The organism is Actinoplanes sp. NPDC026623, from assembly GCF_040638275.1.
Taxonomy (GTDB): domain Bacteria; phylum Actinomycetota; class Actinomycetes; order Mycobacteriales; family Micromonosporaceae; genus Actinoplanes.
Window position 1 is genome coordinate 1 of the sequence record NZ_JBEZXZ010000040.1, and the last position, 51,897, is coordinate 51,897.

General features: G+C 68.9%; 36 protein-coding genes. 20 read left to right on the forward strand and 16 right to left on the reverse strand.

What is annotated here, in order from left to right; translation table 11 throughout:
- Nucleotides 1-179 precede the first annotated feature (179 nt).
- The 6 genes from AB0F10_RS14980 to AB0F10_RS15005 form a co-directional block, all read right to left on the reverse strand.
- Complete coding sequence (locus AB0F10_RS14980; RefSeq protein WP_360623983.1) at nucleotides 180-1,406, reverse strand: putative PEP-binding protein; 1,227 nt, start codon at nucleotides 1,404-1,406, stop codon at nucleotides 180-182.
- On the reverse strand, nucleotides 1,403-3,250 hold the full coding sequence (locus AB0F10_RS14985) for an FAD/NAD(P)-binding protein (RefSeq protein WP_360623985.1): 1,848 nt from the start codon (nucleotides 3,248-3,250) through the stop codon (nucleotides 1,403-1,405). The genes AB0F10_RS14980 and AB0F10_RS14985 overlap by 4 nt, the downstream gene beginning before the upstream one ends.
- Nucleotides 3,251-3,789: 539 nt before the next feature.
- Entirely contained in the window at nucleotides 3,790-7,020 is a 3,231-nt protein-coding gene (locus AB0F10_RS14990) for an amidohydrolase family protein (RefSeq protein ID WP_360623987.1), read from the reverse strand.
- A 108-nt stretch (nucleotides 7,021-7,128) separates the two neighbouring features.
- Complete coding sequence (locus AB0F10_RS14995; RefSeq protein ID WP_360623989.1) at nucleotides 7,129-7,644, reverse strand: DinB family protein; 516 nt, start codon at nucleotides 7,642-7,644, stop codon at nucleotides 7,129-7,131.
- A 64-nt stretch (nucleotides 7,645-7,708) separates the two neighbouring features.
- Complete coding sequence (gene asnB / locus AB0F10_RS15000) at nucleotides 7,709-9,529, reverse strand: asparagine synthase (glutamine-hydrolyzing) (RefSeq protein WP_360623991.1); 1,821 nt, start codon at nucleotides 9,527-9,529, stop codon at nucleotides 7,709-7,711.
- A 63-nt stretch (nucleotides 9,530-9,592) separates the two neighbouring features.
- Nucleotides 9,593-11,152, reverse strand: a complete 1,560-nt coding sequence (locus AB0F10_RS15005; protein WP_360623993.1) for a condensation domain-containing protein — start codon at nucleotides 11,150-11,152, stop codon at nucleotides 9,593-9,595.
- A 21-nt stretch (nucleotides 11,153-11,173) separates the two neighbouring features.
- On the opposite strand from AB0F10_RS15005, the gene AB0F10_RS15010 reads away from it, so the two are divergent.
- Nucleotides 11,174-12,748, forward strand: coding sequence for a condensation domain-containing protein (locus AB0F10_RS15010; protein WP_360623995.1), 1,575 nt, complete (start codon nucleotides 11,174-11,176; stop codon nucleotides 12,746-12,748).
- Between the two features lie 240 nt (nucleotides 12,749-12,988).
- Nucleotides 12,989-14,275 carry an aminotransferase class V-fold PLP-dependent enzyme gene (locus tag AB0F10_RS15015; protein ID WP_360623997.1) on the forward strand — a complete coding sequence of 429 codons (1,287 nt, stop codon included), beginning with the start codon at nucleotides 12,989-12,991 and terminating at the stop codon, nucleotides 14,273-14,275.
- Nucleotides 14,276-14,373: 98 nt separating this feature from the next.
- Here the strand turns inward: AB0F10_RS15015 and AB0F10_RS15020 are convergent, their stop codons facing one another.
- On the reverse strand, nucleotides 14,374-15,699 hold the full coding sequence (locus tag AB0F10_RS15020) for a condensation domain-containing protein (RefSeq protein ID WP_360623999.1): 1,326 nt from the start codon (nucleotides 15,697-15,699) through the stop codon (nucleotides 14,374-14,376).
- A gap of 562 nt (nucleotides 15,700-16,261) precedes the next feature.
- Here AB0F10_RS15020 and AB0F10_RS15025 point away from each other — a divergent pair.
- The 3 genes from AB0F10_RS15025 to AB0F10_RS15035 are packed head-to-tail and all read left to right on the forward strand — an operon-like array spanning nucleotide 16,262 to nucleotide 22,433.
- The gene (locus AB0F10_RS15025; protein WP_360624001.1) at nucleotides 16,262-18,061 is read left to right on the forward strand and encodes a non-ribosomal peptide synthetase; all 1,800 of its coding nucleotides are present in this window, start codon (nucleotides 16,262-16,264) and stop codon (nucleotides 18,059-18,061) included.
- Entirely contained in the window at nucleotides 18,058-19,275 is a 1,218-nt protein-coding gene (locus tag AB0F10_RS15030) for a cytochrome P450 (protein WP_360624003.1), read from the forward strand. The genes AB0F10_RS15025 and AB0F10_RS15030 overlap by 4 nt, the downstream gene beginning before the upstream one ends.
- Nucleotides 19,275-22,433 (forward strand): amino acid adenylation domain-containing protein, encoded by a 3,159-nt coding sequence (locus AB0F10_RS15035; RefSeq protein ID WP_360624005.1) that lies wholly within the window; start codon nucleotides 19,275-19,277, stop codon nucleotides 22,431-22,433. Before AB0F10_RS15030 ends, AB0F10_RS15035 begins: the two co-directional genes overlap by 1 nt.
- An 89-nt stretch (nucleotides 22,434-22,522) precedes the next feature.
- Here AB0F10_RS15035 and AB0F10_RS15040 read toward each other — a convergent pair whose 3' ends face one another.
- The 5 genes from AB0F10_RS15040 to AB0F10_RS15060 all read right to left on the reverse strand — a co-directional run bounded on the left by AB0F10_RS15040 (nucleotide 22,523) and on the right by AB0F10_RS15060 (nucleotide 27,649).
- The gene (locus tag AB0F10_RS15040; RefSeq protein WP_360624007.1) at nucleotides 22,523-23,209 is read right to left on the reverse strand and encodes a Type 1 glutamine amidotransferase-like domain-containing protein; all 687 of its coding nucleotides are present in this window, start codon (nucleotides 23,207-23,209) and stop codon (nucleotides 22,523-22,525) included.
- Between the two features lie 513 nt (nucleotides 23,210-23,722).
- The gene (locus tag AB0F10_RS15045) at nucleotides 23,723-25,015 is read right to left on the reverse strand and encodes an MFS transporter (protein WP_360624009.1); all 1,293 of its coding nucleotides are present in this window, start codon (nucleotides 25,013-25,015) and stop codon (nucleotides 23,723-23,725) included.
- A gap of 145 nt (nucleotides 25,016-25,160) precedes the next feature.
- On the reverse strand, nucleotides 25,161-25,523 hold the full coding sequence (locus AB0F10_RS15050) for a dCTP deaminase domain-containing protein (RefSeq protein ID WP_360624011.1): 363 nt from the start codon (nucleotides 25,521-25,523) through the stop codon (nucleotides 25,161-25,163).
- A 176-nt stretch (nucleotides 25,524-25,699) separates the two neighbouring features.
- A complete protein-coding gene (locus AB0F10_RS15055) occupies nucleotides 25,700-26,236 on the reverse strand; it encodes an AAA family ATPase (protein ID WP_360624013.1) in 537 nt (178 codons plus the stop codon).
- A 33-nt stretch (nucleotides 26,237-26,269) separates the two neighbouring features.
- Nucleotides 26,270-27,649: a hypothetical protein gene (locus tag AB0F10_RS15060; protein ID WP_360624015.1), complete on the reverse strand. Its 1,380-nt coding sequence runs from the start codon at nucleotides 27,647-27,649 to the stop codon at nucleotides 26,270-26,272.
- Nucleotides 27,650-27,808: 159 nt separating this feature from the next.
- On the opposite strand from AB0F10_RS15060, the gene AB0F10_RS15065 reads away from it, so the two are divergent.
- The 3 genes from AB0F10_RS15065 (at nucleotide 27,809) to AB0F10_RS15075 (ending at nucleotide 31,211) form a co-directional block, all read left to right on the forward strand.
- Entirely contained in the window at nucleotides 27,809-28,750 is a 942-nt protein-coding gene (locus AB0F10_RS15065; RefSeq protein WP_360624017.1) for a diiron oxygenase, read from the forward strand.
- 239 nt (nucleotides 28,751-28,989) lie between these two features.
- Nucleotides 28,990-30,015, forward strand: a complete 1,026-nt coding sequence (locus AB0F10_RS15070) for an ATP-grasp domain-containing protein (protein ID WP_360624019.1) — start codon at nucleotides 28,990-28,992, stop codon at nucleotides 30,013-30,015.
- A gap of 11 nt (nucleotides 30,016-30,026) precedes the next feature.
- On the forward strand, nucleotides 30,027-31,211 hold the full coding sequence (locus AB0F10_RS15075) for a hypothetical protein (RefSeq protein WP_360624021.1): 1,185 nt from the start codon (nucleotides 30,027-30,029) through the stop codon (nucleotides 31,209-31,211).
- On the opposite strand, the gene AB0F10_RS15080 is transcribed toward AB0F10_RS15075, so the two are convergent.
- Nucleotides 31,189-33,669, reverse strand: a complete 2,481-nt coding sequence (locus AB0F10_RS15080; protein ID WP_360624023.1) for a dCTP deaminase domain-containing protein — start codon at nucleotides 33,667-33,669, stop codon at nucleotides 31,189-31,191. The genes AB0F10_RS15075 and AB0F10_RS15080 overlap by 23 nt on opposite strands.
- 106 nt (nucleotides 33,670-33,775) lie before the next feature.
- On the reverse strand, nucleotides 33,776-34,519 hold the full coding sequence (locus tag AB0F10_RS15085; protein WP_360624025.1) for a metallophosphoesterase: 744 nt from the start codon (nucleotides 34,517-34,519) through the stop codon (nucleotides 33,776-33,778).
- A 96-nt stretch (nucleotides 34,520-34,615) separates the two neighbouring features.
- Between AB0F10_RS15085 and AB0F10_RS15090 the strand changes: the two genes are divergently transcribed.
- From AB0F10_RS15090 to AB0F10_RS15105, 4 genes are all read left to right on the forward strand, one after another.
- On the forward strand, nucleotides 34,616-35,143 hold the full coding sequence (locus AB0F10_RS15090) for an HIT family protein (protein WP_360624027.1): 528 nt from the start codon (nucleotides 34,616-34,618) through the stop codon (nucleotides 35,141-35,143).
- Nucleotides 35,144-35,331: 188 nt separating this feature from the next.
- The gene (locus AB0F10_RS15095; RefSeq protein WP_360624029.1) at nucleotides 35,332-36,573 is read left to right on the forward strand and encodes an ATP-grasp domain-containing protein; all 1,242 of its coding nucleotides are present in this window, start codon (nucleotides 35,332-35,334) and stop codon (nucleotides 36,571-36,573) included.
- The gene (locus AB0F10_RS15100; protein WP_360624031.1) at nucleotides 36,570-37,883 is read left to right on the forward strand and encodes an MFS transporter; all 1,314 of its coding nucleotides are present in this window, start codon (nucleotides 36,570-36,572) and stop codon (nucleotides 37,881-37,883) included. Before AB0F10_RS15095 ends, AB0F10_RS15100 begins: the two co-directional genes overlap by 4 nt.
- A gap of 451 nt (nucleotides 37,884-38,334) precedes the next feature.
- Nucleotides 38,335-38,694 carry a hypothetical protein gene (locus AB0F10_RS15105; protein WP_360624033.1) on the forward strand — a complete coding sequence of 120 codons (360 nt, stop codon included), beginning with the start codon at nucleotides 38,335-38,337 and terminating at the stop codon, nucleotides 38,692-38,694.
- 450 nt (nucleotides 38,695-39,144) lie between these two features.
- Here AB0F10_RS15105 and AB0F10_RS15110 read toward each other — a convergent pair whose 3' ends face one another.
- Both AB0F10_RS15110 and AB0F10_RS15115 read right to left on the reverse strand, forming a co-directional pair.
- Nucleotides 39,145-40,158 carry a zinc-binding dehydrogenase gene (locus AB0F10_RS15110; RefSeq protein ID WP_360624035.1) on the reverse strand — a complete coding sequence of 338 codons (1,014 nt, stop codon included), beginning with the start codon at nucleotides 40,156-40,158 and terminating at the stop codon, nucleotides 39,145-39,147.
- Nucleotides 40,159-40,961: 803 nt separating this feature from the next.
- Nucleotides 40,962-42,452: an FAD-dependent oxidoreductase gene (locus AB0F10_RS15115; protein WP_360624037.1), complete on the reverse strand. Its 1,491-nt coding sequence runs from the start codon at nucleotides 42,450-42,452 to the stop codon at nucleotides 40,962-40,964.
- A gap of 622 nt (nucleotides 42,453-43,074) precedes the next feature.
- On the opposite strand from AB0F10_RS15115, the gene AB0F10_RS15120 reads away from it, so the two are divergent.
- From AB0F10_RS15120 to AB0F10_RS15155, 8 genes are all read left to right on the forward strand, one after another.
- Nucleotides 43,075-43,887 carry an alpha/beta hydrolase gene (locus AB0F10_RS15120; protein ID WP_360624039.1) on the forward strand — a complete coding sequence of 271 codons (813 nt, stop codon included), beginning with the start codon at nucleotides 43,075-43,077 and terminating at the stop codon, nucleotides 43,885-43,887.
- Nucleotides 43,888-44,629: 742 nt separating this feature from the next.
- A complete protein-coding gene (locus AB0F10_RS15125; RefSeq protein ID WP_360624041.1) occupies nucleotides 44,630-45,148 on the forward strand; it encodes a helix-turn-helix domain-containing protein in 519 nt (172 codons plus the stop codon).
- Between the two features lie 534 nt (nucleotides 45,149-45,682).
- The gene (locus AB0F10_RS15130; RefSeq protein WP_360624043.1) at nucleotides 45,683-47,011 is read left to right on the forward strand and encodes a YcaO-like family protein; all 1,329 of its coding nucleotides are present in this window, start codon (nucleotides 45,683-45,685) and stop codon (nucleotides 47,009-47,011) included.
- A 14-nt stretch (nucleotides 47,012-47,025) separates the two neighbouring features.
- Nucleotides 47,026-47,676, forward strand: coding sequence for a TOMM precursor leader peptide-binding protein (locus AB0F10_RS15135; protein ID WP_360624045.1), 651 nt, complete (start codon nucleotides 47,026-47,028; stop codon nucleotides 47,674-47,676).
- Entirely contained in the window at nucleotides 47,673-49,373 is a 1,701-nt protein-coding gene (locus tag AB0F10_RS15140; RefSeq protein ID WP_360624047.1) for a nitroreductase family protein, read from the forward strand. Before AB0F10_RS15135 ends, AB0F10_RS15140 begins: the two co-directional genes overlap by 4 nt.
- Nucleotides 49,357-50,103 carry a hypothetical protein gene (locus AB0F10_RS15145; RefSeq protein WP_360624049.1) on the forward strand — a complete coding sequence of 249 codons (747 nt, stop codon included), beginning with the start codon at nucleotides 49,357-49,359 and terminating at the stop codon, nucleotides 50,101-50,103. The genes AB0F10_RS15140 and AB0F10_RS15145 overlap by 17 nt, the downstream gene beginning before the upstream one ends.
- Nucleotides 50,104-50,220: 117 nt before the next feature.
- Nucleotides 50,221-50,544, forward strand: a complete 324-nt coding sequence (locus tag AB0F10_RS15150) for a hypothetical protein (protein WP_360624051.1) — start codon at nucleotides 50,221-50,223, stop codon at nucleotides 50,542-50,544.
- Between the two features lie 76 nt (nucleotides 50,545-50,620).
- A complete protein-coding gene (locus tag AB0F10_RS15155) occupies nucleotides 50,621-51,742 on the forward strand; it encodes a PqqD family peptide modification chaperone (RefSeq protein ID WP_360624053.1) in 1,122 nt (373 codons plus the stop codon).
- The last annotated feature ends 155 nt before the right edge of the window (nucleotides 51,743-51,897 follow it).

Here is a 51,897-nt window from a genome sequence, read left to right on the forward strand (position 1 = left end):
CGGCCCGGCACCCCCGGCCGCGGCCGCGGCCGGCCATGACCACTTCAGCGACGATCCGCTCAGCATCGGCCTCACGGTCGTCGCCTCGGGGTTCGTCGTCGCCCTGCTGGTCCTGCTCATCCACCGCCCCCAGCCCCGCCGGAGTTAGCCGGCGGGGCCGGCCGCCTCCCCCGGACCGGTCAGCCCACCGGGATGGCCTGGAGCAGGCGCTGGAGCTCTCCGACGCACATCATGTAACCGGTCGGGGTAGGCAGGCGTTCGAGGTAGTGCGCCAGGTCCGCGCCGAGGGAGAACACCCGGGCCGGGGTCCCCGCCTCCTGCGCGTCCTCAATGGCCCGGCGCAGGCCGTCGAGGACGGCGGGGTGCCGGGTCCGGTACGACTCGGCCACCAGGTGATTGCTGCGGTCTGCGGCGAGGTAGAACTGGACCAGGTCCTTGGTGCCGACGAAGAGCTCGTCGGCGCCGGCGGCGCAGATGGCGGAGGTGGCGTGGACCGCCGCCGGCGTCTCGATGAACGCGGACAGGGGTGTCCCGGCCGGCAGCCCGAGGTGGGGCCGGAGCCGGGCGAACTCCTCGGCGTCGTTGAGGAACGGGGCCGACAGGCTCACCCGGCCCGCGCCGGCGCCGGCCCGGGCGCGCAGGGTCTCCAGCGCGACGTGCAGCGCCTCCGGGTAGGCCGCCGAGCGGAGCAGCCACCGGGTGCCGTGCAGGCCCATGTCGGGGTTGGGTTCGGTCTGGACCGGGGCCTTCGCCGTGATGCGGGCGGCGTCGTCGGAGCGCAGATCGAGCATCCGCAGGATCAGGCGCTGGTCTGGCCGGAGCTGCTCGACGTACGTCTGCAGGTGGCCGGCGATCGCCCGCCCGTACGCGTGCACGGCGGCGGTTCCGCCGTGGAGCGAGTCGATCGGGCTGAGGCCCGCGGCCAGGCACAGGAACTCCTCGCGCAGGAAGAACGACTCGACGTGCGCCGCACCCGGTCCGGCCGCGTTGACGGTACGGATGTCCTCGCGGTCCGCGATGACCGCGCAGGCCGACCCGAGCCGGTCCGCCGACGGCATGCTCGCCTGCACCGGCTCGCTCGTTACGAGGACGGCGGCGCCGAGGATGACCGACTGGGCCGCCAGGTCGAGCGTCACCTCGCCGGCGAGCGTGCTGAGGTCGGCCGGGCCGACGCGCAGAACGGGGATGCTCTTGGCGCGGCAGAGCGACTGCATGTGCCCGGTCGCCCCGCCGGAGCTGCAGATGACCGCACGGGCAGCCATTATCGCGTCGTAGAGGTGCGGACCGAGGGACGGGGTGATCAGGATGGAACCGGCGAGCGGCGCCCCGGTCCGGTTGCAGGGCCCGCCCACCACCGGCTCGATGCCCGGGGTGAGCAGGACGCCGCGGATCCGTCGCTCGATCATGTGACCTCCGTGTGTTCGTCGGCCGCGATGCGCAGTTGCCCGCGCAGCTGACGCGGTGTGACCGAGATGTCGGTGAGCCGCTGGACCGCCGCTTCGATCACGGCGGCCCGGAGCAGGTCGCCCGGCCCACCGGCGGGGGCGGAGCCGGAGATGGACCGCAGCTGGGCCTCGAGGCGGTTGCCGAGGCGCTCGCGCTCGGCCCGGCGCCGGGCCGCCAGCCGTCTGACCTCCAGAGACACCGCTTCGGCGAAGGCCGGCCCGGTCGACTCACCGGCGGCCAGCGCGCGGCCGAGCTCCGCCGCGGCGCGGCGGGCCTCGGCATCGCAGTGCAGTTCCAGCCGTTCGATCAGGTGGGCGGCGACCACTATCGAGTGGTTCTTGATCGCGGCGAGGTTGAAGGCGAAGGCGCCGGCGCGGCCGTTGCGGACGATCTCGTCGCCCTCCCGCATCACACCGATGGTGGAGAGCGGGACGATCGGCTCGCCGCCGGGGTCCAGCGGGGTGCCCCGGTCGTCGACCTCGATGCCACGGCCCGTCCGGTGATGGGGTGTGACCAGCTCCCGGGCCAGGAGTTTCTGCCAGAGCGGCGAGCCGACCTGGGTGTAGTCGGCTTCCCGGCCGAAGTTGCACACCACCAGGTCGGCCTGGATCACGCGCTCGGCCGTGGCTGTCGCGACGGTGACGGCCAGCCGGCCCGCTCCGGCCGGCTCCACCCGGCCGACCTTGCCCGTGACGACCTCGATGGTGCCGTGGTCGGACGAGAACGCCTGCTCGACGATGGACGTGGTGTATCGCACGGCGCCGACCCGGAGGGACGCGATCTGGGTGCTGAAGTCGTTGAGCAGGCCGCGCAGCTCGCCGGTCGGGATGCGGTCGATGATCGCCGGGAGGTGTGGCTCCCAAGCCTTGGCGGCCCGCTCGGCGATGATGCGCCGGTCGATCTCGGGGTGTTCGTCGCGCACTGTCGCACACGCGCTCTCCCATTCCGCCCGGACCCGCTCCAGGAACTCCGCCCTGCTCCGGTACGGCTCCAGCAACCGTACGGGCACAGGCAGGCGCACGACGCCGTGCTGGTGTTCCTCGGGGTAGGCACGTGGCGTGGTGCCGGACCGGGAGACCAGATGGATGGGGCCGGTGTGGCCCAGCCGCAGCAGCAGCGCCGCGGAGTCGTACGCGCTGAGCACCGTGCCCACGATCACCACGCTCGCCTCCCGGGGCACGGCGAACAGCCGGCGGACACCGTCGGTCGAGTACGGATGCCGGATGAACGCCTCGTGGGCCATCACCTCGGCGGCGAACGCGGGCCACTTCAGCTCCATGCCGGTGGCGAGCACGACGTGGTCCGCGGTCAGCTTCGAGGTGTACTCGGCCTCCGTCCCGGCGGCGTGCCGGATGGTCGCCTCCACGTCTTCGAGGTGGATGCCGAGGTCCACCGCTTCACCCTCGGCCTCCACGAGATCCACACCCGGGTGCGCCTCACGGCGGCCCTGCTCCATCCGGGCGGTCAGGTAGTCGTGATAGATCCGGCGCGGGGCCGGACCGTGTTCGGCGAACGTGTAGTCCACCCACGGCGGCGGCCATCCCCGACGGTCCGCCTCGTGGTTGGCCCAGTGGACGAAGTCGTCGACGTCCTCCCGGAACGCCGACATGCGGCCCGCCTGGATGTTGAAGACGTGATCCCACGGGTTGCCGTCCCGGTGGTAGGCCACGCCGGCGTACCGGTATTCGGATCGGCGCTCGAGCATCACCACCTCTAGCGGGGTGCGGGCGAACTGGAGAATTCGGATCGCCGTGGCCGTTCCGGCGAGTCCGGCGCCGATGATGAGAATGCGCGGGCGACGCATGCATGCCTCCGTCGTACCCGGGCGGCGCTCTCAGCGGCTCGCCCGGGTGTGCTCGTGGCTGAGTGGCAGGCACACCACCGCACGAACGACGCATTCCCGCGGACACGGCCCGGCACGCGGCGAACCGCACTCCGGAGGTCACGGGAATGTCGGCCATCCATCTCGGCAAGGTCGCATCCCTCGGATCGCAGTGCGCCGGCCGGGCAGGATCCCATCATAGGGGTTCGACCTCCATCGCGTCAGGCCTCGATCCACCCGTGACCCCGTCCAGCAAAAGATCGACGGGTGACGATCGGCAGATGCCCAGTCTGGCCGGTGCGTCAGCGGCTCCCACCTTCACCGTTGCGGAAACGTTCCAAGCCCAAATCCGAGGTCATCCATTGTGGAGTCGGGGAACGCTGTTGAACCCACCAAGCCGCTGGCCGAGCTGGCCGAGCTGGCCGAGCTGGCCGAGCTGGCCGAGATGATCGAAGGACGACGTGAAGCCCGGACCGGCCTCAGGCCGGTCCGGGCTGTCGGGTCAGCTCACCTGGCCGCTGTCACCCGTCCTCACAGCAGGCGCGCCGGCTCTCCTCGAGGTAGTGCGGGTCGTTCCACCAGTAGCCGGCGTTGGCGGGGTGCGGAGGCAGCGCCGGCAGCACCGAACTGACCGCGGACCTGGCGGTCGACGACCTCGTGGCTTCGAACGGCGCCACGAGGTCGTCGACGGTGTGAATGATGCCGTTCGCCATCACCTGCTGGACGTTCGCGGCCTGCTTGATGTCGCTCAGCGGATCGCCTCCGAGGAAGGCGAGGTCGGCGTAGCAGCCCGCGGCGATGCGGCCGAGGGGCTCGTTGAGAACCTCGCCGGGGGTTCGGGTTGCGGTAGTCAGGGCCTCGTACGGCGTCAGTCCGCCGGCCACCATGGCCCGCAGGTTGAGTTGGGTGCTGACGGCGTTGGGGGCGATCGGGGAGTCCGTGCCGGTGATCACCCGGCCACCGCCACGGATCACGGCGGCCACGGCGGCGACCTGGCGCGCGAGGACCTCCCGGTCGATGGTCAGGTCGCTGCTCTGCACGTCACTGAGGATCGCCTGCAGATAGGCGTACTCCCAGGACGGGTAGAGGGCGCGGATGCGCCGGTCGTTGGCCAGGCTGTCGTCGAGCAGGATCACCGACACGAACATGGTCGGGGTGAGCGTCGCCCCGGTCGCGGTGAAGATGTCGGCGACGTCGCGGTAGACGTTGCTGAGCGCGGAGATGGTGCGTGAGTACCCGAACCGGCTGGTGGCTCCGATGTGCTCCATGCCGTCGCCGCCGAACGCGAGCGCCGGATAGTGATAATGCGAGGTGCTGGGCACGCCGTGCCGGTGGGACCAGTCGATGACCTGGCGCTGCCACTGCGGGCGCAGCCGGACGTACGCCTTGGTCAGGTCGTAGTCCAGGGCACCGGCGCGTTCCAGCTCGAGGCCCAGTTGCCGCTCGTCGTACGTGGGGCGCATGAAGTTGTAGAAGACCCGGGAGCCGTCGATCGCCTCACCGGTGGCGAAGTAGCGCGGGCCGATCCGGGCACCCGACTGGATGGATTCGCGTTCCTCGATCATCTGGTACGCGGGACTGCCGGTGGATCGGGTGGTGGTGATCCCCAGCGACAGCCAGAGCCGGCCCTGCTTGGCGCCGTAGGAGTAGCCCTGCATCTCCCGATGGTGGTGCATGTCGATGAGACCGGGGATCACGACCGCCGCTCGCGCATCGACGAGTCGCCCGTCGCGCCCCGGCCGGTGCGGCTCCACAGCGGTGATCCGATGGCCCTCTACGACGATGTCGACATCGTGCCGCAGATCACGCCCCACGCCGTCCCAGACCCGGCCGGCGTGGATGACCGTGCGGCCGCGCGGCGCGGAGTTGGTCCAGGTGAGACGCATCGGCACGGTATGCGGCGACCCACCGACGGCCGGCACGACGCGGAGCCGGCCGTTGTTCAGGTAGAGCAGCCGGCTGGAGTCTCCGCTCCAGCTCGGCGCGTCGGTGACCTCATGGGTGATCTGCCGCGGCTCGCCGGCGAAGGTGCCGTCCGGGTGCACCGGCACCACCCAGAGCACGCTGGCGACCACGAAGGCCAGGTGCCTGCCGTCCGGGGACCAGACCGGGCCGTCGTCGCCTCTGGTCTGGATCGACCGGTGCGGCAGCGGGTCGATGTACCGTCCGGCGCCGGTAGCCACGTCGACCAGGAGGATCTTGCTGAGCCCCTCGCGATACCGGGCGGAATAGGGCACGACCGCGGCGAGTGCGATGGTGTTCCCGTCCGCGGACCAGCTGGGCCGGCCGGGTTCGAACGTCGCCGGGAAGATCTGCCGTACGGCACCGGTGGCCACGGCCACGGTGTACAGCGCCCCGGTCTGATCGAGGAAGGCGAGCTGACTGCCGTCGGCCGACCAGCTCCCGGAGACCGCCGCCGCGTTCGGCAGGTTGGTCAGCTGCCGCTCCTGACCGGTACTCAGATCGCGCAGCCAGATGTCGAGTTTGCCGCCCCGGTCGGTCGAGTAGGACAGCTGGCGGCCATCCGGCGACCAGGCCGGATCGGACTTCCACCACTGGTCCCGGACAATCGGCTGCGGCGCCCGTCCGATCGTCATGGTCCAGATGTCGTTCAGGGCGCGGAAGGCGACCCGTTGCCCGTCCGGGGCGAGCACCGGGCTGCCGATGCCCTGCACCGGCTTCGGCGTCACGGAGTCGAAGTCGCGACGCCGCTTGCGGTAGCGGGGGGTGATGAGGGCCAGCGGCGCGATGAATCCGATCTCGTTCGCCGGGCCGCCTCCCGACTTCCGGCGGCGGATGTGGCCGTCGGCGGTGTAGACGTACTCCCGCGGCGAACGCCACGAGACCCGGAACGGGAAGACGTCCTCGCCTGTGACCTCGGCCTTACCGTTGCGCCACAGTTCGCTGCGTCCGTCGACAAGCACGTTGTAGAGCAGTTCCGAACCGTCCGGCGTCCACGCCGGGGCGTGGAGGGCCTGGCCCGCCGGCACGCTCACCGCGGTCTCCCGAGCGCCGGTGGAGAGCTCGACGACGTCGATGCAGGTGTTGGCGGCCACGAAGGCGATCCGTCGGCCGTCCGGCGACCACGCCGGCTCGTACTCCTGCGCCGCGCTGTCCGCGACCACGCTGACGGCGCCGCTGGCCACGTCGAGGACGTGGATGCCGTAGCTGCCGGACAGGTCGGCGGAGAACGCGATCCGCTTCCCGTCCGGCGAGAACCGCGGCTCCCGATGGTCGAACGGTCCGTGGGTGAGCTGCCGCAGCCCCGACCCGTCGGGCCGGATCACCCACAGATTGAAGGTCCCGTCCCGGTAGGACTGGACCACGATCGACCGGCCGTCCGGCGACCAATCGGGCTGAGCGATGTCGAAGAGGTCACCGGTCAGCCTTCGAGCCGGCCCGCCCGACGCCGGCAGCACCCAGAGCACTCCGACAAAATCGATCGCGATCATCCGCCCGTCCGGCGACAGCTGCGCGGCCATCCCGGTACCCGACCGCGCGTTGACGGGTCGGCGCACCCCCTCCACCGTGTCGCCGGTGGCCGCCTGGGCCTCGTCGCCGAACAGGCGCGGGGCCAGGGCGTTGCCCGCGGCCAGCCCGGCCACCACGCCACCGGCACCGGCCAGGACTGCTCGCCGGCTGACCCGGGGGTGCTCGGCTTCGACGCTGAGGTGCGGCGCACCCTCAGTCTCGCCCGGTTCGGGCTCGCGCACATCGCCGGCCATCGACCCGGATGCCCCCTGCTGTGTCATGCGCAATCTCCCATCGTCTGCTGCCCGGTTAAAAGCTCCATTGCCTTCATGGAGTGCCCCCACTCGACTGTGTTAGGCGTGGCGGCCTTCGTGGTGCTCGCGGTGATGTCAGTGCCCGCCGAGCCCGGTGCGCCCGTCGAGCAGCTCGCGCGCGATCTGCAGGTGGCCGGAGTGCGCAGCGGTCTCCTCGATCATGTGGAGCACTATCCAGCGGACGTTCGTCACCCGTTCCGCGAGTTCCGGGTTCGGGTGCCGTCCGCGCGGCGCCGCCGAGAGCGAGGTGGTCGCGAGCACCTCGTCCGATCGCCGGCACTGGTCACGGTAGAAGGCGACGATGTCGGCACTCGGCCTGTCGCACACGAAGACAGCCGGGCGGACATAGGGCGGCCGTCCCTCGTCCCACTGCAGTTCCGTCGCGGTGCCCGTGGCTACCAGCTGAAACCAGTGCCGCTCGGCTCGGCCGAGGTGCTCGACCAGCCCGGCCGGCGTCCAGCCGGACGGCACGACCGAGGTGTGCCAGGCCTCCTCGGACAGCCCTTCGACGACCGACAGCACCGCATCGCGCAGGTTCTGGAGGAAGCCGAGGAGCATGCGCGACTCGTCGGCCTCACTCCCTGTGCTCAAGGTCATGATGAGAGTCCACCAAGCTGCCTGCGGAGCCGGCCACTCTCACCTTGCCCGTCGGCTCTCACATCCGGAGTTCTGGTCTGCACAGGTCGAACCAGGCCGTGGTGTCCAGCAGCTTCTCCAGCCCGACCCGCAGCTGCGGTGTCAGAGACCTCGGGTCCGCCGTGGTCACCTCGCTCAGCGCGATCGTGTTGAACAGCGTGAGCGCCTCGTTGCCGTTCCGGAGCGCGTCGGCCGCCTGGCGTTGCAACTCGGTCACATACGCGAAGTCCTGAGTGGATGGATACGGTGCCTTGACCCGCTTGAGGACCGGCTCGGGGAGCAGATCGGCGACAGCGGCACGCAGCAGGCTCTTCTCCCGCCCGTCGAACGTCTTGAACGACCACGGTGTGTTGAACACGTAATCGACGAGTCGGTGGTCGCAGAACGGCACCCGCACCTCCAGGCCGACCGCCATGGAGATCCGGTCCTTGCGGTCCAGCAGCAATCGCATGAACCGGGTCAGGTGCAGATAGCAGATCGTGCGCATTCGCCGTTCCAGGTCGCTCACCCCGTCGATCTCGGGGACTTCGGCCACGGCTTCCCGGTACCGGTCTCTGACGTAGTCCTCCAGGTCCAGGGATTTCGCGAACGACTTGTCGAGCATGGCACCGCGGGCAAAGCTGCCCTGCGCGGACGCGATCCAGGGGAACATGTCCGTGCGCTGAATCTCCGGATCATGGAACCATCGGTACCCGCCGAACACCTCGTCCGCGGACTCGCCGGACAGGGCGACAGTCGACCGCTCGCGGATCGCGGAGAACAGCAGATACAGGGAGTTGTCCAGCTCGCCGAGCCCGTTGGGCAGTTCGCGCGCCGCGATGGCGGCCGCACGCGCCGCAGGGTCGGCGAGCGCCTTCGAACTGAGCATGACGTCCCGATGATCGCTGCCGGTGTGCTCGGCGACGGCATGGACGTACGGACCGTCCGGTGAGTCGCGCACGTGGTCGGGCACGAAGTTCTCCGCCTGCCCCACGAAGTCCACCGCGAAGCTCCGGATGGATCCTGAGCGTCGCGCGGCCAGCGCGGTCAGCGCACTGGAGTCGAGGCCGCCGGACAACAGGACGCACAGCGGGACGTCGGAGACCAGCTGCCGCCCGACGGTGTCCTCGAGCAGTTCGCGTACGTGCGCCACCGTGGTGGGCAGATCATCGGTGTGCCTGCTGGCGCTCAGCGTCCAGTACGTCGAGGGACGCCACCCGGAACGGTCCACGGTGACCACCGTCCCCGGGACGACTTCGCGCATGCCGTGCCATACCGCGGCTCCCGGCGTTTTCGTGGATCCGAAGAGTTCGCGCATCCCGTCCAGGTCGATCGCCCGATCCGCGAGCGGGCTAGCGAGGATGGCCTTCGGCTCGGAGCCGAATACGACCCCGTCCTCGGTCGGGTAGTAGTAGAGGGGCTTGATACCCATTCGGTCGCGGGCGAGGATGAGGCGCTCGTCGCGGCCGTCCCAGATGGCAAAGCCGTACATGCCGTTGAGCCGGTCCATGACCCCGGTGCCCCACTCCAGGTAACCGCGGAGCACGACCTCCGTGTCGCAGTCGGTGGTGAACGAATGCCCGCGCACCCGCAGCCCGGCGCGCAGCTCGGTGTAGTTGTAGCACTGTCCGTTGTAGACGAGGGTCACATCTCCGTCGTCCGTGTGGGCGGTCATCGGCTGCTTGCCCCCGGGCGGATCGATGACCGAGAGCCGCCGGTGGCCGAGGACGCAGTGCGACCCGAGCCAGGTTCCCGAGTCGTCCGGGCCGCGGCAGGCCATCGTCGCGGTCATCGCCCGCAGGGCGTCACGCTGTTCCCGTAGATCCCTGCGGTAGCTGACCCATCCCACTACACCGCACACAGGTTTGTCCTCTCGCACTCACTCAGCCGCTGAATCGGCACGTCGTGGTCGTCTGCCGGCACCTCAGGTCAGGCCCGGTGAAGCGTCGGGATCGAAAGCGAAGTCGTGCGCGATCCGCCGCAATTCCGCGGTCATGGAGGCGATCGTGTCCTCGCGGAACAGGTTTCGCTTGTACGAGACGACGCCGATGGCGTCGCCGGACGGGTCCTCGTTCAGGTCCAGCAGCGCGCCATCCGGCAGTGCCGACGCCAGCGACTGCGAGCTCAGCCGCCGCGTGATCCGGACGTACTTCAGGTCACCGGGCGCCTCGACAAGCTGCTTCGGATCGGGAACGCTCTGGAACACCATCGCGGTCGCGTTGTCGGTCATGGCCGGCCGCATCAGTTCCGGCGCCTGACCGAACACCTGAATGGCCGGCACTTCGTGCGAGAACGCCTCGAGACAGGTTTGCCGTGTCCGCTCGAGGACTTCCCCGTACGACTTACATCCGGCGATGTCCGTACGCAATGGCATGAAGTTGATGCACGCCCCGACAGTTTCCTGGAACAGATCGCCGCCACGGCCCGCGGTGAATGTCGCGATCACGATGTCCGTCGCGCCGGTCAGCCGATGCACGAGCAGCTGGTACATCGCGGCCAGCGTCACGAAACTCGTGGTCTGGCTGGTTGCGGCCAGCCGTTCGACGGCCGACACCACGTCACGCGCTATCAGGAAGCGATGCTTGCCGGTCGACTCGGGAAGTCCGGCCGAGCGCGGGAAGTCGGTGGGAATCGCGGTGAACTGCGCGCCGTCCAGCTTGCGGCGCCAGTAGTCGCGTGCGGCATCCGTACCCGCACCGGCACCCTCTCGTTGCCAGCCGGCAAACTCGCGGTATTGCGGGGCCGGCGGCAGATCCGGGACGCTGTGCCCGGTCCGGGCGGCATAGCGATTGGCCAGGTCTCGGATGATCACACCCAGGGACAGTGCATCGGCGCCGAGATGATGCGTCATCAGCGCCAGAACCGCGTCCTGGTCATCAAACCTGGCCAGGACGGCACGCAGGGAAGGTGTCTCGTCCGCGCCGATGGTTTCCGTTTCGATCCCCTGCAGCAGCGTCTCAATCTGCTCGTCGCGCGTTTCACCGGAAGCCGCCTGGCCGTCGCGGACATCCAGCCGCACCGGGCTCGGCGGCAGGATCTCCTGGTAGCGGTGGCCGGCTGGGCCGGCAATTCGCGTCCGGAGCGCCTCGTGCCGCGCCACGACGTCCAACAGGGCATCGCCCAGCGCGTCGACGTTGATCGGCGCACCCGTGACGCGCCACGCCGCGACCACGTGGTAGCGGGAACCGAACGGACCGTCCGCGCTGCCCATGTCGAATTGGCTGACAAACTCCTGATTCAGTGACAGCGGGGCCTCTCCGGCCACCGCGGCTGCACCTGTTGCACTCATGTCTGCCTGCCTCCCGCCTGCCGCTTCCTTGTCGTCGAACGAAGGCTCGCAGCTGCGCTGCCCGCCGACACCTCCGGCCTTGCCCGCGTTGTCGGTCGGCGGAGGCAACCGGAGAGGTGCGACGAGATCGGAGCGAGGGCGATCCTCGGTGCTGCCCCGACGCGTCGCCGGGCTTCCGCGCGTGTGCCGGCTCATCCCATGCTCTGAGGAGTGGAAATGACGCAGCAAGTGATCAGTCCGGAGGAGATCCCGCAAGGCGAGACGGAGACCGCCCTCGGAGGCCTGTTGGCGGAAGTCATCGGCATCCCCAGCCTGCCGCGCACGACCTCGTTCTTCGATCTGGGCCTTGATTCGCTGTCGGTGGCGGTCGCCTGTGCCCGGCTGGAACAGGCGACCGGCGTACGGGTCAGCTTCTCCCAACTCTTCCGGACCCCCAGCGTCGCCCAGCTGGCAGCATGGATCGATGCGGCCCGCGCTCAGAACGGCGGCGGTCCGGACACTCCCGCCCAGCCGTCGACCGGCGCAGGCGCCGAGCTCGTGGCGATCACCCCCCGGCAGGCCCAGACCGTCCCGATGGGCCTCGTGGTCAACAATGCGTGGTGGTTCGACGGGGAGATCGACGACGCGGCTCTCGAGAGCGCAGCCAACGACGTTCACCGCCGCCATCAGGCACTGCGAGCCAGGTACCTCCCCGCCCCGGATCTCGGCTTGGCCGAGCTGCCGGCCGACCCCGGGCAGGTTCTGTTTCACCGGCTGCCACCGGAAGACAGTGATCCCGCCGCGCTCGATGCGCTCCTGCGCACCCTGCGGCAGCCGTTGCGGCTCGGTGAGGGTGAGGTCTGGCGGTGTGCGATAGTGCGCAGTGGACAGGGCGGGCGCACTCTGTTCGGGGTGGCCGTGGACCACGCGGGGTTCGACGGCCGTTCGCTGACCATCCTGACGACGGAGTTGTCCGCCGCCTACTCGGCCCGTGCCGCCGGGAAAGAGCCGCAATGGCCGGGCCGGGTCGCATCGCTCGCCGAGATGGCGGCCGACTACCGACGCCAAGTCGCGGGGCAGGACCCGGATGCGCAGCGCCGGTACTGGCGCGAGGAGTTGCGCGACCTCCCGGCGTGCCGCCTTCCCGGGCGTAACGACGCGCCCGCAGAGCCCGTCGGACCGGCGAAGGAATGCGCCTTCACCGTGCCGACGGCGCAGCTGCAAAAATGGGAGGACTATGCCCGCGCCAACGGTATGAGCGCATCCGTGGGGATCGCAGCGGCCTATGTGCAGTCGATCATCCGCGTCGGCGGGCAGCCGGACTTCGGCCTGGGGGTCGCGCTCGCGAACTGGTCCGGCGAGATCATCGACCGGACGATCACCAATCGGGTGGGCAACATCTTCCTGCGACCGAACGGCCCTTCCAATTCAGGTCCGCACCTGCTCGCACGAATGCGGGCCTCGTACAACCAGGCGATGGCCGCGCGTGACGTCCTCGTGGACCCGACCGAATACGTCGGCATCACGGGCGACAAGAGTGTCCTCGACGGAATGGTGGGCATGGTCTACAACTCGTATCCCCCACTCGACCTCGGCGGGGTCGTCGGAAGTTACGCACGCGAGCTTCGCGTCTGGACGGGAAACCTGCGGGACATCTTCGTCGAGGTGGAGACCGGCCCGGAGGGACTCGGCATGCACATGATCGTGCGCACCGATCGCTACGAGTCCAGCCTGGCCGACCGTCTCGGCGAGCATTTCATCGACATCATCAGCAATGGGCCCGAGAAGCTCGAACGGGAGACCGCCCGCTAGCGGGTTGGATGTTCCGCGGTGGCCGGGCGGTCGACCAGCAGGTCGATTCGACCCGGCCATCTCCATGCCCGGGACCTTGATCCCCATCGGACAATGTTCGAACTGCCCGACAGAGTGCCGGCCTTCCTGCGGAGAGTCCCCATCACCCCGGCCGACCCTGTAGCACATGGCCGTTGGTGATTCCGAGAAGTCGGCATTCTCGAAGACGCTGGGCACGCCGCAGGGGGAAAAACTGTCGAGATGAGACGAAGAAACCTGCTGGGCGTGGCGGCGGCTGCCGGAGTGGTCGGGGCGACCACCACATACGGGGGCGGGTCGACGGCGGCGATCGCCGCCCCGGGCGCGCCGCCCCTGGACCCCACGGACTGGTCCAGCGTACGGGCCCAATTCGCTATCAGTCCCGACCTGGCGCACCTTTCCACGTACGTGTTCGCGCCCCACCCGGCGTCCGTACGGGCGTCGATCGCCCAGCACCGGGCGGGGCTGGACGCCGACCCGAGCGGTTACCTGCACGAAAACGGGGGGCGGCTGGATCAGGCGGCCGCCGCCGCGGCGGCCGACTACCTGGGCTCGCGAATCAGCGACATCGCCTTCACCGACTCCACCACGATGGGGTTGGGATTGCTCTACGGCGGCCTGCGGCTGAGGCGGGGCGATGAGGTGCTCACCACCGAGCACGAGTTCTACTCCACGCACGAGGCGCTGCGGCTGCGCGCCCAGCGCGACGGCGTCGCCGTGCGGCGGGTGCGACTCTACGCAGACCCGGCCAAGGCCAGCACTGACGAGATCGTGGGCAACCTGATCCGCGGGGTGACCAGGCGTACGAAAGTGGTGGCGGTGACCTGGGTGCACTCCAGCACCGGTGTCAAGCTGCCGATCCAGGCGATCGCCCGAGCGTTGCGCGGCCGCGGCGTGCTGCTCTGCGTCGACGGTGTGCACGGCTTCGGCGCGGAGGAGGCCGACCCGGCCGAGCTGGGCTGCGACTTCCTCGTGTCGGGGTGCCACAAATGGGTGCTCGGCCCGCGCGGCACCGGGCTGGTATGGGGCTCGGCCGCCGGATGGGCCAGGTATGCCCCGGTGATCCCGACCTACGACGGGCGGAGCATCGGCGCCTGGCTGGGCCTCCCCGGCGATCCGGCCCCGCCCGGTCAGGCGGCCACGCCGGGCGGCTTCCACACCTTCGAGCACCGGTGGGCGCTCGCCGAGGCGTTCGCCTTCCACAAGGCGATCGGCCAGGATCGGGTCGCTGCCCGTACGCGCGAGCTGGCGACAGCACTCAAGGCCGGGCTCGCCGGCATCCGCGGGCTCAAGCTCGCCACGCCGAAGAGCCCCCACCTGTCCGCCGGCGTGGTCTGCTGCGAGGTGCCCGGCATCAACGTCGACGAGGCGGTGGCCCGGCTGCGCGAGCTCAAGGTCGTGGCCAGCTCGACGCCGTACCGGCCCTCGCTGCTGCGCTTCGGCGCCACGATCATCAACAATGAAGCCGACGTGGAAGCCACCCTGAAGGCCGTCCGAACGCTCGTTTGACTCAACGCGGGAGCGCCCGGCCGATCGCCACCAGGCCGGGCACCTCGACGCGGGAGAGCAGCGTGCCCGTGATCAGGTCTGGCCGTGCTCGGTGCTGCTCAACGATCACTGGAAGGTCCGGCGGCGGATTCAGAAATCCGGCCGAGGGGCTCGTCCAACGCGGCGACGCCGTGGGTCAGCAACGCGGTGAACTGGCTGGCCGCCTGCGCCACCGTGGTGGCGTCGAAGACCTCCGCGTCATAGGTCCACCAGCCCGTGTAACCGCGATCTTTTCGCGCCGTCAGGCTGAGGTGTACGGCGAACTTGGCGTACCCGGGCGGCATGCTGACAGTTTGCGCGGTGACACCGGGGAGCGAGAACGGCTCCCAGCGCATGTCGTCGACGGCCATTGTCACATCGCACGGCGGGGGCGCGTCCATCTCCGTACCCTGTCGCGACATCCGGACGATCTCGGCGTAGGGAACGGCACGGTGCGCAATGGCGCCGAGAACTTCCGCCTTGGCGGCGGTCACGAGCGTCCGGAACGACGTGTCCTGCGAGACGGCCAGGCGGATCGGATGCAGGTCGGTGAGGTAGCCGATCATGTCCTCGTCGGCGGCCGCGCCCCGGAGCGACACCGGCGTACCGAAGATCACCTCATCGGGCCGGCCGTACTGCCACAACGTCGCGGCCATCGCTCCCGCGATGACGGTGAACGGCGTGGTCCGCAGTGCCCGGCCGGCGGCGCGCACCGCCTGGCCGAGTTCGGGGCTCAAGGTGAAGACGTGCCGCCCGGCGCGGTGCGCCTGCTCCTCCGGCCCCGACCGGTCCGGCGGAATCGTGCAGGACCGGGGCGCGTGGCGCATCCGCTCCCGCCAGTAGGCGAGGTCCACCGGATCAAGACCCGCGGCCCGCTGGGCGACGGCGTAACCGCCGGCTTGCATCCGCAACGGTTCCAGGCTGGGCGACCGGCCGAGCACTCGGGCCGTGTAGAAGTGCATGAGCTCACGCTGGAAGATGTTCAGCGACCAGTTGTCGATCGCGGCGTGGTGGAGCTGCACCACCAGTACGAACTCGTCTGGAGACACCCGGATCAGCCAGGGCCGGATGGGCGCGACGTCGAGGTCGATCGGTTCGGTGACGATCCGGCTCAGTTGGGCTTGGAGTGATGCCTGGGGGCACGACAATTGCTTCATCCGAACGGGACCTGGGGCGGTGACGATCTGCACCGGTTGCTCACCGGACTCGGTCAGTCGGGTGCGGAGCACCTCATGACGCGAAATGATCTGGCCGACAGCCCACTCGAGTGCACCCGTGTCGAGCTGACCGGTGAACCGGCAGGCCCAGGATTCCAGGTATCGGGACGGCCCGTCCCACAAGAGATCGTCGAGCCACAGCGCCTCCTGTGCCCGGCTCATCGGATACGTCAGTGGTTGAGTGCTCACCGTCGGCGCACCAGCCGGTTCGCCGCTCATCGCTGCGCCGCGTTTCTCCCGGACCGGGTCAGCTGCCGGTCCGCGGCCGTGAGCTCGGCCCATTCACCGACCCGCGACAGGTCCTCGACGTCGAACCGATTAGCCACGGTTATCCCCATCCTGGCCGGGACGAAATCGAACCGCGCCGGCCCTAGCTCTGGCGGGTCGGCCGCCAGCTCGCCGCGTGCGGCTCACTGGGAGCATCGCAGTTGCACCGGCCGCCACCATCTCCCCCTTTGCTCCAACGGGGCGACGAGGTAGCACTGAGCTCCGATGAAACGCGTTGTCACCACCGTGCCCGCAATTCCGGAGATGCAGTCAGCTGGGCCGACTGCCACGGTGACTCATGCGACCGGATCTGCCACGGTCCGGGGTGTCCGCTCCTCGGAAAGTGATGACTGAGGACCAGGCTGCGTGTTGACGGGGCGGTCCGCTGCGTCACGCGTGCGATGTGGCTGCGGGCCCAGCGCGGCTGACGATCGCCGCCACACCTCGCCCGACCCGCTACTCAGCCGTTGTTGGAGGCCTGCAAATGACCACCCGCGTCACCGGATCGCCCGCCGCGCAGACGTTGACCGGCATGTTCGCCACGAGCGTGCGGACCTGGCCGGACCGTCCCGCCGTCAGTGACGGCGACACCATCCTCTCGTACGCCGACCTCGACCGGCGCTCGGCGGCGCTGGCGGAGGACCTGCGGGCCCGCGCGATCGGGGCCGAGGATCGGGTGGGCGTCTACCTGGACCGTTCCGTGGAACTCGTGGTGGCCATCCTCGGCATCCTGCGGGCCGGCGCCGCCTACGTCGCCGTGGACGCCCGGTACCCGGACGGCCGCCGCGACCACATGCTGGTCGCCGCCGGCTGCAAGTTGGTGGTGACCCGCGCGGACTGGTCGCAGCGCATCGCGCACCTGGGCCTCGAGGAGCTGGCCTTCCGCAGCGAGGCCACTGCGGCGGCCGCGGTCATGGACCACGCCGACCCGGCGGGGGCGGCCAGCGTGCTCTTCACCTCCGGCTCGGCCGGCCGGCCCAAGGCGATCGTGCTTGAACACCGCAACATCGTCTCGTTCGCCACCAACCCGAGCCTGCCGGAGCTGACGCCGGACGATCGTGTCGGCCAGATCTCTAGCGTCTCCTTCGACGCATTCCACTTCGAGCTGTGGACGACGCTGTACCGGGGTGCCGAGACAGTCGTCCTGCCGGCCGTGCCCGAGCTCCTGGCCGCCGACTTCCGGCGGGAGATGCGGCGGCGCCGGATCACCGCCATGCTCGTCCCCACCATGGTCATCAACCAGGTGATCCGGGAGGACCGGGACGCCTTCGCCGCGCTGCGGATCCTTCAGGCCGGTGGTGACGTCCTGCTGCCCTCGTCCTGCCGGGACCTGCTGCACGGCGAGTTCCGCGGCGAGCTGTACAACCTCTACGGCCCGGCGGAGGCGACCACCGCCTGCACCGCGCACCGGGTCACCGCCGAGGACGCCGAGCAAGACACCATCCCGATCGGGCGGCCCCTGGCCGGGGTGACCGTCCTGCTGCTCGGTGACGGCCTGCGGTCGGTGCCGGACGGCGAAATCGGCGAGATCCACATCGGTGGTCCGGGGGTCGCCCGCGGCTACTTGGACGCGCCGGAGCTGACACGGCAGCAGTTCGTTGCGGATCCTCGACCCGATGGCCCGGACCGGCTCTACCGCACCGGTGACCTGGCCCGCCGGCGCCCGGACGGGGTGTTGGAGTTCGTCGGGCGGGTGGACGGGCAGGTGAAGATCCGCGGTTATCGGGTGGAGCCGGGCGAGGTCGAGCGGAGCCTCTGCCGCAGCCGCGGCGTACGCGAGGCGGTCGTGCTACCCAGCGGCGAGGGCGAGAACCGGCACCTGCTCGCGGTGGTCGTACCCGCCGAGGACACCACCCTTCGGGACATCCAGGAGTTCGCCCGCGCCGAGCTGCCGGACTACCTGGTGCCCAGCCAGTTTGCGCTGGTGGAGGAGATCCCGTCCAACGAACACGGCAAGCGGGACCTGGCCGCCCTGCACGAGATCGCCGATGGGGTCCGGGAGCGCCGGGAGCGCCACGTTGCGCCACGTACCGAAGTGGAGCTCTACCTCGCGGAGCTGTGGGAGGAGCTGCTTGGCGTCGAGAACGTCGGCGCGAACGAGGACATCTTCGCCCTCGGTGGTCACTCTCTGCTCGCCTTCCGGATGCACAGCCAGGTCGAACGCAGGTTCGGGGTGTCGGTGGAGCTGGCCGCGGTACTGCGTGACCCGGTGCTGGCCGACGTGGCAGCACTGGTGGATCAGGCGCGGGGGGAGCAGGCACGGGCGGCCGGAGCCGGGGCGTGACCGGGCCGTCCGTCCCGGTGGACCTGACTGACGTCGACCTGTTCGTCAGCGGCCGGCACCTGGACGCGTTCGCCTGGCTACGCGAGAACCGCCCGATCTACTGGAACGAGGGCGCCGACGGCAGCCGCTTCTGGGCGTTGACCCGGTACGAGGACGTGCACTGGGCATACCGGGAGCACGCCTCGTTCGGATCAGCCCGGGGCGCGATCCTCGGCGGGTCCTTCCGCAGTGACGACGACACCGCCGCGGGCCGGATGCTGGTCGCCAGCGACCTGCCCCGACACCGGCTGCTCAAGCAACAGATCGCCCCGGCGTTGTCGGCAGCCGTGGTGGACCGCATCGGGGAACAGGTGCGGATCCTGCTCGACAAGGCCGTCGGGCAGGCGGTGGCGGCCGGCGGTTGCGACTTCGCCACCGAGATCGCCACCGAGCTGCCGGCCGGCGCGCTCATGGTGGTGTTCGGCATCGGGCATGACGAGGCGCACCACCTCATCGGGTTGACTCGACGAATGGTGGGCTTCCGCGACGAGACGTTCGTGGACACGGCGGGTGACCAGAAGCTGCGGCTGGCCTGGACGCACGCGGAGATCTTCGACTTCTTCGCCGGCCTGCTCGCGCAACGGCGTCGCAACCCCGCCGACGACCTGGTCACCCTGCTGCTCAAGGCACAGGTGAACGGCCGGCGGATGTCCGCGGAGGACATCTTCTTCAACTGCATGAACGTGGCGGTGGGCGGCAACGAGACCTCGTCGTACACCGCCTGCCACGGGATCGAGGCGCTGGCCTCCGCCCCCGACCAGTACGACCTGCTGCGCCAGCGGCCGGACGCCCTGCCCGGCGCCATCGAGGAGATGTTGCGGTGGAGCTCGGTAAACGCGTACGTGCAGCGGGTGGCGATGCGCGACGTGGAACGCGACGGGCACCTCATCCGCCGGGGTGACTCCGTGACCCTGTGGAACGTCTCGGCCAACCGTGACCCGGCCCAGTTCCCCGACGCCGACCGCTTCGACGTGACCCGCAGCCCCAACCGGCACCTGTCCTACGGCGCGGGCATCCACCGCTGTATCGGGGCCCCCGCCGCGCAACGGGAGCTGTCCCTGCTCTTCGGGGCGCTGCTGACCACGCCGGCCCGGTTCCGGCTCGCCGGTACGCCCCGGCGGCTCCGCTCGAACTTCATCCTCGGGACCACCTCGCTCCCGCTGGCGGTCGGCTGATGAAGGCCGGACCGGGTGCGGCCGGCGTCGCGCCGACCAACCGGGCTGACGCCGCGACCGACCCCTATCGCTACGGGGACCGGATCGAGCAGGTCGTGGCCCGGCACGCCCGGATCACCCCCGAGGCGGTGGCCGTTCAGCAGGGCGAGTACCGGCTGAGTTACGCGGAGCTGATGTCACGGGCCGTCCGGATCGCCGGTGCGCTGGCGACCCGGGGGGTCGGACCGGGCGACTTCGTACCGGTCTGCCTGCCTCGCTCCGTCGAGCTGGTCACCGTGCTGCTGGGCGTGCTCACCACCGGGGCCGCATACGTCGCGTTGGACCCCGGCTGGCCGGCCGACCGGAGGGCCACGGTTTTCGACGACACCCGGTGCCGCCTGCTGGTGGCCGACGACCCGGGGGCGGGCCGGCCCGGTATGCCCGTCGTCGGGTATGCGGACCTGACGACGGGCCCCGACCGGCCCGCCCCGCCGCCCGCGCTCGACGGCGCCGAGCCAGCCTGTGTCCTCTACACCTCGGGCTCCACCGGCCGCCCGAAGGGAGCCGTCTCCCCGCACCGGGGCACGATCCGCACCCTGGTCGGCCACCCGGACATCCCGCTGGGTCCGACATCCGTCTTCCTCCAGGCCGCGCCGCTGCCGTGGGACGGCTTCTCGCTGGAGCTCTGGGCGCCGCTGCTCAACGGCGGTCGCTGCCAGCTCCTGGAGGCGCACCTGCCGGCCCTCGACGTCGAGGCGCTGGCCGCCGCCGTAGGGCTGGGCGTGAACAGTCTCTGGCTGACCAGCTCCCTTTTCAACGTGCTCGCCGACGAGGCGCCGGAGCTGTTTGGCCGGACCCGGCTGCTGCTGGTGGGAGGTGAGCGCGTGTCCGCGCCGCACCTGCGCCGGATACTCGACCGGTTCCCCGGCCTGCGGCTGGTCAACGGGTACGGCCCGGTCGAGAGCACGATCTTCACCACCACCCACGTGATCCGTCCGGACGACGTCGCCGACCCGGACGCCGACGTGCCGATCGGCCGGCCGGTGCCGCGTACCGGAATCAGGTTGGTCGACGGCGGCGGCCTCCCGGTGCCCGTCGGCTCCGTTGGAGAAATCCTCGTCTTCGGCGACGGCCTGGCGACCGGCTATCTGGGCGATCCCGCCGAGACGGCCCGCGCCTTCGTGGAGCTGGCTGGGGTGCGCCACTACCGCACGGGCGACCTGGGCTGTCTGGACGAGCAGGGGCTGCTGCGCTACCGCGGCCGCGCCGACCGGCAGTTCAAGATCCATGGCATACGGATCGAACCGGGCGAGGTCGAGTCGGCGCTGCTGGCCCACCCTCGGATCGCTGCCGGTGCGGTGCTGCGCCTGGAGCTGAGCCCGGGCCGGCCGGAACTCGCGATGGTCTACCGCAGCCACGACGGTGTCCCGCTGACCGACGCGGAGCTGCGCGCGTTCGCCGGGCGGAGACTCCTACCGGCGATGATCCCCACGGTGTGGCGGCACGTCGACCGTCTTCCGCTCGGCCCGAACGGCAAGGTGGACCCGGTGGCCCTTCGGGCGCTCGCCGAGCAGGCCGCCGGCGCGCGCCGGGGGCCCGCGACGACGGGTCCGGCCGACGCCTCCGATCCGTTCCTCACCGACGTACGGCGGCTGCTCGACGTCCCCCACCTCACCGCCACGGACGACGTCTTCCAGGCCGGCGCGACGTCGCTGGACGCGGTTCGGCTCGCAGCCCGGGCAATGCGCCGGTTCGGACGGCGGATCACGGTAGCCGACGTCCACCGGGCGCGTACCGTCGACGGGCTGCGCGAGCTGCTTCGGGGCGGGGCGCCGATCCTGGCCGCGGTCCCGGTGGCCGACGAGCGCCAGGGCGCCGGCGCCCCGCTGTCACACGCACAGACCCGGTTCTGGATGGCCGAGCAGACGATGCCCGGTGCGGCCGACAACGTCGTGATGCTGGCGTACCTGCTCGACGGGCCGCTGGACGCCGAGGTGCTGGACGCCGCGCTCCAGGACGTGCTGCGCCGCCACCCGACGCTGCGCACGGTCTACGAGTGGACGGGTCGGCTACCGGAGCAAAGCGCCCTCGACCCGGCCGCCGCCCGGGTGACGTTGGAACGGGTCACCGGCCCGGACGGCTGCACCGATCCGGTCGAGCTGGCACGGCTGGTGACCGCCGACTGTTGGCGTCGCCCCTTCGACCTGGAGCGCGAGGTGTCACTGCGGGCCCGGCTCTGTCGGATGGCCGAGGACCGGCACCTGCTCTGCCTGAACGTCCATCACATCGCCTTCGACGGCTGGTCGGAGCAGCGGCTGCTGGAGACCCTCGGCGCGGCGTATCGGAACCGGGTGGTGGGACGTGTCCCCGACGGCCCGAGTGGTCCGTCGTACGCCGACTACAGCCGTTGGGAGCGGCGCGGACAGAAGCGGTGGGCGGAGGACGAGCTCCCGTTCTGGCGGCAGACGCTGCGCCGGCCGACGCCACCAGTGCTGCCGGCCCCGGGATCCTCCGGCGAGACGGCCCGGCGGGAGCTGGTGGCCCGGGTGTCCGCCGCCGAGGTGACGGCGCTGACCGGCGCGGCCCGGCGGCACGGTGGTCCGCCGGTGGCCGCCCTGCTGGCCGCCGTGGGCAGGGGGTTGGGGCGGACCTTTGACGTCCCGGACGTCTGCCTGGGCACGGTGACCGCCGGCCGGCCGCACCCGGATCTCGACGATGTGGTGGGCTATTTCGTCAACCCGCTGGCAATTCCGGTGGCGGGCGCGCGGGACGAGCCGGCCGGCGTCCTGTTGGACCGGGTCGTCGATCGGACGGCGGCGGCGATGGCCCACGGTCGTACGCCCTTCGACGAGCTGGTGCGGGTGCTGGCGCCGCCGCGTGACCGGCACCCCTGGTTCCAGGTGTGGGTGGTGGTGCAGCACGCGCCGCCGTCGGGCGCGTTCGCTCCGGGGATCACCCTGCGGGCGGTACGGGTGCCACCACCGACGACCGCCCTGGAGCTGATGTTCGAGGCGTTCCCGCAACCCGATGGCAGCTGGGAGCTGGTCATGCTCCGCCGGTCGGACGGGATCGACGACGAGACGGCCGGTGGGCTGCTCGCCACGGTGCGGACCGCCATGGTGGAGCTCACCGGGGAACGGGCCCCGGGGAACGGGCCCCATCAAGATCGAGAGTGCTGACGAGGGCGGTCCGTTCTTCCTGCCTCCGGCGTGTCACCTGCTCCGCTGCGACGGCGAAGAGCCAGTTTCCTGGATCGGGCCTCTGTGTGTCAGGGGTTGAGCAGGTGCCAGTTTCCTTCGGAAACTATCTCAGCCGTGCCGTCGACCACCTTGATGGCCGTCTCATCGTCGATTGCATATGTCGGGACCGGGATCCCAGACGCCCACTTTTCTATGTTGGCCAGTGCAGTGTCCGGCATGTCCTCGCAATCGAGGTGCGGGTACAGCGTGAAATCCACCAGTCCCAGCGCCCGGTCGGCACCCACCGCCATATCGCTGCCGGTGGGCACAAAATCCAGATCGAACTCTGCGTCGCAGTTGTAGGGGGTCACCGCGATGCTCCCGGCGCTCATTCCCACGTAGACCGACTCGTTCAGCGACGGCAAGAGGTCCGCCAGGCCCGACTCACGCATCCAGTGGGTCAGATACAGCACATCGCCGCCCCAAACGAGCAGAGCGTCGACCTCTCGGACCGCCGGGACCCAATTCTCTTCTCGGATGGTCGGCAGCGCGGTGAGTTCCAACACTCCCAAGGACTTCCAACCCAGCTCACACAATGGACTCTGAGCCCTACCTGAGATCGCCTGCCACGCCCGGCCGGCACCGCCCGGGAAGGGGTAGACACCGGTCGGAATGATTAGGGCGCTGGACTCGGCAATCGGCTTGCCCAGCAGGTCGACGAGCGCATCGGAGATGCTCGGGTTCCTGATGCCTGCGGAAGTGAGAAGAAACTTCATGAGGACCTCTTCTTAGTGCCGCCGTATGACTTCGGGTCGCGTGACAGCGCCCCAGCAGATCCGCGGCGCCCCCCGCTCCCCGACCGGGCTCTGAGCCGCAGGCAATGACGCGAGCCATTCCCGCCGGACTGGGACGCCACCCATCCTCCAACGGCGACACCGAAGCCGTCAACGCCCCATCGAGGTCGCAGCCGGATCGCCCGCAGCTCACAAGCCACAACCCCCGTTTCACGTCAAGGGCGCCGTCGCCGTCGGCGAGGACACCGCCGATCCACGGGCTCAGCGGCTCAGCGGCTCAGCGGCTCAGCGGCTCAGCGGCTCAGCGGCTCAGCGGAAGCCTTCTCCGACCTGATCGTGTGGTACCGCGCGTGGCTCGCCTTCCTCCTGGCCGGCAGAAACTACACGCAGATCGCGCTGGCCGCCGAGCAGGAGGCGGTGAGGTGCTCTCCACCGTCCAAATAGGACCCACTCATGCCGGATGGCCGGACGTGGGAACTGTCCAAGGGCCCCAGCTCAGTCCGCCACGGCGGCGAGATCCGATGAAGCCGGCCTGGTCCGCTCACCCCACCGCGCCAAGGCCGGCGTCAGCATGCACGCCAGAACGAAGAATACACCAAGTCCGAGCATGCCGGGCTTGCCCAGGCTCATGACCGGCCCGAGGAGCACCGCCGGGGCCAGCGCGACGCCGAGGCCGCCGGTGATCCCGAGGAAGCCGTCGTACTGACCCTGCGCATGGGCCGGGGGCAGGCCCATGGTGAGCGCGAATCCGGCGGCCAAGTGGTAGATCTCGCCGAAGGTGTGCAGGGTGACCCCGGCTACCAGCAGGACCAGCGCGGGCCAGGTGGGCAATCCCGCCGCAAGGCCGATAGCACAGCAGCTGAACAGGAAGAACACCCCGGCTCGTCGCCACGCGAGTCCGCCCTGCCGGATTGTCTTCACCCGGCCGCCGAGGCGGACCTGGAACAAGACGACCAGGAGGGTATTGATCACGAGGGCCAGCGGGATGCACCATCGCGGTGCGTCCGTGCGGTCGACCACCCACAGTGGAAGCAGCAGTGTGAGCACGGCGAACTCGAGGCTGCAGAAGGATCCCAGCACGGCTAACGCGACGAACGGCCGGTCCCGCAAGACGCCCCAGCGCGGCCCGGACTTCGGCTTCGGCAGCGGCTCGTACCGCGGCAGTCCGCGCAGAACCACCCAGGCGGCCAGGTAGGTCAGCGCATCGATGATGATCAGCACGTGGTATGCATTCGGAGTGCCGAGCTGGATCGCTATGCCGCAGCAGGCGAAGCCGACCGAAAATCCCACGTTCGTGATCGCGTGGGTCGAGGATCGGTAGGACGCCGCCTCTTCGCCGGCCACCCGTCGCAGCAGCGCTCCCTCGGCCGTGATGACCGCCCGTGCGGCCATCGCATCCACCGTGGCGACGACGACGAAGGCGACGAAATTGTCGACGAAGAGGAAGGCGATCGTTGCGGCGGCCTGCAAGGGCAGCATGGCCATGGCCACGGTAAGGGGGCCGCGCCGGTCGGCCAGATCACCGATCGGGAGGCCCACCAGCAGGGTGATTGTCGCGGCGATGGTCAGGCCCAGTCCGACCTCCGCGGCGGACAGGTGCACGATACGGGTCAGGTACAACGGCAGGCTCACGAGCAGCAGACCGGTCCCGAACGTGTTGATGAGCGTCGCCACCGCGTACGAGCGCCTGGGGCCCGGCTCGGTGGGGAAAAGCGAGGTGACGGCGCTGACTGGATTCAACCGCGGCATGCTTCCGTCTCCGATCTCGCTTTGACCTTGGAGCAGCATCTCGGAATCGGCCGCCCGAGCACATCTCCCGGATTGCGTAGCCGTACGACGACCCGGCGGATCGAGCGAGGCCCGCCAGGACCCGGACTCTGCCGCGCCCCGTCACGGAGGTTCGGCCGCCGGCCACCCCTGGACCCACCGCCCACTACGGCAGGGCCCGGACTATGGGCGACACCGTGTCCAGGCTCAGTCGCGACGGGACGGCCGAGGCCGAACCGCTGTACTTGCCCGCGTAGCCCGAGGCGCCGCCCTGCATCGCCCAGAACGCCAACTTCCCGATGACCATGCCGGGAAACAGCCGGACCGGCGCGGCGACCGCGATCTCCAACGTCCACGGGAAGATCGCGCCGCTGTGCCCGAGCGGTGCGGAGAACTGGATCCAGACGCCGAGGGTGGAGATCGAGCGGCAGGCGTAGAGGGTGGCGGCGTAATGCGGACTGCCCATCGCTTCCATGGTGCCGCCGAGGTAGAACCGCCCCGGAGTGAGCAGCATTCCGTCGTCGTCCATGACGTCCGTGCGAGACGCGATCGGCGACCGGGAGTCGATCACCTCCGGCCCGTACGAGATGATCTCCCGGGCCAACCGGAAGCCGTAACTGTTCGGCTCCAGGCGCTCTGCGTCGAAGTCGTCGATATGGATGCGGCCCGCTCGGACTTCGCGGTGAATTTCGTGGCCGGTGAGTATCACATCCAGCTCCGCACGACCCGGCGCACAGCGGCGCGGTGTTCCGTGAGGTGACCGCTGTTGTCCAGGACGACGTCCGGCTCGATCAGGTCGAGATCGCTCGTCGACCGGTCCGCTCGACTGGTATCGCCGCGCCCGGCCAGTCTCCTTTCGCGCACCTCCGGTGCCGCCGTGACACGCAGCACCCGGAATCCGTGGGCACGCAGCGCCACGGCATCAATGAAAGGGTCACGCAGGTCGTCATTGACCACGATGTCGGCGTCGGTCGACGCTAACCGGGTCAGGAAATCATCGGCCAGGGACTCGGGCCTGATACGGCGCATGGAGTCGGCCAGGGATTCCAACAGGATTTGATCCTGCGTCCCGGCCGGAACCTTCACCCGGGCCGCTTGATAAACCCGATCCTGTAGGTCGTACAACGGTTTAGCAATTTTGACGGTTACGCACGTCAGGCCCAATTCTTTCGCGAGTTCCTCGATCAGGCCCGCGGATGTCGACTTGCCGCAACCCGCCAACCCGATGATGGCAATACGCATGAATCCACACCTCCCCCAGGTGTCTTTTGCCGATCAGGAGCCTGCGGGCAGCGTGGCTTTGCTCCGGCTCTCAATGTCGCGCAGAAACGAAAGCTTCGAATAGAAGGTGCGCTCGCGATCCACGTTGTTCCGGATTAGATAGCTGTCGACGAGATTCGTCAGGCGTTCAAGTTCGGATTCGACGGTGGCGATGTCGAGCCCGACGTGTATCCGTGACCGGTGGTAGGCGATCTCGGCCTGCCGAAGGACGTGCTCGTCACCGGCCGTGCGCACCTCGTCGATCTCGATACCGAAGAAGTGACCGGTCGCGCTGGACTCCAGGTTGACGTCGAAACGCGTCCGACTGAAGGTACGCAGGGCCCGAACGGTGAGGTGTGGATACTCGGTGTCGAGAAAGGCAGCGAAGTCCTTGCCGGGCACGGTGAGGTTGTGCCGGAAGGTCTCAACGCGCCGGAGTGTGTCCTCGGCGAAGACCTTGTGCTTGAGCATGAAAGCGCCTGACGGCTGCTCCTGGAAGGCGATGTAGCCGCGCTCCGCAGCCGGGCTCAGCACCTCGAACGTGTGCTGGAAGACCTCCCAGCGTTGCACCTCGTTGCCGACATCCGGGATGAAGCCGGGGAACGAGGCGCTACCGACCTGGGCGGCGATGTCCGAGGTCAACCGCCAGATCGACACGTCGCCACGAAGTGTGATCTTGTTTTCAATTTCGACACCGGGTACGAGATTACGAAAGGTCTGGTTCTCGACGGCCACGTGCTCGCGCAGGTTTCCCGCCGACTTGAGCGCGACCGCGACCACGTCGTCGACCCGCGCCGGGGCCGGAAACTCGCATTCAGCGACTCGCGCGAACACCGCGCCGACTTCCCGCAGGCGAGTGCAGGCAAGCACTTCCACCCTTGTCCGGTCGGGTGACTCATGGAGCCGGAGCACCATGATCGGCGACAGAAATTCGATGCGCTCGGTGGCTGCGGCATCCGGCCACACCATCCCGAGGCCGATTCTCAACGACTCCGAGATCGAGCAGCCGCACCAGGTAGGTCGCACCGCCTCGACGGGCACCTCGACCGGAATCGAATCCTCCGGCAATAAACGAATCGAGGCAGACGCCGTGTCGATCGGCCGCAGGTATTCCACAGCCCGATCGCCACCATCGGTGTCCGTCGGCAGGTCGATCGCGACGACGGGCAGCCGCTTGCGCGGCACCAACGAGTATTGAAAAGCCGGATCGCCCAGGACGAGGAGCCGGCGTAGGGACAGTCTTTTGTCTGAAGTTGTTTCCTGGCTCAACGCATCCCCCCGGTAGCGCAGCGAGGCTGGTTGCAGTGCCCAGCCGAAATCAACTGCGGGCCAGCCTACACACCGAGCGCCTTGCGGTCTGCCCCAAAATGGGTCACGCATGCCGACCGGATCCACGCAGACAAATATGATCTTGCATAGACGCCGGTCAACCGGGCTTCGCCGGGGAATTCCGGGTGGCTCCGTTAGCCCACAGCACCCTGACCTCCGGCGCCCGGTTGACACGCCTCGGCTCCAGGTGTCACGATCGATCGTCATCTACGGGGGTGATCTACCATGCTCGAATGGCGTCAAGCTAATCCCAAGGTGCTCGAATCCTGGTACGAAAAGTCAGGAGTGCGCGAGGGCCCGCGCCGAATAATTTCCGACGACGACGATATCCTCAAAGACTTCTTCCCCCGGCATCTGGTAACACACCTGGCACATCCAGCCGTTGCCGAGACCGATGAAGCGCTCAAGCGATTTCTTCTGGCCCAGCACCTGTACCAGTGGCTGAACTTCACAAAGGCGTTCGAGGTGGGAGTCGTCTGCCGGGCCACCAAACTGATCGCCGAAGAAGACTGCGGCATCGAGGTGCCGAGCCGCGTACGCCTGGACGCCTACAAGATTCTCGTCGACGAGAGCTACCACGCTCTCTACAGCGACGACGCCGTCGAGCAGATCCAGGCGCGCTCCGGCATCACATCCCTGCCCTACGACTTCCAACCCTTCCTCGCCAACCTCGACCGCATCAGCGATGACTACCCGCGGCATCGCCGGCTGGTCCAGTTGGTTCAGGTCTTCGTCTTCGAGACACTCATCACCGGTCTGCTCGTCGACATCCCCAAGGACCCGAACGTGGTGTCGCTGGTCCGCGAGATCGCCCGTGATCATGCGATAGACGAGGGGCGGCATCACGTGTACTTCAGCGACTTCTTCGGCCGCCTCTGGGGCCAGCTCGAGCCTGCTGACAGGCGGATGGTCGCGGCACTGCTGCCCGACCTCATCACCAAGTCGTTGCAGCCGGCGACGAGATCCGCCTCGTCCGCGCTACAGACGGTCGGGTTCTCGCCGGCCACCGTTCGTTCGATCATCGCCGAGTCCTACGACCGGGAGTCGGTGACAGCCGGCATCCGGTCCTCGGCCGAGCGGACCATCGGGATTCTCGAGGGCTACGGCGTGCTGGATCTGCCGGGATCCCGGGAAGGCTTCGCGGAGTCGGGACTCCTCCGTCTCTGATCTGCCACCAGCACGCTTGTCGATAAACGACACGCGAAGGAGCTCGTCGTATGTCACAGCTTCCTGAGGACCGGCAGCTTGTCGTGCTCGGCGCGAGTGGGCAGATCGCAGCCGTGGCGAGGCGCCTCGGTTGCCGGCTCATCCACGTCCAGAATCCAGGGAGTCCTATCGAGCAGTTCATCGAGCCGGACTCCGTACGGTCGACCTACTACACGGCCGACTACACCGTGGACTCCTTCATGAGCTTCGTGGAGCAGGTGCTTCGGCCGCTGGCGCCCGACGCCGTCGTCAGCGTGCGCGAGGACGGGCTTGTCCCGGCGGCCCTCGCCAATGCACGCCTGGGACTACGGGGAACCCCGCTGGAGGTGGTGGAGACACTGCGGGACAAGGCGAGAATGCGAGCGTTGCTGGAGGGCAAGGCGCCGCACCTCACGATCCGGGCGTCCACGCCGGCGAGCCTCGACGAGGCCGTGGACACCTTCCTCAACTGGGGTGGCCGGAAGGCGATTCTCAAACCCCGGGCGAGCTCCGGTAGCCGAGGCGTGGTGCTCATCGAGAGCGTTGCCGATCTTCTCGCGCACGGCGATCCCTCCGGCCAGATGCTGGAGGAGTATCTGCCGGGCCAGGAATACAGCGCCGAGAGCTTCAGCGTCGGCGGCGTACACCGCATTGTCGCGCTGGTCGAGAAGCACACCGGCCCGTCGTTCGTCGAGCTGGCGCACGTGGTGCCCGCCCCCTCGCTGGGCACCTCGGCGGTGCCGGTCATTCAGGAACAGCTGATCGAGTTCCTCGACGTCGTGGGTCTGGCCGATGGGCCGGCGCACACCGAGTTCAAGCTGATCGACGGTGGGATCCGCATCATCGAGTCGCACAATCGGGTCGGCGGCGACGGCATCCCGCACCTCGTTCGCCTCGTGACCGGGATAGACCTTCAGCGCTGGAGCATCGGGTGGTCGCTCGGCCTCGGCGAGCCCGATCATCAGGAACGCCCGGCGGCGGCAGCAGCTGCGATCGCCTTCGCCACCGCGCCGGAGGGTGTGGTGCAGTCAGTCGCCCTGCCGAGCCTGGAATTCCCGGACGCGACGGTCGAGGATGTGCGGTCGTTTGTCAGACCGGGCGACCGGGTCGCGGCCCTGACGAGCTCGTCCGCGCGCGTGGGCAGCGGGAGTGTTTCCGGAGCCGATGCTTCGCGGGTCCTCGTCGCCGCGCAAACGCTCGCCGCGGGCATCGACGTGATCAGCCGGCCGGCCGGGGGCCGACGGTGAGAAGACCGCTTTTGATCATCAGCCGGGATCCTCACCACACCCTGTTCGACGGCACGCGTTGCCTGCTGCCGCTCGCCGAGGTCGAGCCGCACCTGGTGACCAACCCCTGGCTGGTGGAGGGCGTGGAATCCAGCGACTTCCGCCATACCACCGTGTGCGATTTCGCCAACGACGACCGGGTGGAACAGGCCTGCGACTGGATCGTCAAGACGAATGGGATTCGCGGCATAGTCGCGTTGCACGAAAAGATGGTCATCATGGCCGCGCGGCTGCGGACCGCCCACGGACTGCCCGGCCTCCACCTGGACACCGTGCTGCTCTTCCGGGACAAGGTAAGGATGAAGAGCGCGGTTCAGGCTCATGGCGTGACCGTCCCGGACTTTCGTGCGCTCGACCGCGAAGGCGACCTGGCGGCGGTCGACTGGAGCCGGGGCCGCCACATCATCAAGCCGCGCTGCGGAGTCGGCTCGAACCAGACACACATCGTCGACTCGCCGGCAACCGCGCGCAAATTGTGGCGTCAGCTCGGCGCGCCGCCTGGCGAATACGAGATCGAGGAGTTCATCGCCGGCGACATGTTCCACTGCGACGGGATCGTCCGGGACGGACGCGTACTGCACACCAGTGTTGGGAAATATCATGCTCGTCCGGGCAACGTCGCTCCCGGGGCGATGGCGGGAAGCTATCTTCTGCCGGATGGGGCGCTGGCCCAGCGGATCGTCGACCTGCACCACCGCGTCGTGGGCGCTCTCGGTCTCGGGTCGGGGGTGACCCATCTCGAGGTCTTCCACACGCCGGAGGACAAGCTGGTGTTCTGCGAGATCGCGGCGCGCCCAGGTGGTGGCGGCATCGACCGCATGATCCTACGCCGGCACGGCGTGCACCTGCGGGAGGCGGCGATCCGGATCGAGGCCGGCCTGCCGCCGGTGGTCACCCACCGGCCGACGTCAGCAGGTGACCAGGCGGTGTGGGGCCGGGTCGGCATCTATCCCCATGGCCGCGCGCCGGCCGAGCTCACCGCACAGGAGTGCGGCGAGCTCGGGGTCGCGGAGTACGAGTACCGCCCGACCGCCGGCGGCAACGACGGCCTGCCACGCCATAGCACGGACTACGCGCACCGGTTCATCTTGAGTGGCAATGGCCCGGCTGACTTCATGGCGAAGGCCAACCGTCTCAGGGCAGTCGCTGGACGCTGACGACGCTGCCGTCGCTGATGATGACCTCACCCTCGCCGGCCAATCCGGGCATCGCGACAGCGGGAACACCGGACTCCCGCAGCAGGATTGAAAGGTGGCCAAGGGTGGAGCCGCGCTCGAAGACAAATCCCGCCACATGTCCAATGAGGACAGAAAGCGCAGCGTAGGGCAGTCGCGCGTGGATAATCGGGCGCTCCGGCAAGGACAGGACCTTGTCCAGGATCGTGGCCATGCCATCGCTGGCCGCCTCGCTGGTGGAGGCGTCGATGCTAATCGCAGGGCCGATCGACAACCTGCGCAGCAGCTCGTCCTCCTCCAGCCGGAGCAGCGTCCCACGTGCGGTGCCGGGCGATATCAGCACCGCACCCTCCGAGGACATCACCAGCTCATCGGCGCCGAGCACCGAGTAGTCGACGAAGTAGGGGGTTCCGGCGTGCAGAACCCATTCCAACGTGACCGGGCCGTGCTTGGCGTACATCGCGCCGGTCAACCTCGCCAGGGTGTGCAGGTGCGGGAGCAACGGTTCGGCCCCGGGAGCCGCTGTCAGATTCCCGGGTTCGTCAAACGGCCGCCTCAGGTCGGCGATGACGATCGTCTCGCCGCCCGCGGTGCCACGGTTGAGCGCCATGAGCCCCTCCGAGGTGAACTCCACCACGAGGCCGGCACCGGAGTTGCGGGAGATCATCCCTAGCTCGCCCCGGAGGTAGTCGCGAATGATCACCGCCCGCAATTGCGTGTCGCCGGCGCGCGCCCCGGCCAGTTCAGCCAGGCGCGACAGCACGTCATGCTTGGGCAGGACTAGCTGCCGCAGCTGGTCGCCGAGGTCCAGCACGCATTCGGGAGCCGCACCTGTCCGCAGCACCTGCTGGAGTCCGGCGACGGTCGCCTCATCATGCAGGCCCCGCCCGTTGAACTGAACCACCCAGGCCGATCCGGTGCCGGCGCCATTCTCGGCTGCCAGGCCGTAGGCGGAGCTGCGCTTGGCGACGTATCTGCCGTATACCCGCGCGACGTCACCGAGATGGAACGTCGCCGGTATCTCCTGCTCGTACATCGCAACGGCCAGTCCCACCGGTTCGGCCGTGGCACGCGGCCGGTCGATGGTCGCGGTGAGAGGGCGCACCTGGATCAGGTGAACGCCGCTGTCGTCGGCCGCCCACTCGACGTCGACATGGCCGCGCCTCTCCCGCAACGCCCGCACAAGCGCCACCACCTCCACCAGCGGAGAATCAGGGGTGGTCGCGATCTCGTCCGAGGTGGTCCTGACCGGTGCGACGACGCCCGCGACGAGCTGGTCGGCGAGGCCCTCGACATGTTCGATGACCACTCGCTCCGGATCGTCGGCCTCCAGCCCGGTGAACGCGACGCCCGCGAGGACCGGTTGCACCATGGCCTGCACGATGACGGCGAGCCTCGGTGAGGCGTCGTGGTTGTCCGCTCGGAGACGCGCAGCGACGGCAGGGGCGTCGTAATAGGAGGCCCAGCACCGCTCGATAGCCGCGATGATCTCGGCGAAGGTGGACACGTTCAGCACGCTGTGGTGCACGCCCGCGAGGCTGCTGGCGTCGGCGTCCTCGTCCAGTCCCGACGACCTGACGGCGACGCGGAGATCGGCCCGATCGCCGAAGATCTCGGTCAGCCGCGCCCGGAGCAGGGAGCGCGCCGACTCCGGGAAGCGAATCTGCGCGCCAATGCACTGAATCCGCGCCAGCGATTCGGTGTAGAACGCGCCGACGGTCGCGCGCAGGTCGGCAAACGCATCGTCCAGCGCGGCGGTCTGCTCGGCGGACAGTGCGCTGACGAACTCCGCGGCGGGGATACAGAATGCGGGCGGTACGGAGAATTCAGAGCTGCTCGCCGCAAGCGCGGCGAACTTCGGGCCCACTTCAGCAACGGAGACAGTCGCCCGCAGACCGGGGAAACGCTGTCTCGCGAATTGCTTGTCGTAGTCGATGTAGATGTCGCTGGACCGCGGCCCTGTCGCGCCCTGATACTTTCCGTGATAGAGGTCGACGTTGCCCTGCGGTTTCCACCACATCATCTGGCCGATGTTGAGGCCAACATAAACCCGGACCCGATTCAGCGTATAGAGCTGCAGCGTCCATTGTCCCTTGTAGCCGATGTCGCCGAGGCTCGCGGACAGGTTGATGAACATTCCGAGCCGCGCCACGGATGACCTGGCGGCAAAGGTCGGCGCGTAGTGGTCGCTGCCGAGCACCTCGATCGTGTGGGCGAGATAGAGCTTGCCCGGTTCGAGCACATAGCCGTCGTCCGGAATCTCGATCTCGATGAACTCGTTGGGGACCCGAGGGCTCAGCGTATCGCCCGAGTAGACCCGCAAAGTCTTGCCCAGCCTGAAGTTGTAGCTGTTCGGATTCACCTGCTCGGGTGTAAAAGGCTCGATGGTGATTCGGCCTTGGGCCCGTTCCTTCTCGATCTCACTACCGGTCAGAATCACAACAGTTCCCCCGTGGTGAAGCGCGACGAGCGGACCCGTGTCGTTCGCCGATCGGCACGCAACGGAACAATGGCGACCCGGTGACCCTCGCGTCGCAGCGATGCGGTCACCCGGTGATGCTACGAAAATGGCTTGTCAATTCACCGTCCTCAACGACGTGGAAAACCACGCCGGGCACGTCCTCGCGGTCAAAAGTATTTACCCACCCCAGCTGGTCGGTTGTGGTCCACGGCAGACGGGTGGTGGAGAAAATGCCCGGTGCCGCGATCAACGGGAGTCCGGCAAAAGTCCCCGCCGCAGCGGCATGGGCGTGCCCACAGAAGACGGCCCGCGCGGCGGACGACGCCCGGAGCACTGCGGCCAGGTCCTCGGGGTTACGTAGCCGAATACTGTCCAGCAGCGGGTTGTTCAGCCGAATCGGATGATGGTGGAGGCCGACGAACACCGGCTCCTCCGCGTCGGCGAGAACCGTTCGCAGCCAGGTGAGGGTCTCCGGCGCGAGCAGGCCTTCGTCCTCGCCAGGAATGGTGGAGTCACAGAGAGCGAACAGCAGACCGCCAGCGCTCTTCAGCTGATTGACTGGCTCCGAGCCATCACTGTCCAGCAATATCTTGCGATACGCCGCCCGATCGTCATGGTTGCCCGGCAACATCAGAACGGGAATGTCGGCTACCAGTTCGGCTTTCACCTGGTCATATTCCTTGACGTCACCATGATCGGCAAGATCACCTGTGACCAGAATCACATCAATGTCACAGCCGCGCAGATATGCCATAGTCCGCCGAACACGGTCCAGCGCGCGCGCGGTGCCGTCGAAGTGGGTGTCGCTTATGTGCGCTATGATCGTCACACAGATACACTCCCATCATTGCATGTGGACGTATAAGGGACGACGAACGACGCCCTCAGCGGATATCATGCCGCGATCGGCACGTACCATCAAGCGGTGTACAACCACGAGCCGGCTGGTTACGACTGTCCCTTCTGCGGTCTGGTGGCCGGGCGCTACAACGAGCTATCCAGTGCGGCGACGCTGGTCTGGCGTACCCCCACCGTCATTGCCTTTATCTCACCCCGGATGTGGCCGACGAACCTCGGCCACATCCTCGTGGTGCCTAGCCAACATCACGAGAATCTGTATGACCTGCCCCGGCCCCTGGGCCACGCGGTCTTCGACTTGTCACAGCACATCGCACGAGCCGTGCGTGCAACATATCCCAACTGCACCGGCACATCGACACGGCAGCACAACGAACCCGACGGCCACCAAGACGTGTGGCACTTCCACCAGCACGTGTTCCCCCGGTATGACCGGGACAAGCTTTACTCCTCACCCCCTCGGCGCGGCTACGCATCGATCGAGGAACAGGCCCCGTATGCGTTGCGCCTGCGCGAGTATCTCAACGAATCACTGTCCGGATGCGATGGTACCGCCACCTTGGACGGGACACACTCCGAGCCGCAGATCTTGTAGAATCCATCTCGGCGCCACAGTGGACACGCGCCGTGATCGGGGCCGTGCAGCGCCTAGATCCGCTTGGGTCAAGCAAATAGCGATGCCTACCGGGGGAAACGATGCCTGCCGAATCAGAGTTGTTGCTCATTCTCGCGCCGGATCGTTACGTTCTGCGAGCTTGCCGAAGACTCGGTATTCCACATGTCGTGGTCTACGGAGCGCGGCACCGCGACCTCGGCTTCCAGGAGATACCCGCGCCCGCCATCCCGGTCTTCTGCGAGGATCATCACAAGCCCGAGGCGATCCTCACCGCCCTGCACCGCGCCGGATTCTCCGACACACAGTTCACCGCGGTGCAGACGACCATCGAGCCCCTGCTGATCACCGCTTCGGTCCTCGGACGTGCCCTGGGCGCCAAAGTGCTCAGTCCCTCGACCGCGGTGCTGTTCCGCGACAAGTTCCTGCAGAAGCAGCGCATCGCCGACGCCGGCCTCGCCACCGCGCGCAGCGTCCTCATCGAGGACCTCTTCGCCCTCGAAGCGGACTTCACCATGCCGTTCGAACGTGCCGTGCTGAAGCCGGTGACCGGCCTGGCCACCCAGACCACGTCGGCCGTCGACGGGCTCGACGAACTGCTCGTCACCGCCCGTCGGTACCGGGAACAGCGCATCACCAGCCGCACCTTCGTGCTCGAGGAGTTCATCACCGGTGACGAGTGGACCGCCGACGGCGTCGTGTCCGATGGTGAACTGCTCTTCTACGGCCTGGGCCGCTACGAGCAGCCCTGCCTGACCACGCTGCAGGACAACGCGCCCCTGAGCATGCGCAAGTTCGACCCGCAGACCGAGAGCTGGGCCTACCGGGCGGCCGACGACATGGTGCGCGACTCCCTCGGCGCGCTCGGTCTCACGGATGGTGTCTTCCACATGGAACTGTTCCACGACCCGAGCAGCGGCCGGGTCGTCTTCAGCGAATGCGCAGCCCGCCGTGGCGGTGCGCTCACCGAGGAGGAGATCCTGGCGAAGTTCGGCGTGGACCTCGGCAAGGCGGCCGTGCAGTGCGCACTGGGCCGGAAGCCCGAACTGGACGTGCAGGTGCGCGCCGGCACCGTCGGATCGGTCTACTTCACCAGCCGCCCCGGCACGCTGGTCGATTGCCCGTCTCCCGCGGAGCTGACCGAACTGCCCGACGTGTCGTTCGCTCGTATCGAGCTTCCCATCGGCTATCGGATGGCCGGGGCCGCCGACTCCACCACCACGCGCATCGGCATGGCGATGATCACCGCTGCCGATCCCGAGTCGTTGGAGCAGCGACGGGCAGAGGTGTTGCAGTGGTTCGATGAACGACTCGTCGTCATTCCCGCCGCGACGACCAGCGCCGAGCTGCGCGACTGGCACCGCGAGGCCAGCACGACCGACGAATTCGCCGACGTCCTGTACGGCGAATGACCGGCCCGGGCCCCGCGCCGCACTCCACGAACAGCCTCGACGACTCTGCCGTCGACGCCGAAGAGAAGCCGCGATCGGACTCCTCGGCAGGCGGACGGTTCGCCCGGCTGACTCGCGTGTTCCCCTCGACGGCCGCGGGAAACCAGTTGGTTCTCGTCGCGCTGGTCGACTCCTTCGGCACCGGAGTCTTCCTCAGCGGCAGTGTCGTCTTCCTCACCTTGGTGGCCGGCCTCACGGCGGCACAGATCGGCCTCGGGCTCTCCGCCGCGGGGATCGTGGGGCTGATCACCACCGTCCCGATCGGTGTCGTCGCCGATCGGATCGGCACGCGACGAGTTCTGGTGGCCCTCCAGGTCTGGCGCGCAGCATGGTTCGTCGCCTACGCCTACACCGCGAGCTTTCCCGTCTTCGTCGTCGTCGCCTGCATGCTCGCCATGGCGGAGAAGTCGACGGGCCCGCTCAACCAGGCGGTCATCGGCGCCGCGGTCGGTGACCACGACCGCGTCCGCACCATGGCACTGGTCCGTGTGGTGCGCAATGTGGGCTTCTCCCTCGGTGCGGTCGCCGGCACCACGCTCGTGGCACTCGGCTCCCACGCCGGGTTCCGCGCCATCATCCTGACGAACGCTGCCTCGTTCCTGCTGGCCGGAATTCTGCTCGCCCGGATCCCCCTGCTCAACTCGACGGCCAGTGCTCGGCGGAACGGCGCGTGGCACAGTCTGGCGTCGCTGCGCGACGGTCGATACCTGACCCTGACCGCGCTCAACGGAATCGTCGTCATGCACATGACCCTGCTGTCCGTCGGGATCCCGCTCTGGATCGTCATGCACACCTCCGCCCCGCCACCGCTGACCGGCATTATCATTCTGGTCAACACGATCCTCGTCGTGCTCCTGCAGGTCCGCGTTTCCCGCGGATGCGACGACCTCACCGTGGCGAGCAGCCGGATGCGCTGGGCCGCAATGGCGCTCGCTGGCTGCTGTCTCCTGCTGGGACTCTCCAGCGGCACGACAACAGTCGTGGCAACCAGCCTCATCGTCGCGGCCGTCATCCTGCTCACCGGCGCGGAAATGTGGCAGGCGGCGGGCTCCTGGGGCATCTCATTCGAGCTGTCTCCCCCAGACCGGCGAGGCGAGTACCTCTCGGTCTTCAGCCTCGGCACGACCCTTCAGTCCATCATCGGCCCGGTGCTGCTCACGGCCTTCGTCGTTCCGCATGCCACCGTCGGCTGGCTGGGCCTCGGCGTCCTGTTCCTGATCACTGGCCTGATCCTGCCGTTGGTGGCGGTCTCACGCCGCCAACCGGCCTGATGATTGCCGGGGCTCGGCGCCGGGTCCCGGCAAGCGATTCGACGTCACCCGGCCGCGGTCCCCGTCGCGCAGGCGGCTGTCTCAGAGCCACGCAAGCCACGCACGAGAAGCGCGATCACCAGCGTCGCGACATCCTCCAGCGGCACGGTCGACCTCGGCCATCCGAGGAGTTGGAGGAGACCGCCTCAGGGTGTGAATGGATGAGAGACAGGAGTCCGGTGGCCATCAGCTGAGCACCTCGCAATTCTCTCCCGTGATGCACTGTTGTCTAGAGCACGACGAGTGCAAACCAGCGACGTGGACACGAGAGTGACCCTGAACCCGAAAGATCAGTAGTCTCGACACACACGCTGTGCATCCGCGGGCCCGCTGGTCAGCTCGAGTCGACAATGATCGTTGATCGCGGCGCCGTCCCCTGACCGAGCTCGTCCGTGCTTACGACGCGTTCCTCTTGTCCGATGGGGCCGACGAGGCGATTGTCTTCGCCGGCGGCCGGGCGCCGGGTCCGCTGGCGGTCGGTGGAGCGAACGTCGCGTTTGCCGCCCGCATCGTTTCCAGGACCTATTCAATGATCGGTTTGCGGGTCGGCGCGCTGATTTCCCCACCTCGGTTCCGCGGCGCGGCTTTGCACGGCACGACCGCCGGCCGAGCCCCAACCAACGCACAACCCGTCGCCGGCGAAGCGCCCCACTGCTTACCGAACCGGGGCATCGAAATCAGCGCGATCTACCGCGAACGCTTCCGTGACGCCGCGGCGGTCCTTGGCCCTTGGGCTCCGCGGGCCGCGCTGGAATCACTCGGTGGCTTCTAACCATGGCTCGACGCCCCTCCCACCGGCAGGACGAGTGAACAACTCTGCGGGGACCACCCCGACGCGGTGTTCTTACCTCCTCGGGCCAGGCCTACTCAGCCGAGGACGGCTTCTTCGGACTCGCTCTGACATCGCCGGTCGAAGATCTCCACGCCGCTCTGCCCGTGGTGCGCGCGGAGTTGGAGCGAGGCTGAGCCGCCGATGGGCGCGCCGTCTTCTCCGGCAGCTCCGCGATGGGTTCTTCATCCACGCGTGGGCCTGGCTCGACGCACCACGCCAGGTAAGGCAGACCGGACAGGAGGCTATCCCAATTTCCGTCAGCCGCGTACTGTAGGCGATCCTGCAAGCCAGTGATCATTTCGTCGTCTTCATCGATCCGATCCTGTGTCATTGTGTGACAGCCCCTTCGTCAGCTCCGGCTGGCTCTTCAGCTGTGGCTAGGCCGACCGTTCAATGAACGGCGCGATCATTCCAACTCTCCGTAATAAGCACCACTTTGCCACTTCCGGGAGATTCACTCGCGTACAGCACAAAGGCTATTCCTCTTTCCCGGATGTCGAAGGTGTGTGTGATCAAACGGGTCAGTATTCGATGCGGTGTCAGGTATTTCTCAGCCGCCGCCATCGCCGGACGCCGGGGTGGAGTCACCGATGCATGGAGGATTAAATTCCTGCGGAAGAAGTGGCGAAACGGCCAGACGTAGTCGTCACTGACGGGCACATCGAGGGCGAGGATGACCCCAACGAAACCGGTGAGGTTTACGGCGTCGGCCGGTGTGCCCGCCCGTTGCCCGACCGCTTCGACACAAGCATCGATCTTGGGACTTGACCGGATGATGTCTTCGGCCTCTCGGCCCCGGCTCGCCGCCACATCGACCCCCACTAGTGCCGGCAGGTCGCCGCGGCAAGCGGGATCGATGCCGACGATCTGGGCGGCTCCTCGGTGCCGAAGGAGGTGCGCGGCGAGCAGACCGGTCGGCCCGAGCCCGATCACCGCGACTCGTGCACCCGCGACCTCGCCAAGGCGAGACACGGCGTGCCGGACGGTCGCCAGCGGCTGGATGAGGGTCGCCCGCTCGCCCGTCAGCGAGGCGTCGACGACGCGGTGCGTGGCCTCGGGCCGAGTCAGAAGAACCTCAGCAGCTAGCCCGCGCTTGCCGACCGGCATGGCGGCAACCCGATCTCTGACGGCCAGCCGAAGCTCCTTCGCGGCTCGATCCCCCACTGGGCTGACGACTCGCCCCACACATTCGTGAATCGGATATCCCGCTTCGACATCGGACGCGATCATCTCGACGCTGGGCAGCCTCTGGGTCGTCGCCCGGTCGCTGGCTCCGGGCGTGCGGAAGTGCTGTAGGTCGCTGCCGCACATCCCCGCGACGGAGAGCCGCACCCGGATGAAATCTCCTCGCGAATTTTCAGATAGTGCGGAAACCTCGACCTCGATCAACAGGACGGGTGCCACCAAGCGAAGCGTATACATCGGTAAGCCCCCGTCCTGCCATCGCCTTGCATCAATGGGAGTCTACCGTGTCAGGGTGGCAACTCCTACCGCCCAGGATCCGCGCTGAAATCTGCGGATTGGACCTGAGGATGTCACTGACGCCGACAACGGTCGTCGCATCAAGAATGAGCCGAACCGCCGGAAGGTCCTGTTTCTTCCGCGATCAGAACAGGAGTGATGAGAAGCAGCTGGCGTTCGCGCGAAGCTTCGGCCGCCTTACGAGGGCCCACCCGATCGCCGCAGGCGATAAAAGAGCAACCTGGGATATGGAAACGCTCGGCCAGCGAATATCTCGTACGGCAACATGAACGCGCCGAACCAGACGGTGGTAACGGAATCGACAGCGGAAATCTACACGCTCGAGGCATGGCTGACGGCGGCCGGCATCCTCAACACCCGCGTGGGCACACGGCATGCGGCACGAGGCGAGGTGCGGGGTGGAGCTCCGCTCGGATGTGTGCGGTTGGTATTCGGCTCAACGGTCGGGCGAGTCGGCGTGGAAGGGTCGGTTGTCGCGTACCAGTGCCCAGAGCACGTTGATGCGGCGGCGGGCCAGAGAGATCAGTGCTTGCCGGTGTTTACCGTGAGCCACGCCCAGGCGCCGCGGACCGTGACGTCGCCGGGCCCGATCCCGGGGAGCGTCAGGTCGTGCTCGAGCTAGATCTAGCGGTCGATGTAACCCGCTGCGTGGCCGGAGCCCCGCCGTTCTCCTCCCGGAGGCACCGCCGGGCCATGTCGCGCGACACGACCCGGCGGCGCGCCCGTCAGGCGGCGAGTACCCGCTGGTGGATGGCGGTGACGGCGGCGCGGGCCGACAGGAACGCGCCGTGCTGCCAGGCGACGGCTTGGGTGAGCCAGTCCCCGGCGAAGTACACGCGGCCGGCCGGCTTCAGCAGCAGATCGTAGGAGTTCTGGTCCTCCGCAAAGGCCCACGCGCCCTCGAGGTGCGGCATGCGGTTCCAGGCCACCGAGAAGGCACTGGCCAGCTCGGACCGGTACTTCTCGCCGTGGATCTTCACGCCCTGCTCGACGGCCCGGGCGGTCCGGGCGGCGGGAGCGAGAGCGCCGTACGCCTCAGCCTGTTCCCCGAAGTGGTAGTAGCCGACCACGACGCCGCGACGGGCGTGGAAGTCGTACGACGGGTACCAGATCTGGGTGATGTCGAGGTCGGTCTGCGTGATGCCGCCATAGATCCGCAGGTCGTTCTCCCACCAGCGGCTCCGGTACTCCAGCCCCATCTTGCCGGCCGCGCCCGGGTAGAACCCGGACGACAGCGCGGCGGTCACGTTCGCGCCGAGGTTGTGCGGCACCTTGGCCATCACGTGCGGTGGCAGTGTGGCGATGCAGAAGTCGGCGGTGATCGCCTGATCGCGGCCGCCCTGCCGGAACGTGACGGTGACGTCCGACGCGCGGCGGGTCACGCCGAGCACCTGGGCGCCGAGCCGGATCCGCCGCCGTCCGACGGCGGTGGTGAGGGCCGCCGGGATGCGGTCCATGCCGCCCACCGGCTGGAACATCATCATGGCCTGGTCGTAGCCGAACTCGCCGCTGAAGTAGCGGCCGACGTTGCTGGCGAACACGTCCGACAGGCTCGGCGGTCCGGGCAGCGGAGTGCCTTCGTCGTTGCCCGCGCCGGGATATCGCGAGAAGCCGCGCCGGGTAGAGCCGGTGTAGTCATGGGCCTCGCCGATGTCGCCGAAGTCCTCCAGGAAGGCCAGCAGCCGTCCCTTGTCATCAGCGGTCAGGGTGCCGTCGAGGGCGCCCTGGTCGGTGGCTTTGGCGAGCAGTTCGGACACGTAGCCGTACACGTCCGCCTTGGCCGTCCGGAACCGGATCGGCGCGCTGCCGTCGTTGTGGATCAGCGCGTCGGCGTTGGCGTTGACGAACGGCTGGATCGGCACGCCGAGCTCACGGCAGTAGTCGAGGGTGACCATCCACTGGGCGATGCGGGCCGGACCGGCGTTCAGATAGGTGCCGGAAGAGAAGGAGGACCGCTGGGTGTGCCCGTCGAGGTCGGTCTCGGCGCTGCCGCCGCGGATCGTGAGGTTGCGGCCACCGGTGACGGCCCGTGCCTCCAGCACGGTGCAGTCGTACCCGGCCTTGCCGAGTTCGTAGGCGGCGGTGAGGCCGGCGATGCCGCCGCCGAGGATGACGACCTTGCGGGTGGCCCGTCCGGTCAGGTGGAAGTCGGACTGTCGTGGTGCCCGGAACGACGGCGTGGCAGCACGGACGGGGGCGAGCCCCAGAGTTCCCATGGTTGCGAAGAGCGCCCCCGCCCCGCCGCTGATGCCCACTGATTGAAGGAATCGACGCCGGGTGACATCTTCATCATGCATCGCCCGAGTCTTACCACATAGGACGGACATCGGAAGCCGTGATGCGTCATCAGCGAGACGGGTCGATCAGGGTGATTCCGGCAATCGTCGCGGTGTCAAACACCGGCAGCACCCGGCGGCCTCGGCGAGACCGACGGTTCCCTCGATCGGCCGGTGCGGCTGCCGGGCGCTGCGCTCGATGAGAGCCATCTTCCGCCGACGTTCAAGGACTCTGCGGTGGCGGCCATCGCGACTGCGGACGTTGCTTCACAATCGACCAGGGGTCGTCCACCGACTCCCACGGGTTAAACAACAAGCTAAGAATTTGTCCGCGCTGACCCGCCTGGGCGTTCGACCAGCCAGCGCCCACCCGGCCGGCATCGGCCGACCACCGTAGGATCGCCAAGGAGCCGACGCCTACCCGCCAGCGGCGGTTGCGGTCGCGCTGACCGATGGAATCCTCCAGGAGAATTAAGTACGTGGGTTTCCGCCGAACCGTTCGAGGGAAGCACGAAATCGGCGAGCTTACCGACGCCAAAACACGACGGGTTGGGCTGGTGTCATGGAGTACAAAGCACTCAACGTGCCGTTGCACTATGTCGAACACGGCGACGGTACCCCGGTCCTGGTGCTGCACGGCGCGAACGTGGATCATCGGGAGGTGGCGGGTGCCCTGGAACCGGTATTCGCCGGCACGAAGGGTTATCGACGCGTCTACCCGGATCTGCCGGGCATGGGACACACGCCCGCGCCGGACACGCTCAACAGCGGCGACGACGTTCTCGACCTCCTGCTTGCGTTCGTCGACGGCGTGATCGGCGATGAGCCGTTCCTGGTCGCCGGCCATTCCGCCGGCGCCTACTACGCCCGGGCCATCGCCGGCCGGCGCCCGAAGCAGGCGACCGGGCTCGCGCTGATCTGCCCACTCGACGAGAACGTGCGGGAGGTGCCCGCGCACCAGGTGCTGCACGCCTCGATCGATCCGGGCAAGTCGCTCGACCCGCACGCGGAGAGCACGTACCGCGACTACTTTGTCGTGCAGACCAAGGAGACGCTGGAGCGATTCCGGAAATACGTGGCGCCCTCCGCCGACCTGACCGACGAGGCCGGCCTCGCGCGCATCGGCGCGAACTGGCAGTTCAACGCCAGCCCCGAGAAGGGCCCGAAGTATCACCGCCCCAGCCTCATCGTCACCGGGCGCCAGGACTCCATGGTGGGGTACGCCGGCGACTGGGACCTGCTCGAGCACTACCCGCGGGCCACCTTCGCCGTGCTCGACCGCGCCGGCCACGCGTTGCCGCACGAGCAACCCGACCTCCTCAAGGCGCTGATCACCGAATGGCTCGACCGCGTACGCGAACACGACTCCAAGTAGGCCCGTCGACTACCCACGACTCCGAGCCGAGTCCCAGGTCCAGCTCCCGACGCGGCGCGCTCCCTGCAGGCTCGCCCAGGACGTGAGCTCTCCACGCAGTGCGGGCAGGCGTTGCCGAGCGAGACCGCCGTGCCGACGGCCTCCTTGGTCGTTCGGTCGACCCGGCCCGTGCCGAGGAGCGTTTCGCGCAGCATCAGCCAGGCGGCGACGAGGACGCCGGGCGCCGGCGCGTGCTGCGGCGCGAGCCTGCCGAAGTCTCGCTCGACCTGGTGGTAGACCCGGGCAACGAGACCGGTGTCGGCGCCGGGTCTGACCGGCGCGATGTGCCGGATCTGGGCCAACGAACTGCGTCGTGCGGCCCCGAGGAACACGCTGGCCATGGCCTGCTCCCAGTCAGTCGAAATCACGGACGACGCCGGATCCACGCCCCCCAGTGCGCGACCGCGGCGACCGTTTCGGTCCGGCCAATTATTGCGTCGCGAAGCGGCCATCAAAAGGATTGATCGGCGTCGCCGTCAGGGGTAGCCAGGTGGCTACCCCGGGCCCTGGCCACCTTTGGGGGCCGGGCGGATCTGTCGATGCGCCCGGGAATTGACCAGTCTGAGGATAACCGGCATAAAGCATCGAAGCTGACATCTGTGGAGTCGTTATGCAGGCGGTCGAGCAAGCGGTCGAGCGATCAGTGGAACACGTCATCGAGTCCATTCACGAGAATTACGGTGAGTAACTCTGCATCGATGACGTGGCCCGCACGGCAAGATACAGCAAGTTCCATTTCACCAGGATCTTTCCGCGGGCACCGGGCTCACCCCCCGGCCGATTTCTCTCCGCGGTACGGCTGCGGAAGGCCAAACAGCTACTCACCTCGACCTCGCTGACGGTCACCGACATCAGCAACATGGTCGGCTACACCAGACGTCGGCACCTTCAGCTCCGCTTCGCCTACAGCCCGGGGCGTGCCGCCGCGCACCTACCGGCGGCTGGGCGGTCGCCGGCCCTGGCGGGCCTTCGCGAACGTTCGCAGCGGTGGTGGCCGTCGAGCCGCCGCACCGACGCGGTCGACCGTACGCGGCAACATCTCGTTCACCGATGCGGTCTGCGCGGGTCGCCTCTTTCTCGGACTCTTCCCGGGCAAGATACCCCAGGGCGAGCCGGTGCGATGCACCGACGTCCAACAGGCCGGGCCGTAGGTGCTCGACGACGTGCCGCCCGGCACGTGGCACGCGGTTGCCTGCTGCCCACAGGACTATTACAACGCTAAATCGAGTCAGGTCTCCGGTAACGGCGATAGATCGTTTCGCATGGCTCGTTGCCGCCCCACGAGTAGGTGGGTGGGAAGCATCCCAGTCCGCCGTAAACACATAGTCGGAAAAACTTTCGGCACACGGTTGCAGCGACGGCTCGGGGTCGTCAGGATCGATATCTCCATCGCACCGCCGCCCGCCCAGCCCGGCTGCTCTCACAGATTTCCCACAGGCCCCGGCCGGCGATGTGACCGACCCACATAACTGCAGCCAGGGCATTATCCGGTCGGATTGATAGGATTTGAACCTGCCCTTCGGCCGGGCCTCTCCGGCGGCATACTCCTCGCCCAACGTCAGCCGGCTCCGCCACCCGAACGGATGCCGTTATGTCCCCCCAAAGAAGGGTCGCGAGACTTTTACTCGCCGCATTTCCGCATTCTTCAGCGAACCGGGCAACCGCGGGGCCACAGTTGTGGGCGCGCCGAGTTCCCACCTGCGCCGCCGGACAGCATTGGTCGGCGAATCAACCGGCAGACGAGAGAGCGCACTGAATGAGTTCGGTTACCACAGAAGTGGTGCAGCGGGAAACGGGTACGCCCCGGCTGCAGGATCTGGTATCGCCGCTGGGCGGCCTCATCAATCACGTGATTCAACTGCCGGTCGAGCCGTCGAGCCCGCCGCTCGCGGTATTCTCGGCCGACCTCGGCGACGCGTCGACGGCGCTGCCCTACCTGTGCGGCCCGGACTGCCTCGGCGGCCTTGACGGCACCGGCACCGGGGTGGACGCCGAGCGGTCGAGGATCGTCGCGACCGCCGAGGCGCTGGAACGGTACGCGAACTGCGTGTACGACGAAAGCCAGTTCCGCAGGGCGACCGCCGACGAACTCGGTGCCGAGGCGCTCGATCTCAACACCGTGCCGCGCTGCTCGCCGACCGAACTCGCGGACCCCGGCTGCCAGATCTCCGCGCCCGACACCTCGGTGCCGATGCGCTGGATTCGCGGCCTGAACCTGCGTACCGGCGAGCCGAGCTGGGTGCCCGCGGTGATGGTGTACATGCACTTTCCCGTGCACGGCGCGGAACGCATCACCAATCCGATCTCCACCGGGTCGGCGACGCACCCGGACCCGGCCGTGGCGGTGTGCGGCGCGCTGTGCGAGGTGATCGAGCGCGACGCCATCAGCCTCACCTGGCTGCAGCAGCTCGCGCTGCCGCGGATCGAGCTCGACACGGTCGGCCCGCAGCTGCAGCAGTACCTCGACGTGTGCGCCGATCGCGACATGACGATCCAGTTCTTCGACGCCACCACCGACGTGGGCATCCCCACCGTGTACGCCGTCTCGACCGCGCCGGACCACGCCACCTGCCGCACGGTGGTCACCTGCGCGACCAGCCTCGACCCGCAGACCGCGGTCGCGAAGGCGATCTGCGAGACGGTGTCGGTACGGGTCGCGCTGCACGACGCCAAGCCGCCGAGCCAGGACGTGCAGACGTTCACCGGGGTGTCCGACGGCGCGGCCTACATGTGCGGGCCGGAGCGAGCGGAGGCGTTCGACTTCCTGCTGAACTCCCCCGCGCGCCGCAGGCTGTCGGAGCTGCCGACGCTGTCCACCGGCGACCCGATCGCCGACCTGCGCCTGGTGAGCTCGCGGCTCACCGAGTGCGGCATGGAGGCGTACATCGTCGACCTGACCGCCGACGAGGCGCTGCGGGCCGGGATGACCGTGGTGCGAGCCGTCGTACCCGGGCTGCAGCCGCTGAGCTTCCACTACCGCGCCCGCTTCCTCGGCCACCCCCGGCTCTACCAGGCGCCGGCCCGGATGGGCTACCCCACCCGTCCCGAGGCCGAGCTCAATGCCTGGCCGCAGCCGTTCGCCTGATGTCAGGAGCCAGCATGTACCACCTGATCGTCACCCCCGTCGGGCCTTTCGGATACGCGGTCGCCGAGCGCCTCCGCGACCTGTGCCACGACGTCGAGGTCGCCAACACCGGACCCTCCGGCACGGTGCCGCCGCGGGTACCGGATCCGGAACAGCCGTCGGGTCACCGACTGAACCTGCTCGTGTCCTGGCGGCGGGTGCCGCGGATGGAGCGCGAGTTCGACGACGAGTCGTTCCGGACGGGCCAGCCGTGGCTGCCGGTCGTCATGGACCATCCGGTGCTCGAGATCGGCCCGGTGGTGGTGCCGGGCGCCGGCGCCTGCCACGGCTGCTACCGCGGCCGGCTCGCACAGCACGACCCGTCCCGGGCGATCCGCAAGACCGTCGACGACCACTACGACCAGGACCCGTTCGAGGGTCCGGCCGGGTACCTGCCGTCGACCGCCCTGTTCGCCGCCGCCGCGGCGGCCGAGGTGGTCGACCGGCTGCGGGCGGCGCCGGAGCACGAGGCCGGCCGGGTACGCCAGATCGACGTGCCGACCCAGCAGCTGCACACCGGCCGGGTGGTCGGCGTGCACGGCTGCCCGCGGTGCGGCCTGGGCCGGGACGAGACCACCCGCTCGTACGAGCGCCTGCCCGCCCTGCTGAGTGGAGTGTGGAAATGATCGGGACCGAGGAGACCACCCGGCACGAGGGGCGGCTGTCCGCCGCGACCATGGCGTACGCCGTCGCCGCGGACCCGCAGTTCCGGGTGCCGGAGCTGCCCTGCCTGGTACCCGGCCTGGTGAACGTCCCGCTGGACGACGGCCTGGCGTTCGTCGGCAGCGGCAACCGGCAGTCGAGCCTGCGCGGGCGGACCGCCACCTCGCTGATACCGCGGCTGCTGCCGGCGCTCGACGGCACCCGTACCGTCGCGGAGCTGGCCGCGCTGCACCCCGACGTCACCGAGGCCACCGTGCGCGCCTGCGTGTCTCTGCTGTACGTCAGCGGGCTCCTGCAGGACGGCCCGGCCGGCGCCGAGGTCGGGCTGATCCCGCACGAGGTCACCGACTACCTGGGCCGGAACCTGGACACGACCCGGGTCAACCGCAACCGGAACGAGGCGTGCGAGCGGCTGGCCCAGGCCCGGGTGCTGATCACCGGGCCCGAGGCGCTCACCGGCAGGCTGCGCGCCGAGCTGACGGCGTCGGGCGTCGACGCGCTGGAGTGGGACGGCCCGGAGCTGAGCGTCGGCGTCGGCGACCTCGTGGTCGCCGTCGACGACGGAAACTCCGCCGAGGCGCTCGCGGAGCTCGACGAGATCTGCCGCCGGGCCGGGATCAGCTGGCTGCGCACCGCGGCCGGGGAGCGCACGGTCGAGGTCGGACCGCTGTTCAACGCCCGGCACACCTGCTGCCACGGTTGCTTCGCCGAGGGCTGGTCCGGGCCGTCCGGCACGCCGTCGCCGCTGCGCGTCTCCACCTGGGCGGCGCTGGTCGCCACCGAGGTGGTGCACCTGCTGTCCCGGGTCGGCCTGACCCCGGCGCTGTCCGGCAGCACCGTCTTCGACCTCACCGACTGGACGCAGTCGACCGCCGGCGCGTACCGCCGGCCCGGCTGCCCGCGGTGCCTGCCCACCGGCCTGCCCGCCCAGGCGGACGGCCCCGCCGTCGCCCACGTGTACGAGCAGGCGGTGGCGTTCCCGCCGCGCGAATGGCTCAATCCCAAGGACCACCAGGCGCACTACCGGCCGGCGAACGCGGCACTTCAGCGCTACAACAAGGAGTACCGGGCCGCCCCGCGCATCGCGCTGAACGGCGGGCGTCCGGGAACCGCGCCCGGCGTGACCCGCACGGACCTGTCCGCGCTGCTGCTGCGGACCGCCGGGCTGCGCGACAGCGGGCCGACGGCCGTACCCGGTCAGGTCAGCCGGTGGTCGCCGACCGGCGGGAACCTGGGCTCGGTGCAGGCGTACCTGCTCGCGCTCGACGTGGACGGGGTCGCACCCGGCTGGTACTTCTACCAGCGCGGCGACCACAGCCTGGCGCGGATCCGCGCGCTGCCCACCGCGGACGGCGCGGCCGAGGCGGTCTGCCCGGTCCTCGCGCGGCAGCGCCCGGCGGCCCTGATCGTCCTCACCGGGGCGCTCGGCCTGGTGGCGGCGAAGTACCACGACTTCGCCTATCGGATCCTCTGCCTCGACGCCGGAGTGGCGCTCGCCCAGATGGCCGCCGTCGCCGGCGAGTACGGCCTGACCGCGCGGTTCGCCGACCGCTGGGACGACCTGGCGCTCAACGCCGCGCTGCGCCTGCAGGACAGCGCCGAACCGGTGACCGCGGTGGCCGCACTCAACCGGAGGAACGACGATGACCCCCGACACTGAAACGCTAGCGCCGCCCACCGGCGAGGACCGGCTCCAGCTTCTCCAGCGGCTGCTGACCGACACGCGACTCGACGCCGACGCGGCCGGCAGGCCGGCGACCCCGGTCCCCGCGGAACTGCGCCGGGCCCCCGAGGGCGGGCCGCTGACCGCGCTGCCGGCGCCGGCGTCGCCGCGCTCCGGCCTGGACGAGGTGCTGCTGGAGCGCACCGCCGTCCGCGACTACGCGGGCACCAGCCTGGCCGGCGCCGACCTGTCCGCCATCCTCGCCTCCGCCGACCGGATGGACGCCGAGGGCTGGCCCGGGGAGCGGGCCGCCGGCGTCGACCTGGAGCTGTACTGCGCGGCCTGGCGGGTCACCGGCGTCGACACCGGGCTGTACCGGTATCTGCCCCAGAAGTCGGCGCTGTGCCGGGTCTCAAGCCTCCCGGACGGCCCGCAGGCGGAGGAACTCGTCATGCAGCGGGAGTTCGCGACCGCCGCCGCACTGCTCGTCATCACCGGAAACCTGGCCGCCGCGCTCGCCCGGCACGGCAGCCACGGCCACCGGCTGCTACTGACCCGGGCCGGCGCCGCCGGGCACGCCGCGTGGCTTACCGCGCTGCGGCTCGACCTCGTCGGCACCGTATTCGCCGGCCTGCTGCCGCACGTCCTCCGGGAACGCGCGGACGCCGACGGATACCACCGGGCCGCGCTGTTCGCGTTCGCCGCCGGGAGCCCGGCGCGAACGTGACGGCACAGCACCGGTACCCAATCTGGGGTCCGCGCTCGCGACGCGCCGGACCTCGGCCGGCGGCACATCGGCCGACCGGAACTGCATGGACACGACACATCGAAGGAGCTGAGTCGCATGCAAAGTGAACTGACCGGGCCCAAGGTCATAGAGGAACTGGACCTGTGGCTGGAGGACGACCTGACAGCCGAACAGCTGCCGACCGTCGTCAGCGCATCGCTGCTGGGTAGTGGCGGCTGCGGCGGATGCGGCGGCTGCGGCGGCTGCGGCCACGGATGCGGCGGCTGCGGCGGCCACGGTTGCCACGGCTGCCGCGGTTGCCACGGCTGCCACGGCCACGGCTGCCGCGGATGTCGCGGCTGCGGCGGCGGCTGCGGCGGCTGCGGTGGCGGCGGCTGCGGTGGCTGCGGTGGCGGCGGCGGCTGCGGCGGCTGCAAGTAGGTCTGATTCTCGGCCGGGGGCGTGCCCACACGGGTGCGCCCCCGGTCGGCCGTATCACCAAAAGACGGAGGTGCCGATGTCCACGGAATCCACGACGGCCGCCGTGCCCGACTGGCTCGACCGGCCTGTGGAGCTGGCGCCGCAGGTCACCCTCGTCGACGGCGCGGACGGCCATGCCATGCTGTTCAACGCTGAGACCGGCACGTACGTGCGGCTGAGCCGGACCGGGGCGCGCGTGGTGCCGCTGCTCGACGGCACCCGCACCGGAACGGTGCTGCTGGACGCCGCCAGGCGCTCACGCGGACCCGACGGCGTACGCGACCGCACGCCGGACCTGCTGTCCTTCCTCACCGACCTGAGGGCGGCCGGGGTCCTGTCGGAGCCGCCCGAGCCGCTGACCGGCCGCCAGCTGTTCTTCGCCCGGTTCATCCGGCTCACCCCGCGCATCCGGATCCCGACCCGGCATCTGAACGCGATGCTCCGCCTGCCGGCGGCGGTGCTCGCCCGTTTCCCCCGGACCGCCACCGCCATCGGGGTGCTGGCCGGCACCGCAGCCGCGATCGCCATCGTGCTGGCGATGACCCTGCCGGCCCCCTTCGTCTACACCGGTCCGCCGTGGCTGCTGATCGTCGCGGTCCTGCTGGTGCAGGCCACCGTGCACGAGATGGGTCACGCCACGGTGTGCCAGGCGCTGGGCGTGCCCGTACGCGAGGCCGGCGTGAAGCTGTTCTGCCTGCTCATCCCGCTCACCTACGTCGACCGCACGGACGCGTACCGGGTCCGGTCGCGGTCCGCGCGCGGCGCCGTCGCGCTCGTCGGCCCGCTGATCGACCTGACCGCCGCGGGGCTGTCCGCCCTGCTGATCGTGCTGTACCCGGTGGAGTGCGGCCCGCTGCGCTGGCTGCTCGGCATGCAGATGTTCCTCATCTTCAACAACCTCAATCCGCTGCTGCCCGTCAGCGACGGGCACCACGCGATGGAGGCGGCCCTCGGCGAGCTGAACCTGCGGCACCGCGCGTTCACCTACCTGGGGCACGTGCTGTTCCGCATCCCGCTGTCGGCGGCGCACCAGTCGGTGTCGGCGGCCCGGCGCCGCATCTACCTGACCTTCGGGGTCGTCAGCGGCGGCTACCTGGCCGTCATGCTCACGCTGATCGCCATGAACTACTACCGGCTCTTCGTCCAGGCCACCTCCTGACTCGGCCGCCGGTCCCGTCACCGTCCTCCGGTACCCACATGCCTGGCGACCGGCCGGCGTACACCGCACCGCAGAGCGGGAGCGGCTCATCGAACGGCTGACGCTTCGCCATCAGGGTCGACGCAAGGACGAGCAGCCGGCGTTCGCCGGCTGCT

Coding starts and splice junctions, on each gene's coding strand:
- AB0F10_RS14980 (WP_360623983.1), bottom strand. CDS start 1,406: ATGATCGAGCGACGGATCCGCGGCGTCCTGCTCACCCCGGGCATCGAG.
- AB0F10_RS15150 (WP_360624051.1), top strand. CDS start 50,221: ATGCAAAGTGAACTGACCGGGCCCAAGGTCATAGAGGAACTGGACCTG.
- AB0F10_RS15010 (WP_360623995.1), top strand. CDS start 11,174: ATGACGCAGCAAGTGATCAGTCCGGAGGAGATCCCGCAAGGCGAGACG.
- AB0F10_RS15100 (WP_360624031.1), top strand. CDS start 36,570: ATGACCGGCCCGGGCCCCGCGCCGCACTCCACGAACAGCCTCGACGAC.
- AB0F10_RS15140 (WP_360624047.1), top strand. CDS start 47,673: ATGATCGGGACCGAGGAGACCACCCGGCACGAGGGGCGGCTGTCCGCC.
- AB0F10_RS15135 (WP_360624045.1), top strand. CDS start 47,026: ATGTACCACCTGATCGTCACCCCCGTCGGGCCTTTCGGATACGCGGTC.
- AB0F10_RS15145 (WP_360624049.1), top strand. CDS start 49,357: ATGACCCCCGACACTGAAACGCTAGCGCCGCCCACCGGCGAGGACCGG.
- AB0F10_RS15045 (WP_360624009.1), bottom strand. CDS start 25,015: ATGCTGCTCCAAGGTCAAAGCGAGATCGGAGACGGAAGCATGCCGCGG.
- AB0F10_RS15005 (WP_360623993.1), bottom strand. CDS start 11,152: ATGAGCCGGCACACGCGCGGAAGCCCGGCGACGCGTCGGGGCAGCACC.
- AB0F10_RS14990 (WP_360623987.1), bottom strand. CDS start 7,020: ATGACACAGCAGGGGGCATCCGGGTCGATGGCCGGCGATGTGCGCGAG.
- AB0F10_RS15065 (WP_360624017.1), top strand. CDS start 27,809: ATGCTCGAATGGCGTCAAGCTAATCCCAAGGTGCTCGAATCCTGGTAC.
- AB0F10_RS15130 (WP_360624043.1), top strand. CDS start 45,683: ATGAGTTCGGTTACCACAGAAGTGGTGCAGCGGGAAACGGGTACGCCC.
- AB0F10_RS15115 (WP_360624037.1), bottom strand. CDS start 42,452: ATGGGAACTCTGGGGCTCGCCCCCGTCCGTGCTGCCACGCCGTCGTTC.
- AB0F10_RS15040 (WP_360624007.1), bottom strand. CDS start 23,209: ATGAAGTTTCTTCTCACTTCCGCAGGCATCAGGAACCCGAGCATCTCC.
- AB0F10_RS15055 (WP_360624013.1), bottom strand. CDS start 26,236: ATGCGTATTGCCATCATCGGGTTGGCGGGTTGCGGCAAGTCGACATCC.
- AB0F10_RS15155 (WP_360624053.1), top strand. CDS start 50,621: ATGTCCACGGAATCCACGACGGCCGCCGTGCCCGACTGGCTCGACCGG.
- AB0F10_RS15025 (WP_360624001.1), top strand. CDS start 16,262: ATGACCACCCGCGTCACCGGATCGCCCGCCGCGCAGACGTTGACCGGC.
- AB0F10_RS15050 (WP_360624011.1), bottom strand. CDS start 25,523: ATGGACGACGACGGAATGCTGCTCACTCCGGGGCGGTTCTACCTCGGC.
- AB0F10_RS15070 (WP_360624019.1), top strand. CDS start 28,990: ATGAGCTTCGTGGAGCAGGTGCTTCGGCCGCTGGCGCCCGACGCCGTC.
- AB0F10_RS15015 (WP_360623997.1), top strand. CDS start 12,989: ATGAGACGAAGAAACCTGCTGGGCGTGGCGGCGGCTGCCGGAGTGGTC.
- AB0F10_RS15035 (WP_360624005.1), top strand. CDS start 19,275: ATGAAGGCCGGACCGGGTGCGGCCGGCGTCGCGCCGACCAACCGGGCT.
- AB0F10_RS14985 (WP_360623985.1), bottom strand. CDS start 3,250: ATGCGTCGCCCGCGCATTCTCATCATCGGCGCCGGACTCGCCGGAACG.
- AB0F10_RS15120 (WP_360624039.1), top strand. CDS start 43,075: ATGGAGTACAAAGCACTCAACGTGCCGTTGCACTATGTCGAACACGGC.